The organism is Streptomyces sp. Ag109_O5-1, assembly GCF_003814875.1.
Lineage (GTDB): Bacteria > Actinomycetota > Actinomycetes > Streptomycetales > Streptomycetaceae > Streptomyces > Streptomyces sasae.
The window spans coordinates 9410180-9467368 of sequence record NZ_RKQF01000001.1; the positions used below are offsets into that span (position 1 = coordinate 9410180).

Genomic DNA, 57189 nt, shown 5'->3' on the forward strand with positions numbered 1-57189 from the left:
CTATGACGACGCCGAGCGCGAGGCCGTCCTCAAGGTCATGCGTGAACGCCGTGACATCCGCAACGGCTTCCGCAGCGACCCCATCCCGCACGAGGTGCTGCTGCGCGTCCTGGAGGCCGCCCACACCGCGCCCTCCGTCGGCCACTCCCAGCCCTGGGACTTCGTCGTCATCCGCTCGGCCGACACCCGCCGTTCGATGCACGAACTGGCGATGCGCCAGCGCGACGCCTACGCCAAGTCCCTCCCCAAGGGCCGCGCGAAGCAGTTCAAGGAACTGAAGATCGAGGCCATCCTCGACACCCCGGTCAACATCGTCGTCACCGCCGACCCGACCCGCGGCGGCCGCCACACCCTCGGCCGGCACACCCAGCCGCAGATGGCGCCGTACTCCGCCGCGCTCGCCGTCGAGAACCTCTGGCTCGCCGCCCGCGCCGAGGGCCTCGGCGTCGGCTGGGTCAGCTTCTTCGACGAGCGCGAGATGGTCCGCGCGCTGGGGCTGCCCGAGCACCTCGAAGTCATCGCCTACCTGTGCGTGGGCTACGTCGACGAGTTCCCGGACGAGCCCGAGCTGATGCAGGCCGGCTGGTCCAAGCGCCGTCCGCTGTCGTGGGTCGTCCACGAGGAGACGTACGGCCGCCGCGCGCTGCCCGGCGAGGACCCGCACGACCTGCTCGCCGAGACCGTCGCCGGGATCCGTCCGCTGGACGCCAAGGCGCTGGGCGAGGCCTGGGAGCGGCAGAAGCGGATGACCAAGCCGGCCGGTGCGCTCGGCATGCTGGAGATCATCTCCGCCCAGCTGTCCGGTCTGTCCCGGCAGTGCCCGCCGCCGATCCCGGAGCCCGCGGCCGTCGCGATCTTCGCCGGTGACCACGGGGTGCACGCCCAGGGCGTCACCCCCTGGCCGCAGGAGGTCACGGCCCAGATGGTGGCCAACTTCCTCGGCGGGGGAGCGGTCTGCAACGCGTTCGCCGGACAGGTGGGCGCCGAGGTGTGCGTGGTGGACGTCGGTGTCGCCTCCGAACTGCCCGCCACGCCGGGGCTGTTGCCCCGCAAGGTCCGCGCGGGCACGTCCGACATGACGACCGGTGCGGCGATGACCCGGGAAGAGGCCAAGCAGGCCATCGAGGTCGGCATCGAGACCGCGCGCGACCTGGTGGCGGCCGGCAACAAGGCGCTGCTGACGGGCGAGATGGGCATCGCGAACACGACCGCGTCCGCAGCCCTGATCTCGGTCTTCACCGGCGCCGACCCCTCCGAGGTCACCGGCCGGGGCACCGGCATCAACGACGAGACCCTCGCCCGCAAGACCGAGGTCGTCCGGCGCGCACTGGAACTCCACCAGCCGGACCCGGCCGACCCGATCGGCGTCCTCGCCGCGGTCGGCGGCTTCGAACACGCGGCGATCGTCGGCCTGTTGCTGGGCGGCGCGTCCCTGCGCACCCCGGTGATCCTGGACGGCGTGAGCGCCGGCGCCGCCGCCCTGGTGGCCCGCGCGATCGCCCCCGAGGTCCTGGCCGCCTGCATCGCCGGCCACCGCAGCGCGGAACCCGGCCACGTGGCAGCCCTGAACAAGCTGGGCCTGCGCCCGCTGGTCGACCTGGACCTGCGCCTGGGCGAGGGCACTGGCGCGCTGCTGGCACTGCCGCTGGTACAGAGCACGGCGCGGGCGATGCACGAGGTGGCGACGTTCGACTCGGCGGGCGTGACGGAGAAGTAGCGGGAGTGCGGTTCCGGGTCCGCTGTAGCGGGCTGGTGGTTGTGGGCAGGCGTTCCCCCCAGTGCCTTGAGGGCCTGGGAGGTGCCGCCCAGGCGGAACGGGTGGGCACAACCACCCACCCGGCCCGCAAACGCCCAGCCACCGGACACCTGACCCGCCGAAACCCCGTCCCACTTAAAATGCCCACGTCAGGGCTATCGCACCGCCGCCTCAAGAGGAGCCGCCCCCTCATGGCCGAACACCCCGCCTACCCCGTAGGCCTCCGCCTCACCGGCCGCAAGGTGGTCGTCCTCGGCGGCGGCCAGGTGGCCCAGCGCCGCCTCCCGGCTCTCATCGCAGCGGGCGCCGACATCACCCTCGTATCGCCGGAAGCCACCCCCTCCGTCGAGGCGATGGCGGATGCCGGCGAGATCACCTGGGAACGCAGGCCCTACGCCGAAGGCGATCTCGCCGACGCCTGGTACGCCCTCATCGCCACCGGCGACCTCGCCGCCAACACCGCCGCATCCGCGGAGGCGGACCGGCACCGTGTCTGGTGCGTGCGCTCCGACGACGCCGACCAGGCCACCGCCTGGACCCCGGCGACCGGCCACAGCGAAGGCGTCACGGTGGCAGTCCTCACCACCGACGCGCGGGGCCGCGACCCCCGTCACACCGCCGCCATCCGGGACGCGGTCGTCGAGGGCCTCCGCGACGGCACCCTCGTCGCCCCGCACCACCGCACCCGCACCCCCGGCGTAGCCCTGGTCGGCGGCGGCCCCGGCGACCCCGACCTCATCACGGTGCGAGGCCGCCGCCTTCTCGCCGAGGCCGATGTCGTCATCGCCGACCGCCTCGGCCCGCGTGATCTCCTCGCCGAACTCCCGCCGCACGTCGAGGTGATCGACGCGGCGAAGATCCCGTACGGCCGCTACATGGCCCAGGAGGCCATCAACAACGCCCTGATCGAGCACGCGAAGCAGGGCAAGTCGGTGGTACGTCTGAAGGGCGGCGACCCCTATGTCTTCGGCCGGGGCATGGAGGAGCTCCAGGCGCTCGCCGAGGCCGGGATCCCGTGCACGGTCGTCCCCGGCATCTCCAGCTCGATCTCCGTACCGTCCGCCGCCGGTATCCCGGTCACACATCGGGGCGTCGCGCACGAGTTCACGGTGGTCAGCGGCCATGTCGCGCCGGACGACGAGCGCTCGCTGGCCGACTGGCCGTCCCTCGCGAAGCTCACCGGGACCCTCGTCGTCCTCATGGGCGTCGACAAGATCGGGAAGATCGCCGAGACACTCGTCGCCCACGGCAAGTCCCCGGACACGCCCGTCGCCCTCGTCCAGGAAGGCACGACGGCCGCGCAGCGCCGGGTCGACGCGACCCTCGCCACCGTGGCGGAGGTGGTCCGCGCCGAGGAAGTGAAGCCCCCGGCGGTCATCGTGATCGGCGAGGTGGTGAACGTCGGCCCGCGCCCGGCGGCCTGAAAGGGCACCCGCGCGGGCACTGACGTAACCCCGGGTAACACAACCCGTCCCAGACCATTGGCACCCCACCCAGGACAAGGCAGTATCACCCTGTGGCCGATCTCATCACCGTTGAGGATCCCGACGACCCGCGCCTTCGTGACTACACAGGCCTGACCGACGTCGAGTTGCGCCGCAAGCGCGAACCGGCCGAGGGGCTGTTCATCGCCGAGGGCGAGAAGGTCATCCGCAGGGCGAAGGACGCGGGCTACGAGATGCGTTCCATGCTGCTGTCCGCCAAGTGGGTCGACGTCATGCGCGATGTGATCGACGAGCTCCCGGCCCCCGTGTACGCGGTCAGCCCGGAGCTCGCCGAGAAGGTGACCGGCTACCACGTGCACCGCGGCGCGCTCGCCTCCATGCAGCGCAAGCCGCTGCCGACGGCGGTCGAACTGCTGCGCACCGCCCGCCGGGTCGTCGTGATGGAGTCGGTCAACGACCACACCAACATCGGCGCGATCTTCCGCTCGGCGGCGGCCCTCGGCATGGATGCGGTGCTGCTGTCCCCCGACTGCGCCGACCCGCTCTACCGCCGGAGCGTCAAGGTCTCGATGGGCGCGGTCTTCTCCGTGCCGTACGCCCGTCTCGACACCTGGCCCAAGGGGCTGGACTCGGTCCGCGAGGCCGGGTTCACGCTGCTCGCCCTGACCCCGGACGAGAAGGCCCGCAGCCTCGACGAGGCCGCCCCGCACCGGATGGACAGGGTCGCGCTGATGCTCGGCGCGGAGGGCGACGGCCTCTCCACCCAGGCATTGGTCGCCGCCGATGAATGGGTGCGCATCCCGATGTCCCACGGCGTCGACTCGCTCAACGTCGGCGCGGCGGCCGCGGTCGCCTTCTACGCGGTGACCGCCGGCCGCCCCGAGGCGTAACGCCCCTGAGGAGCAGGACCCCTGAGGCGTAGTACCGCTACTCCCTGAGAGTCATGGCCTTGGCCGGTACGGTACCACCCGGCACGAGACCCATCCCGTGCGCCGGACCGGAGCAGCCCTGGGCCAGCGCGATCCCCACCGCCACCAGCAGGGTCACCACGACGAACACGAACAGCCGCTGGCGCAGCAGCCGGGGATTGGCCGGCCGCCGACCGGTGCCGGTGGGGCGCGGCGCGGGGCGGCCGGTGCCACTGCGCGGCGCGGGCCGGCTGCCGGTACCGGGCCGGGTGCCGTTGCCGCGCGGGGCGGGCGTGGGGCGCGCGCCGTTCGGCCGCGAGGGAACGCCGCCGTTGGGACGCGGGCCGCTGCCGCCGCGCGAGGGCGCGTTGCCGCGCACCGGCGCACCCGACGAGGACTGCGGACGGCGCTGGGTGCGCTGCGGCTCCGGGTAGGTCTCGGTGAGCCGTCCGGTGGGCCGGTCCGCCTCCGCGGCACGGGGCGCGGGGGGCCGTACGTCGGCCAGCCCGTGTGCCTCACGCGCGGCGATCTCCTTCAGCCGGAGCGAGAGCTGGAGCGTGCTCGGCCGTTCCTCGGGATCCTTCGCCAGACAGGCTCGTACCAGGGGCGCGAGCGCGTCCGGTACGCCGTGCAGGTGCGGCTCCTCGTGGACCACGCGGTAGAGCATCACCTCGGAACTGCCGTGTCCGAAGGGCGAGTCACCGGTCGACGCGTACGCGAGGGTCGCACCGAGCGAGAACACGTCCGTGGCCGGGGTGACGGCGGCGCCGCGCACCTGCTCGGGCGCGAGGAACCCGGGCGAGCCCACCGCCGTACCGACGTGGGTGAGCGTGGAGGCCCCGGTGGCCCAGGCGATGCCGAAGTCGATGATCCGCGGGCCCTTCGGGGACAGCAGGATGTTGGACGGCTTCAGATCCCGGTGCACGACCCCGGCCTCGTGCACCGCGACCAGTCCCTCGGACAGCGCGGCCCCGACCGCCGCGGCCTCGGCCGCATGCAGCGGACCCTCGTCGGCGACCTTGTCGTGCAGCGAGGGCCCGGGCACGTACTGGGTGGCGAACCACGGCCGCTCGGCCTCCAGGTCCGCCGCGACCAGCCGTGCCGTGCAACCGCCCCTGATCCGGCGGGCCGCCGAGACCTCGCGGGCGAAACGCGACCGGAACTCCTGGTCCTCCGCCAGATCGGGCCGGATCACCTTCAGCGCGACCCGCTGCCCCTTCTTGTCGGAGCCGAGATAGACGACGCCCATTCCGCCGGCGCCGAGCCTTCTGTGAAGCCTGAACGAGCCGACGACGCGCGGGTCCTCGCGCCTCAGGCGCATCATCGCCATGTTCATCCCCGCTGCCCGGTCCGTTTGACGTGGCACAGCTTACGTTTACCGGGCCGCCCGTGCGCAGAGGCCGCGCCCTCTCGGCCCGATGGATTGTCAGTGCCGGGTGCGAGACTTGAGAGGTGGTCAGAAAGGCGCCGAAATCGGCTCCTTTGAGTACCTGTCTGCTTCAACAAGCCGTCACAGAAGGGGGATTGAAGCTGTGAAGGGTGACCGCGTGGAGATAGTCGTCGACGCCGGCGACACCACCCGTACCTATGAGGTGGTGGCGAGCAGAGCGGGTCGCCGGGTGGAGACGGCGGTACGACGAGGGGTTGTGGAAGTGAGCGAAGTCACGCGAAACGGTTCGGTTGTCCGCACCGCCCGCTTCATGGCGACCAGGGTCCTGGCTCTCGTCGAGCAGCCCGTACCTCGTGAGGACAGCTCGGAAAAACCGGGAAGGACCGGGCACCCCCTCCGGGAAGACCCCGAGTCGTAGGACGAGACCTAGGGCGCCGTCTCCACCCAGGGGAGTAGTCCGCAGGTCATGGCTCATCCTCTCGGAGGCCCGCGATTCGGTACGAGGGCATGACGTCCGCGAGGCGCCACGCGCCTAGATTTGAGGTCAAGCGGCGGGTGCAGCACTCGTCCCCCGAGGTCAGACACCCGCCGCTGCCAAAGACAACTGAGAACGGTCAGGAGAGGGACCATGGCCCTTACGGCACAGCGGACACACACCACCCGTCCCCGCCGGCAGGGTCGCCGCCACCCCCTGGTGGCGACGCTCATGGCCCTGCCCCTGGCGGTCCTGCTCCTCGTCGTCTTCGACGGCTGGGAGACAGTGGCCACACAGGCGTCGTCCGTGGGAGTGATGCTGGGGCGCTGAGCGGCGACCCCAGGCCCGGAAGAGCGGTCCGGGCGGGGACATCCACCCATGAAACCCCGTGGGGACGGGGGTGCGGCGGACGGCAAAAATGCCGGCGCAGCTGGGGAGCTGCGCCGGCATTGCTTTTTCCTGCGCGGGGCGGTGCGAACGAGGGCTGCGTGGACGTCCGGCCGCGGGCCGGTGGAGGCGGTCGCGCAGTTCCTACCCCCAGCACCCCCTACGGGGCGCTGCACAGCCGTCGCTCTTCAGCCGCGGGCAAGTCGTGCCTCCCCCAGAGGGGGGACCCCAGGCGACACAGGTGGGCGCGACGGCACCCTGCCGGCGCCGGTAAGCGTCCCCACCCCCGGCCTCAGCCCCCACCCCGCCGCACCCACGTACGCTCACCCGCAACCGCAGCGAACCGCACCCCCGAGGCCCCGTGACGACCGCAGACGTACTCCCTCAACTGACAGCCAAGATCAGAGACGCCGCTCACCCCGGCCCGGCGGCCCCCTGCGCCTGCGGCACCACCACCCTGGCCCACCGCCCCGACACCACGGTCGTCCGGCATGCGGCAACCGTCGCCAAGGCCCACGCCCCAGGGACCGACCCCGGGGCCCTCGCCCTCCGCCTGGCCACCGCCGCCCACCTTCCCGACGTCTTTCTCCCGCCCCTCGCCGCGACCCCGGGCGCCCTCGTCGACGCCCGCCCGGTCACCCTCTGGCCCTACGGCACCCCCGTGGACCCCGACGACCAGGGCGCGGCTCCCTGGGAGGCCGCCGGGGCCCTCCTCGCCCGCCTCCACCGTGCGCCTGTCGTCCCCGGCACACCCCTGATGCGTGGCCCCGCCAAGGCCGCCCACGCGATGGACCGCCTCCACGAGGCGCTGGCCGCCGCGGCCCCGCACCCCGCCGCCCCGGCCGTCCTGCGTGCCTGGTCGGCCCTGCCCGCCTGGGCCCGCGCCGAGGCACCCATGCCCGGCACCCTCACCCTCTGTCACGGCGACCTCCACCTCGGCCAGCTGGTCCGGCACCCGGCCCCGGACGGGCAGTGGCTTCTCATCGACGTCGACGATCTGGGCGTCGGCGTCCCCGCCTGGGACCTCGCCCGCCCCGCCTCCTGGTACGCCTGCGGCCTCCTGTCACCGGCCGAGTGGACCCGCTTCCTCACCGCCTACCGCGCGGCGGGCGGCCCGGCCGTACCGCAGGACGGCGACCCCTGGGCCGCCCTGGACGTCCCGGCCCGGGCCCTCACGGTCCAGACGGCCGCGCGTTACCTCGCGAAGGCCCTCGCGGCGGACCGCCCCCTGGACGAGGTCGAGCAGTCCTTGATCGACGCCTGTGCCCGGATGGTCCTGGAATGACCTCACAGCGCTTCCGAAAGGTCTTGGTTTGTGCCCAGTTGCGGCCCGCATTCCCGAAGTAGGGTGCAACCGACCGGGGTCGGACGGAGTCTGTCCTGGGGAAACGCGAAGCAGTACCGACCGGCGAGGAGTTGAGCCGACCATGCATTGTCCGAAGTGTCATGCGCCGATGCACACCTACAACCGCAGTGGCGTCCAGATCGAGCAGTGCAGCGGCTGCCGGGGCATCTTCCTCGACTACGGCGAGCTGGAGGCGCTGACCCAGCTGGAGGCCCAGTGGGCGAAGCCCGTCCCGCCGGCCCCGCAGGCGTACCCGGCCCCGCCCGCGCCGGCCTGGGGCGCCCCGCACCACGGCGGCGGTCACCACGGCGGCCACGGCCACCACGGCGGTCACCATGGCAACAAGAGCTGGGCCCACATGCTCTTCTCCAGCTGAGCCTTCGTGCGCCCGGCGCAGGCCGGCCGGGCGCACGAAGAAGCCCCGGCCGTTCGGGACGGCCGGGGCTTCTTCGGTGTGTGGACGATACTGGGATTGAACCAGTGACCTCTTCCGTGTCAGGGAAGCGCTCTCCCGCTGAGCTAATCGTCCTCGGGACCGCGATGCGAAGATCACGGGCAATGCGTGCGCGATACTGGGATTGAACCAGTGACCTCTTCCGTGTCAGGGAAGCGCTCTCCCGCTGAGCTAATCGCGCGGGTCAGATCTTCGATCATCAGACCAAGATCCAGTGGACGATACTGGGATTGAACCAGTGACCTCTTCCGTGTCAGGGAAGCGCTCTCCCGCTGAGCTAATCGTCCTTGGAGGTGGAGACGGGATTTGAACCCGTGTAGACGGCTTTGCAGGCCGTTGCCTCGCCTCTCGGCCACTCCACCAGGAGTGTAGGGGATCGGGGATACCCCTGTTTCCTTCGAGCGGACGACGAGGCTCGAACTCGCGACCTCAACCTTGGCAAGGTTGCGCTCTACCAACTGAGCTACGTCCGCCTGTCGTTTCGGTCCGCTCTCGCGTCCCGGCGACGTGTTGAACTCTAGCGGATTCCCCGGCCAGCACAAAAACGCGTTTGTGCAGCGTGCTGCGCCGGACCCGACGGACGACGTGGTCAGGGCCCCCTCGACGACACGCCCGGGTCACCCCCAGGACACCCGCATAGACTCGACGACGTGCTCCGTCTCCCTCCTCTGGCCCGGTTCGGCGACCGTGTCGCCACCGGTCTCCTCGATGTCACCAGCGATCCCGCGGCCCTCGACTCCACCGGTTTCTGGGCCGTCTGCGCCGACTTCGAGGGGCGGCTGACCTGCGCCCGCTTCGGCGACGTACGGGAGGAGCCGGTGCCCGCGCCGGTGCCGGGGGAGTGGCACGGCCCGGCGGCCGGTGACTGGACCTCGTCCCTGGACCGCACCGCCTACACGGCGGCCGTGCGGCGGATCCGCACCCACATCGCGGCCGGCGAGGTCTACCAGGCCAACCTCTGCCGTGTCCTGTCCGCACCGGTCGCCCCGGACGCCGACGTGGACGCCCTGACCGCACTGCTCGCCCGAGGCAACCCGGCCCCGTATGCCGGAACGATTCGGCTGCCGGAGCGCGGCGTGGAGATAGCCACCGCCTCGCCCGAACTGTTCCTGCGTCGGGCGGGGCGGACGGTCGAGAGCGGGCCCATCAAGGGCACCGGCCGCACCGAGGCGGACCTCCTGGAGAAGGACTACGCCGAGAACGTGATGATCGTGGACCTGGTCCGCAACGACATCGGGCGCGTCTGCGCCACCGGCACGGTGACCGTCCCCGACCTGTGCGCCGTGGAGAAGCACCCGGGACTCGTCCACCTCGTCTCCACCGTGCGAGGAGAGCTGCGCGCCGACGCCGGCTGGCCCGAGCTGCTCGCCGCCGCCTTCCCGCCCGGCTCGGTCACCGGCGCACCCAAGTCGAGCGCCCTGCGGATCATCGAGGCCCTGGAGACCGCGCCGCGCGGCCCGTACTGCGGCGGCATCGGCTGGGTCGACGCGGACCGGGGTACCGGCGAGCTGGCCGTGGGGATCCGTACCTTCTGGATCGACCGCGGCGCAGGGGTGCTGCGGTTCGGTACCGGGGCCGGGATCACCTGGGGTTCCGACCCGGAGGGCGAATGGCGGGAGACCGAGCTGAAGGCCGCCCGGCTGCTCGCGGTAGCGTCGGGTACGTACGACATGAACGAAGGGGGTCTCGGGTGAGGATCTGGCTGGACGGCGGGCTGCAGGACGTCGAGTCCGCGCGTGTCTCCGTCTTCGACCACGGGCTGACCGTGGGGGACGGCATCTTCGAGACGGTGAAGGCGACCGACGGCACGCCCTTCGCGCTCACCCGCCATCTCGACCGGCTGACCCGCTCGGCCCGGGGCCTCGGCCTGCCCGACCCCGACCACGACGAGGTGCGCCGGGCCTGCGAGGCGGTCCTCGCGGCCAACCCGATGCCGCTGGGCCGGCTGCGCATCACCTACACCGGCGGCCATGGCCCCCTCGGCTCCGACCGGGGTGAGCACGGCCCCACCCTGGTCGTCGCCCTCGGCGAGACCGTCCGCCGAGCCGACTCCACCGCCGTGATCACGGTCCCCTGGACCCGTAACGAGCGGGGCGCCCTGACCGGTCTGAAGACGACGTCGTACGCCGAGAACGTCGTCGCCCTGGCCCGCGCGCACCAACACGGCGCCTCCGAGGCGCTGTTCGCCAACACCGTCGGGCAGCTCTGCGAGGGCACCGGCTCCAATGTCTTCGTCGTCCTCGACGGCGAGATCCACACCCCGCCGGTCGCCTCGGGCTGCCTGGCGGGCATCACCCGTGCCCTGGCCGTCGAGTGGACCGGCGCCAAGGAGACCGACCTGCCCCTGGACGTCCTGGAGCGGGCCGACGAGGTCTTCCTCACCTCTACCCTGCGCGACGTCCAGGCCGTGCACCGGGTCGACGGCCGCGAACTGCCCGGCGCCCCGGGTCCGGTGACCGCCAAGGCGATGCGGATCTTCGACGAGCGGTCGGGCGAGGACCTGGACCCTTAGGGGCGCGGGGAAATTGGGCTGCTGCGGGGCCGCTCCACGGGTAGAACACCCCTGATGACCACGACCCTGCGGCCGACCGAGCCGCTCCAGCGCGACGCCGACGGGGCGCCCTCCCGCCGCTACCAGGTGTGCGTGAACAGCCGCCCTGTCGGCACCCTCCATCTCGGCACCTCGCCGAACCTGGGTGCCCGGGTGGCTCACATCCTCGACCTGCGCATCGAGGAGCCCGACCGCCGCCGGGGCCGGGGCACGGTGGCCGCGCTCGCCGCGGAGGAGGTGGCCCGGGGCTGGGGCTGCCGGCAGATCGAGGTGTACGTGCCGGCCGCGGCGGAGCCGGCGCTGCGTCTCGTCGAGGCGCTCGGCTACGTCCTGCGCAACCGCGGCATGGCGAAACGGCTGGCCGACATCTCACCCGTGCTGCCGGCGGGGAGCCGGGGCCGTGCCATGACCGAGGCCGAGTTCGAGGTGTGGCTCGCGTACGAGTCCGAGCACTACGCGCGCGTGTGGATCGACCTGGGCGTGCCCGAGGCCGAGGCGTACGAGAACTCCCGGATCGGCCACGAGAAGCTGCTGCCGCGGGGACTCGCGACGGACGGCATGCGGTTCAGCGTCCTGGAGCACGAAGGCACGCGCGTCGGCGTCCTGTGGGTGGCCTTCCGGAAGGACAAGGCCTGGGTGTACGACGTCGAGACCGATGCCGCCCACCGTGGCCGGGGGCACGGCCGCACCCTCATGCTGCTGGCCGAGGACCAGGTGATCGCCACCGGCGGGCGGGTCCTCGGCCTCAACGTCTTCGCCGGCAACACACCGGCCGAGCGGCTCTACGAGTCGCTGGGATACACCACCATGACGTACGTCCTGTGCAAGGACCTGATCTGAGATCCGGGCAACGACCTGATCTGAGGTCCGGGCAGGGACCTGGTCCGAGGTCCGGTCACTCCTGTTCGGCCAGCAGCCGGTCCGCGATCTCCGCCACCCGCTCGCGCAGCCCCTCCTGGCTCTTGCCGCCGTCGAGGCGCTCGCCGCCGATGACATAGGTCGGGGTGCCGGTCACGCCGATGGCCTTGCCCTCGGCCTGGTCGGCGTCGACGATCAGGATGTGCCGGCCGTCGACCAGCGCGGTGTCGAACTCCTCGGCGTCCAGGCCCAGTTCACGGGCCACCTCGACCAGGAAGGGCTCGCCTCCGCGGTCCAGTTCCTCGACCCGGCCGAGGACCGCCTCGACGTACTCCCAGCCCTTCCCCTGCTCCAGGGCCTCCTCGGCGGCCTGCGCGGCGGCGAAGGCGTGCTTGTGCTTCTCCAGGGGGAAGTGCCGCAGCCGCAGTTCCAGCCGGTCGCCGTACCGGGCACGCAGGGCGCGGAGGTCGTCCAGGGCGCTGCGGCAGTCGGGGCACTGGAGTTCGCACCAGACGTCGAGGACCGGGGCGTCGGTGCGTGCGGGGGAGTCGTTCATGGCGACCAGTCTTCCAGGCCGGGCTCCGTCGCCCCAATCGAGACGGCGGGCAGTCGGCGGGCGGCTGACGGCGGCCGGTTGCGGCCGGTGGCCGGGTGGGGGTGCAACTCGTCCCTGGGGTGGAGGAGACCCGGAGAGGACCCCGAGATGCCCCTGATTGTCGGGCGCGGGCATGGATCGTGCGGGCCGGGCGGTGCACGATGGAAGGGGCGGAGCGCGCGCCCGTCGCCCCGACCGACCGAGCCCGCCAGGAGGACCGGATGATCGCCGAGACAGTCTGTTCCGCCGTGTCCGCGGCAGGCCTGGGCATCGCCGTGGTCACCGCCTACCGCAAGCGGTATCTGGCAGCGGCCCGTATCGCCGCCTACTCACTCGTGCCCGTCGGCCTGGTCATGACGGGAGTGGTCGGCTGGCTCGCCGACACGGCGTTCAGCCCCACCGCCTGGGCTGGGTTCGGTGTGCTCGGCGCGGCCTGGGGCCTGTTCGCCCTCACCCGCGCCGTGGAGCGCAGGCGCGGCGGCACCCGGGCGGAGCGCAAGGCGGCCGCCCGCGGGACCCGGAGTGACGCCGTCGCCCCGACCGCCTCGGCACCGTCGCTCGGCCCCGCCACCCGTCCGGCGGCCAAGCCCGCGGCGGCGCCCCGCAGCACCGGCTCGGGCGACGACTTCAGCGACATCGAGGCCATCCTCAAGAAGCACGGAATATGACACTCCGCGGCTGCGGGTACGGCGCGGGCAGGCGCTGCCGGCGGCGCGGGGGCACGGCGCTGGTCAGCCTGGTCGCAGGCGCATGAATATGACAGTCGCATGAGGCATTGAAACGACACAGTGTGCACGCGGCGCGCGCGGAAGCGTTCAGGGGGTGACCGGAAGCGGACCGGACATCACGGAATTCAGCGAACTCCCGTCCATTCCGGGTGTGTTGATCGCGCAGCGGGTGCCGGCTGGGTCATCATCACCGCGAGATGCTGGACACGAAACAGAGCGAGGCCGCGCCGCCGAAGGACGAGCCCCGCGGGTGCCTCTTCGCCCTTTCCCAGCCACCGCTGATGATCTTCCTAGCGGTGATCGGGTGTCTGCTCCTCATGGCTGCGCTGCACGACCTGCTGTGGCTGTGAGCCGTACCCGCCCGTCCCGGCGCCACCCGCCGGGACAGGCGTCGGCATCGACAGCTCCGGCGCCTGCCGCCTCGGACGTCGGGCATCCCCTTTCCGGCGTGCGCAGGGAGATCAGCCTGTCGCCTCCTTGCGGCGTGCCCGGTATGCGGCGACATGCAGACGGTTTCCGCAGGTCCGGCTGTCGCAGTAGCGGCGCGAGCGGTTGCGGGAGAGGTCGACGAAGGCGCGCCGGCAGTCCGGGGCCTCGCAGCGGCGCAGCCGCTCCTGCTCCCCGGCGACGACGAAGAACGCCAGCGCCATCCCGCCATCGGCGGCGAGGTGGTCGGCCACCGAGGCACCGGGCGCGAAGTAATGCACATGCCAGTCGTAGCCGTCATGGTCGGTGAGCCGGGGGGTGGTGCCCGCGGCCGCGACCAGTTCGTTGACCAGTGTCGCGGCGGTCCGGGCGTCCGGGGCGGCGAAGATTCCAGCGAACCGCCCGCGGATCTTGCGTACCGCCGACAGATCGAACTCCGACAGCAGACCCACATCGCTGATGTCGTGCGTTCGTACGAAATCCTGGAGAGCCGGGACATCGAGGAGTCCGTCCGCCGCCGTGTCGTCCTCCGGTGCGGTGTTCACCAGATCCACCACGACGTCGAGGGCACGCCGGGTGTCGTGGGTGATCAGCACGTTTCGCTCCCTGGCCTGAGGGTCGGGCGGGCGCCCGCCGATGGTGGCCGATGGTAGCGACATCCGGGCGCGCCGCACCGTGCCCTGCCCCACTGGCGGCTGTCCCGTAGGACTGCCACCGCCCGCCGAAGGTTCCCGCCGGAGCAGGACACGCCGACGCAGGACACACCGGAGCCGCCCCGTGACCGAACACGGTGGCGGCGCCGGTGCTGCCGTATGCGGTTGTCTAGGCCCGAGCCGTCTCCCCGAGTGGACGGCGCCGGGCGGCTTGCAGGGGCCGCGCCCTAGCTCTCCGCCAGAATGTGCGAGAGCTCCTGATCGAGATCGAAATGCCGGTGTTCCGTGCCGGGCGGCACGGCGGCGTCAGTTCGCTTCAGGAAGGACTCCAGGGCCCGCGCCGGGGCCTCCAGCAGAGCCTCGCCCTCCGGAGAGCTCAGGGCGATGCAGACGACGCCCTGACCGTGACTGCGGGACGGCCAGACGCGGACGTCGCCGGTGCCGGTGGGGCGGTGCAGCCCCTCGGCGAGGAGGTCGCGGGCGAACACCCACTCGACGGTTTCCTCGGCTCCGGTGTGGAAGGTGGCGTGCACGGCGTAGGGGTCGGCCGTGTCGTACCGCAGGCCTGCGGGGACAGGCAGGGAGGACTCGCTCGACACAACGAGGCGCAGGTGCAGCTCGCAGCTGACCGTGGTGTTCATAAGCGCCAGGGCCTTTCGCTCAGTGTGCGCTCGGGGATTCGCACGTCGGCGAAATCGACATGCCACCTACGGTGCCGTTGTAAACCCCTCTGAGTGTTTTGCGTGTGTTTACGTAACTCTTCCGGCCGAGAACCGGTACGGGAGCTACGACCATTCCGGTGACCGGAAACGCTCGGGTAGGGTTTGGTCGTATGAATACGGGGAGTAACGAACCGGGCGAGGTCGCCGCGGCCTCGGACGGGAGTGAGGTGGACGGGACGACAACGGACGGGGCACGTGCCGAGCAGGGGCTCGGATCGCGGGCGCCCGCATTCATCAAGGCGCGCCGGGCACTGCACCTGAGCTGGCAGGCCGGGGTCTTCACGGTCGGCCTCGCGGTCGTGGTCGCGGGCATCATCCTGCTGCCGTTGCCCGGTCCCGGCTGGGTGGTCATCTTCGGCGGCATGGCGATCTGGGCGACCGAGTTCGTCTGGGCCCAGCTGGTGCTCCGCTGGACCAAGCGCAAGGTCACGGAGGCGGCCCAGAAGGCCCTCGACCCCAAGGTGCGCCGCCGCAACATCGCGCTCACGACGGTCGGCCTGATGATCGTCGCCGGCCTTGTCGGGGTCTACCTCTCCAAGTTCGGCATAGTGATGCCCTGGAAGATCGAGGAGTGACCCGGCCACCGGCCACGGGCCCCCGGCGACTGGTCGGGGGCACCCCCTGACATGGGGTAATGTTCTTCCTGCGCCCGGGCGATTAGCTCAGTGGGAGAGCGCTTCGTTCACACCGAAGAGGTCACTGGTTCGAACCCAGTATCGCCCACCCGAAACTGCGGCCCACCTGCGAAAAGCAGGTGGGCCGCAGTCGTTCGCGGCCCGGTGGCCCGGCGAGGGGCTGTGGCGACGGCGGTCGCGTGAGCGGCGCGCCCCGCTGCCGGCCGGTGAGGCTCACGTAGGGGCGGTGAGGCCGGGTACGGCCCGACGAGGGTCGCGTACGGGCGGTGAGGGCCGGGCGCGGGTGCGAACGGGTTTCACAGGGCCAGGCGAGCGGTTCGGCGGGCCCGGTCCCGCCGTCCGGCGGGGGAGTGGCCAAGCGCGGGGCGGAGGCGAGCGGCGGACGGAGGCCGGACGCGGCTCGTCGTCGGTGCGTCGGGGGTCGGTGACCTCGCCGGGGGTGGGTCGGGGGTCCTGGGCCTCGCCCGGGGTGCGTCGGGTCCTGCTGGTCCCGTCGGCGGTGTGCCGGAGTCCTGGTGGCCGAGTCGGTCCGCCGGAGCGCGGGATCCTTCCTCCCGCCCCACTCGTGGCCACGGTCGGCGCAGGTGAGGCGCGTGGGCACCGGCTGCGTCGTGCTGTGCGCGATGCGGAAGATTTCCCGCTCGGCCCTGCCCGGCGGCACCTTCTCGGTCGGCTGATGTGCCGGCCGCAGTGGTCGGAGGTTTCGCCGTGCCGCCTGCCTCCGCGCGTCGGATCCGTCCCCCGTCCTCACCCCCTGTCCACCCCCATTCCCGATGCGCGCTCCGAGCGGCCTGCCCCTCCGAGCCGCTCGCCCCCGAACCACTCATCGAAGCCAAGCCGTAACCCCGCCCGCGGCAAGCCGCCTCACGTTCGACCACCCGACCGTACGGCCCCCCACCTGCGACGTCACCCGCCGCGCAGCCCCGGCCCCCCGCACCGCACCGCGCCGCCCCGCCGCCCCGGTCACAAGAAATTCCTGTCCGAATCATTGACGCCTCACCGGGCCCTCCGTAACTTGTGCCAGCAAGCGCTTACTTGAAACGATTCATGCGAGCGGCGGCGACCGCTGCGGGGAGGGGCCCGACTGTGGGAACCAGCAGGAATGTGGAGAGGCGGACCATCCTGAAGGCGGCCGGTGCCTCGGCGGCCGTGCTCGGGCTGGGGGCGACGACGGCGTGCGGTGGCGACAGCGGCTCCGGGGACGGAACGGTGACGATCCGTTACTCGTGGTGGGGCGCCGACGAGCGGGCGAAAAAGATCAATCAGACCATCACTCTCTTCGAGAAGAAGTACCCGAAGATCAAGGTGAAGACGGACTTCCAGGACTATCAGTCCTTCTGGGAGAAGTTCCAGACGCAGGCTGCCGGCGGAAATCCCCCGGACGTTTTCCAGAATGCCGTCGGATTTCTTCGGAAGTACGACAAGAGAGGAATTCTGCTCGACCTCAACTCCCAGGTGAAGGCCGGCAATCTGAGCCTGGATCACTTCCGTGCGGGCGTCACCAAGGTCGGCGAAGTCGACGGCAAGCAGCTCGGCGTTCCCGTCGGCTCGAACACCATGGCGCTGGTCATCGACAAGAAGGTGTTCGAGAAGGCGGGCGTGGACCCGCAGACCGGCTGGACCTGGGACGAGTACTTCAAGGCCCTGAAGACCATCCACGACAAGACGAAGATCGCGGGCGACACGGGCTACTTCTCCATCATGTACCTGTACGACCTGTACCTCCGCCAGAACGGCAAGGCCTTCTACACCAAGGACGGACTCGGCTTCGACAAGGCCGATCTGACGGAGTGGTGGCAGGACGGCTACAGCCGCGTCAAGGCGGGCATCGTCACCGATCCGAAGATCGTCGCCCAGGACCAGCCCAAGTCCTCGCTCTCCTCCGGCCACGCGGCCTCCGAGTTCACCTGGGACAACTTCACGGTCCGCTACTCGGCGGAGGGCACCAGCACCTACGGCCTCGGCCCGATCCCCACCACCGACGGCACGCACACCGGCCAGTACCTCGCCTCCCTGATGCTGAGCGCCTCCGCCCGCACCGCGCACCCCAAGGAAGTCGCCCAGTTCATCGACTTCATGGTCCACGACCCCCAGGTCGGCAAGATCATGGGCTACGACCGCGGCATCCTGGCGAGCACCGAGCAGTACGCGGCGTTCCAGCCGACCGATCCGGTCAGCAAGGAGATCGCCCAGTACGAGGACGACACCGCCAAGGCTGGTGTGCTCGGCACGATCACCCCGCACCCGTCCGGCGCCGACACCATCGAAGCCGCCTTCCTGCGCATCGGCGGCGACATGTCGCAGGGCAAGACCAAGGTCTCCGACGCGGTGAAGCAGTTCTTCTCCGAGTCCGAGGCCGCCTTCCAGGCCTGACCAGTCCGATGGGAACTGCCGTGACGCTCGTCAAGGACTCCGCTCCCGCCGCCCGCAGGGCACACCCCGCCGCCCCCGCCACGCTGCGGCGGCGGGGCCGCCGGGAGAACCTCGCCGGCTACCTCTTCATGTCCCCGTGGATCGCGGGCTTCCTGCTGCTGACCGCGGGCCCGATGGTCGCCTCGCTCTACTTCGCGTTCACCGACTACAACCTCTTCAACACCCCGAAGTGGGTCGGCCTCGACAACTTCACCCGGATGTTCGACGACCCGAGGTGGCAGAAGTCGGTCGAGGTGACGGCGAAGTACGTGGTCATCGGCACCCCGATCAAGCTGCTGCTCGCCCTCGGCGTGGCCCTGCTGCTTGCCCAGAGCCGCCGCGGCCAGGCCTTCTACCGGGCCGCCTTCTACGCCCCCTCGCTGATCGGCGCGAGCGTCTCGGTCGGCTTCGTCTGGCGGTCGCTCTTCTCCGACGGCGCCATCGTGGACCGCACCCAGTCCTTCCTCGGCTTCCACGTCGGCGGCTGGGTCGGCAACCCGGACTGGATCCTCTACAGCCTGGTCGCCCTGACGGCATGGCAGTTCGGTGCCCCCATGGTCATCTTCCTCGCCGGACTCAAACAGGTCCCCAGGGAGCTCTACGAAGCGGCTGAGATGGACGGAGCCGGGCCGTTCCGGAAGTTCTGGAACATCACCCTGCCGATGATCTCCCCGGTGCTCTTCTTCAACGTGCTGCTGGAGACCATCCACTCCTTCCAGATCTTCGGCTCGGCGTACGTCGTCTCCAACACCCAGTGCGGCCCGGCCGACGCCACGCTCGTCTACACCTGTTACCTCTACCAGCAGGGCTTCAAGAACGCCCAGATGGGCTTCGCGGCCGCGATGGCCTGGATGCTGCTGCTCGCGGTCGCGCTGGTGACGGCCGTCCTCTTCTGGTCCCAGAAGAAATGGGTGCACTACGAGGAGGACGCCCGATGAGCGCGACCACCACGAAACCGTCCCTGCTGAACCGCCGCCGGACCGGTTCCCTCGCCTGGCACCTCGGTGCCCTGCTGGTCCTCGCGGTCATCCTCTACCCGGTCGTCTGGGTGATCGGCGCCTCGTTCAAGCCCAGCAAGGACATCATCAACAGCCTCACGCTGTTCCCGTCCCACCCGATCCTGAGCAACTTCAAGAGCCTCGCCGAAGGCATAGCGGATGTCTCGATCTGGACCTTCTTCCAGAACTCCCTCTTCTACGCCGTCGGTGCCGTGGTCGGCGTCCTCGTCTCCTGCTCGCTCACCGCCTACGCCTTCGCGCGCATCCGGTTCGCCGGCCGCAACCTGCTCTTCTCACTGATGATCGGCACACTCCTGCTGCCGTACCACGTGCTGCTGATCCCGCAGTACGTGATGTTCCAGAAGCTGGGCTGGATCAACACCTACGCCCCGCTGCTGATCGGCAAGTACCTCGCCACCGAGGCCTTCTTCGTTTTCCTGATGGTGCAGTTCATGCGCAACCTGCCCAGGGAACTGGACGAGGCGGCCCGGCTCGACGGCTGCGGACACTTCCGTATCTACTGGTCGATCGTGCTGCCGCTGTGCAGGCCCGCCCTCATCACCAGCGCGATCTTCACCTTCATCAACGCCTGGAACGACTTCATGGGTCCGCTGATCTACCTCAACGAACCCGGCAAGTACACGGTCTCCCTGGGCCTGATGATGTTCCGCGACTCCGACGGCGTGGCCGCCAACTACGGCGGGATGATCGCCATGTCCCTGGTCGCGCTGCTGCCCGTGCTGCTGTTCTTCCTCGCCTTCCAGCGCTATCTGATCGACGGAATGGCGACCTCCGGACTGAAGGGCTGATGACGTCGTGGCCGACGTGCGCACCAAGCCGTCCGTCTTCACGGAGAAGTTCGGCGTCTTCGCCGAGTGTCTGCTCACCGGGGTGTGGATCGCGATCGCTTCCCTGGGGGTCGTCACGTACCCGGCCGCCTTCGCCGCCGGTGCCCGGCATCTGCGCCGTCGCACCGGCCAAGTAGGCGGCGGCTGGCGGGAGTTCGTCGCGGACTTCCGGGACGCCGTGCGCGGCGGCTGGGTCGTCGGGCTCGTCGGCTGGGGTGCGGTAGCGGTCGCCTGGGTGGACGTCCAGGCCGTGCGCGCCGGGCTGCCCGGCGGACCGCTCGTCGGGGCCGTGGGCCTGTTCGCGGTGATCGGCCTCGCGGTCGCGGGGCTCCGCGCGGCGGCCGTCTGGACGCCCGGCGACCGCTGGCGCACCCTGCTCGCGGCCGCCGGCCGCCGTACCGTCCTCGACCCCGGCGGATCCTTCCTGCTCGTCGGGGGAGCGGTCCTCGTGGTCTGTTCCGCCCTGCTCATCGCACCGCTGGCGGTGCCCGTACTGGGCGCCGTCGCGGCGGCGGCCGTCGCGGTGGAGGAACGCCACCGCCGCCGCTGACCGGCCTCTTGTCAGGGGCGTCGCCTGCGGCGTCGCACCTCTCTCTGTCATGCCCCTGACCACCCTGCACTCGCACGGAAAGGAAAGGCGGAAACATGTCTCCCATCCCCCGCAGGTCACTCCTCAAGGCGGCCGCCGTGGCCGGCGCCGCCGCCCAGTTCAGCTGGGCGCTGGGAACGAAGGAAGCACAGGCCGCGCCCAGAGCCGAGGCTGCCGACGCGGACCCGGTGACCCTGGACTGGCTGGAGGACGGCGGCCTCGGCGCCGCGCCCGGTTCGACCGTCGGTGTGCCCTGGCCGATGGGCGCGTTCCAGGAGGACCAGACCTTCGCGCTGACGGACGAGGACGGCAAGGACGTGGCCGTCCAGTCCTGGCCGATCGCCTACTGGCCGGACGGCTCCCTCAAGTGGACCGCCCACGCGATCAGTTCCGGGAACGGGAAGCTCACGCTCGCGGCGGGCGACGCGACCGCGCCCGACCGGAAGGTCACCGTCGACAGGAGCGGCGGCACCATCGACGTGTCCACCGGCGTGATCGCGGTGAAGATCGGCAAGAACGGCTCCACGATCATCAAGTCCGTCACCCGGGGTTCCACCGAGATCGCCAGGAACGGGCGGCTGGTCCTCATCCGCCAGCCCGAGGTCGAGGACGAGGACCAGGGCACGGTCAAGACCGAGCGCTTCGACGGCGCGATCGACTCCGTCACCGTCGAACAGGACGGCCCGGTCCGCGCGGTCGTCCGCATCGACGGCAAGCACCGCAAGGGAAGCCGCAGTTGGCTGCCGTTCTCGATCCGGCTCTACTTCTACGCGGGCGCCGACTCCTTCCGTATGGTCCACACGATCACCTACGACGGCACCCAGGAGCCGGGCAAGGCCGGTGGTGACTTCATCCGCGGGCTCGGCGTCCGCTTCAGCGTGCCGATGCGCGACGAGGCCTACGACCGGCACATCCGGATCGGGGGTGAGGGAACCGGCCTGCTGCGGGAGGCCGTCCAGGGCATCACCGGACTGCGCCGCGACCCGGGCGCGGCCGTGCAGGCGGCTCAGTACGCGGGCCAGAAGCTGCCCGACCCGTCCACCTGGGACCAGCGCGTCACCACCCGCCTCCAGTACATCCCGCACTGGGGCGACTACACCCTCTCCCAGCTCTCCGCCGACGGGTTCACGCTCCGCAAGCGCACCAGGAAGGGGTACGGCTGGATCGCGGCCGGCGGCGGCAAGCGGGCCTCCGGATTCGGGTACGTGGGCGGCGCGAGCGGCGGATTCTCCTTCGGGCTCAGGGACTTCTGGGAGAAGTTCCCGGCCCAGCTCGACATCCGCGACGCCCACACCGGCGCGGCCGAGGTCACCCTCTGGCTCTGGTCGCCCGAGGCCCAGCCGATGGACCTGCGCTTCTATCACGACGGCATGGGCCAGGACACCTACGCCGAACAGCTCGAAGGCCTCAACATCACCTACGAGGACTACGAGCCGGAGTTCGGCACCCCCTACGGCATCGCCCGTACCTCGGAACTGCTGTTCTGGGCCAACGAGACGACACCGACGCCCGAGGCGCTGGCCGACCAGGTCGAAGCGGTCCGGGTGCTCCCGCAACTCACCGCCCCGCCGGAGCAGTTGATCAAGGCCAAGGTCTTCGGCCCGGGCCTGTTCTCCGAGCCCGACCGCTCCACCGCCGCCAAGGCGAAGATCGAGGACCACCTCGACTTCCTCTTCACCTACTACAAGGACCAGGTGGAGCAGCGCCGTTGGTACGGTTTCTGGGACTACGGCGACTTCATGCACACCTACGACACCGTGCGCCACCAGTGGCGGTACGACGTCGGCGGCTACGCCTGGGACAACTCCGAACTCTCGCCCGACCTCTGGCTCTGGTACGCGTACCTGAGAAGCGGCCGCTCCGACATCTTCCGGTTCGCGGAGGCGCTGACCCGGCACACCGGTGAGGTCGACGTCTACCACATCGGCCAGTGGGCCGGCCTCGGCACCCGGCACGGCGTACAGCACTTCGCCGACAGCGCCAAGCAGCAGCGCATCTCCAACACCACCTACCGGCGCTTCTACTACTTCCTCACCGCCGACGAACGCGTGGGCGACCTCATGGCCGCCAATGTCGACTCCGACGAGACCTTCCTCGTCCTCGACCCGCTGCGCAAGGTCCGCACCGACCCCTACACCCCCGACCGGCACGCCCTGTCCATCGGCTTCGGCACCGACTGGAGCGGCCTGGTGTCGGCCTGGCTCACCGAGTGGGAACGCAAGGGCCCCAAGTGGGAGAAGGCCAAGGCGCGCGTCCTGTCGACCATGGAGGGCATCGCCGCCCAGCCCAACGGCTTCGTCCAGGGCAGTGGCCTCTACGACCTCGACACCGGCAAGTTCGCCACCGCGGACACCCCGGTCGTCTCGGTCTCCCACCTCTCCGCGGTCTTCGGCCTCAACGAACTCTGCGCCGAACTCATCTACCTGGTCGACATGCCGAAGTTCGACGAGGTGTACTTCGACTACTGCCGCTACTTCAACGCCACCAAGGCCGAACAGGCGGCACGCTACGGCTCCAACTTCGGCACCCTGCTGCTCTTCCAGGGCCACTCGCGGCTCGACGCCTACGCCGCCGTACAGACCGGTGACGAGACGCTGGCCAAGCGCGCGTGGACGAAGTTCTACGGTTCCGACGGCTACACGGAGTCCTCGCCGTGGAAGACCGAGGCGCTGTCCGGCCCGGTCACGCTCGTCGCGGGCAGCGAGGCGAGCTGGGTGTCCTCCAACGACACCGCGCTGTACGGGCTCGCGGCCATCGAGAACCTGGCCCTGCTGGGCGACAAGATGCCCTCCTAGCAGGTGAGAGGGGAGCGCCGTCGCACGGGCGGCGGCGCTCGCATCCCTGAGTGTGGTCCAGGTCACCCCGTGCGGCATGAGTACGCGTACTCAGACCCGGCACACGGGCAGACTCCGTCCATGGACTGGACCCACTACAGCTTCCTCAGCCGGTGGCCGCTGCCCTTCGGGACCACGGCCGTCTTCCGGGCGCTCGAACGAGTCGAGGACTATCCCGACTGGTGGCCCCAGGTGCGTTCGGTGACCCGCCTGAACGACACCACGGGCGTCATCACCATCCGTTCCGTCCTGCCGTACGACATGACCTTCACCGCGCGCGAGACGCGGCGGGATCCCGAGGCCGGCGTGCTGGAGATCGAGATGAGCGGCGACATCAAGGGCTGGGCCCGCTGGACGGTCACCGCCGATGGCGCCGGCACGCTCGCTCGTTACGAGCAGGTCGTCGACGTCGAAAAGCCGCTGCTGCGACGACTGGCCGTCCCCGGGCGGCCGTTCTTCCGTCTCAACCACCGGCTGATGATGCGGTCGGGACGACGGGGACTGCTCGGGCACCTGCAAGCGGTTTGAACGAAACGCGCCGGTCCCTGTATTGTTCACTGCGTTCCCGGGCGATTAGCTCAGTGGGAGAGCGCTTCGTTCACACCGAAGAGGTCACTGGTTCGAACCCAGTATCGCCCACCACCGGGAAGGCCGGTCTGCCTGCGCAGACCGGCCTTTTTGTGTCTGCCGTGCGTCTTGAGGGGGGTCTCATGAGCGTGGGGAAAGACAAGGAGAGGCGACGGAGAAAGGTTTCCGTGAGCCGGCGCAGGGTGTGGGCGCTGGGCGTCGTCGCAGGCGTCATGGTGGTGCTCGCCGCGATCGTCGCCGGCGGGCAGGCCAGCGCCTCCGCGTCGGCACCGACCCGGTGTACGACTCCGCGCCCCCTCGATCGTACCGACCTGCTGCTCGCCGCCACGGACGGCGGAGGCGGCGGTTCCTGTTGAATCCTCCCCTCCCTGAGGGAGGGGATTCCTGGCTCAGGCTGCCTCCTGGAGCAGCGCTCCAGGAGGTCTTGCGCCACCAGCACCAGCCGGGTTGAGACCAGCCCGGACGAGCATCACGTGTGCGGAGTTCTTGTCCCTCGGGGACACGGTCTTGCACACGGTGCAGGTGTGATTGCGTTCACCCAGCGGCATTGCGTGCTTGGCTCTCGCTCCGCAGTGCGCGCAGTCCATCGTGGTGTATGCAGGGTGTACGAGGCGGATGTCCCGTCCATGCTTGCGGCCCATCTCGATCAGAGCCGTCCTGGTGGCACCGATGGCGGCGTCAGCAGCTTTGCGGGCCATCGTGGTCCTGGCGAGGAACTTCGGCTTGAAGTCCTCGACAGCGACGGCATCGTGGTCGCGGACGACCTTCTTGGCCCATTTGCGGCCGGTGTCCTGCCGCTGCCGGGCCACTTTCTTGTGCGCCCTGGCCCGCAAGTACTTCGCGTCGCGGTAGCCCTTCGAGGTGTGATGGCCCTTCTTCGGTCTGCGGCGGGCCATCATCCGGTCGTACCGGGTCAACCTCGCCTGAGCCTTCCTGCCGTGCCCGGCATGGGGCAGGTCGTGATCGTCGGATGTGGTGGTGGCGGTCTCTTTCACACCCCAGTCGACGCCGATCACCCGGCCGGTCTCCGGCAGGGGTTCGGCCTGGGCGGGGACGACGAACGAGGCATACCAGTGCCCGAGGCTGTCCTGGTACACACGCACCGAGGAGGGCTCTGTCGGCAACTCCCGCGACCACACCACCGTCACGACGATGCCGCCCGCCAGATGCAGCCTGCCGTGCCTCAGCCGGAAGCCGCGCTGGGTGTAGTTGAGGCTCGCCAGCGCCTCGCGCTTCTTCTTGTGCCTGGGCATTCCGGCCCGGCGGTGCATCGGCAACCGCTCCCGGATGTCCTTGTGCGCCTTGGCACGGGAGCGGCCGAAGCCACGGATGACCTGCTGCTGGCAAACCGACGAACCCGCACGCAGCCACGGCGTACAGGCGCGGGCCTCTGTCAGCATCCGATCGAGCTGCGCCGGGCCGCACGTGGCCTTCTGCCCGGTGGCTTTGCTGTGCAGGTGAACGGCCCTGGACTTGGTGACACACTCGTTCCAGACCCACCGGCACCGGTCCCACTCCGCCGAGAGAGCACTGCGCGCGGCAGACGGCACGCGCAGCCGGTAGGTGTACCGGGCACGGCCTACGCCATCAGTCCCCACCGCTTCCGCCACGCCGACACCCCGCCTTCGATCCCGTCACCCGCCCCTGCGCTCACACGACCATACGAGCGAGATCCGCACACCCACACCCCACTCTCGCCGCCACTACCCCCGTCGGCGAACATGGGAACACATATTCACCTTCACGCGGCTCCGTCGGGGGAGCGCGGTGGCGCTCCGCACCCACGGGCCGGATACGGCGAGGCTTCGCGTCGCCGTCACGGGATGCGATTCCTGCCGGCGTGAACGCCGGGTCCTTCTCACAAGACACCAGGCGAAAGACGGGGCGCCAGGGTTGGCGCTCCGCCCCTCACGCCGCCGTCGGCAGCTCCGGCCGCAGCGGCCAGTCCTGGTTCACCGTCTCCGGTGTGCCGCTGCGCGTGAACCACGCCTGAAGGCCACGCGCCTGGGCCGCGTGCCACGTCGTCTGCAGCGTGTGCAGCTCGGCCGGGGTCAGGCGCTCAAGCCGGGTCGCGAAACGGCGGCCCAGCGCCCGTACGACCTCCAGGGCCGCGAGCGCGTCCGCGCCCGCGTCGTGCGCACCCTCCAGGGTGACCTCGTAGTGCGCGCACAGGTCGGTCAGGGTGCGGCGGCCCTTGCGGTAGCGGTCCAGATGTTTGTCCAGGACCCGGGGGTCGAGCACGAGCAGCGGGCTCGCCTCGAACCAGCGGTCCAGCGACGACGCCCGATGGCGGCGCAACTCGCGGTCCAGCAGAGTCAGATCGAACGGCGCGTTCATCACCACCAACGGGCGGCGCATCGCCGCGTGTTCGGCCAGCTCCTCGGCTATCTCATGCATCACCGGCGCCGGCCAGCGGCCGTTGCGCTGCAGATGCTCGTCCGTCAGCCCGTGCACCGCCGTGGCGCCTTCCGGCACCGGCACGCCCGGGTTCACCAGCCAGCGGGTCGCCCTCGGCCGGGTGCCCGGGGCGTCCTGGACGACGACGGCGGCCGACACGATCCGGTCGGTCTCGACATCAACGCCCGTGGTCTCCGTGTCGAAGGCGGCCAGGGGCCCCTCGTACCAGCACGTCATGTCTACACAACTCCTCGTTCACCCACGGCAGGTGACGTTCCGTCTTCTGCCTGTTTGGTGATACCCGGGCCGTTTGCGACGTACGCCGGAAGGACACAACAGGAGTGCGGGTCTTTGCAGTTCAGCGGCCCGCCACGGGGAAACTCTTTGGCTGGGAAGGCTGTTGGTCATGGCGATAGCGCAGCCCGAACGGGGCGGGCTGCTGCCCGAACGTACGGGCCCCCATCGCGGCACACTCGCGACCACCGCCTGCATGGAGACACTGCAGGTGGGCTATCTGCATGCCGTCGCGGCGGCGGCCGGCTGCTCGCTGTCCCAGCCGTTTCCGGACAACGGCATCGACTGGCACGTCAGCCATGGCTCGCCCGGGCACACCGTCGACGACGAGGTGACCATAAAGGTGCAGCTCAAGTGCACGTACCAGATCGCACCCAACCCGCCGGGACGTTTCTTCTCCTTCACGCTCGACAACGACCACCTGCGCAAGCTCGCCCGCACACCGGTGTCCGTGCACAAGATCCTGGTGGTGATGCTGGTCCCGCGCTCCCAGGACGACTGGCTGCGCGCCAGCCACGACCGGCTCGATCTGCGCCACTGCTGCTACTGGGTCAACCTGGCAGGGCACCCGATCACCGGCCGCCACCGGACCACCGTGCGGGTCCCGACCTCGCGCATCTTCGACGACCGGGCGCTCTGCGAGATCATGACGCGGGTCGGGACGGGAGGACGACCATGAGGCACCGTCCGTACGAGGAGCAGTTGCGGGAGGTCAGGCCGCATCCCGACGATCTCCACGGGCCCCACTGGAACCATCCCCCCGAGCCCGCCGACGTCGACCCGGCCGTGCTCGGCGCCCTGCTGCGCCGGCACGGCTGGCAGCGGCGCGGGGGAGCACCGGGACGGTACGGCCGCTGGACCCCACCCGGGCCGGGCAACACCGGCACCAGCCTGCTGGTACCCGAGAGCCGCGCCTTCCCGGACAGTGACGACCTGCTCGGGGAGGCGCTCACGGCTCTGGTGCGCAGCGGTACGCCCGCCGCGCGCGAGGTGCTGGTGGGGCTCGCCGTGCCCAGCGACGAGATCCGCTGGTGGCGGGACGTGCCCAGCGGGCCGGCGGACACCGCGTCCTGGACCGTCGAGGAGCAGTTGCGCACCGCCGCCCGGCAGACCCTGCTGGCCGGTGCGCTCGCCACCCGTGCGCGTGCCGGTTACTACGGCGCCCGACACAAGCGCGCGGCCGCCGCGCTGCTGGAGTCCGTCCTCGTCGGCTCGGCGGAGGGCGGGCGCGGCCTGGCCGCCTTCGTGCCCGTGGGCACCGGCCGGCCCCTCGCCGTCCGCCTCCACCAGGCCCTGTACGCGGCCCGCGAGGCCATCGACTACCAGCGGGCCACCGGCGGCATGGACGCCTTCGACGGAGCCGTCGAGGCCGGCGTGAGCCGCGAACTGACCGACGCCCTCGTCACGCTCGTGCGCGGGACCGAAGGGGCCCGCATCTCCGTGGAGTGGGCGCCGGGCGCCGGGGTCCCCGACGACTGCGCGGCCACCACCGAGCCCGTCGAGTTCTCGCCCGGCGACCTGCCCGTGCTGCGCGAGGCCGGAGCCCGCTATCTGCGTGAGGAACCCTCCGTCGCGGTCCGCGTCACCGGAACCGTGGTCCGGATGCGCCGCTCCGACCCGCGCGGCGAGGGCGCGGTCCGGCTGCGGGTGATCGCCGGGGCCGAGGTGCCGTACGTCCGGCTCACCCTCGACGAGGAGGACTACCGGATCGCCGGGCAGGCCCACCTCGTCGGACTCCCGGTGCGGGTGCACGGCCGCCTGGAGAGCCGGGGCGGCTTCCGACGGCTGTCCGGCGCCTCCGGGGTCGTACCGGTGCAGGTGGAGGAGGCCGACCGGGACCGGCTGCTGAAGTCCCTCCAGGAGAACCTCGACTTCTTCGAGGAAGCCTGCCACGGGGACGACTGCGACTGACCGGGAACGGTGCTTCACAAAGTGTGACCGTTTCGCAGTCGGCGGGGCCGGGTCGGTACGATCCGGTATTGCGCGCGCTCCTGGTACGGCGCCCGCATCCGCCTTCAGTCAGGAGAGACCGGTGTCAGACGTCCGTGTGATCATCCAACGCGATTCCGAGCGGGAAGAGCGCGTGGTGACGACGGGCACTACGGCCGCCGAGCTCTTCGCCGGCGAGCGCTCGATCGTCGCCGCCCGGGTGGGCGGTGAGCTCAGGGACCTCGCGTACGAGGTGAAGGACGGCGAGACCGTCGAGGGCGTCGAGATCTCGTCCGAGGACGGTCTCAACATCCTGCGTCACTCCACCGCGCACGTCATGGCCCAGGCCGTCCAGGAGATCTTCCCCGAGGCCAAGCTGGGCATCGGCCCGCCGGTCAAGGACGGCTTCTACTACGACTTCGACGTGGCGAAGCCGTTCACGCCCGAGGATCTCAAGGCCATCGAGAAGAAGATGCAGGAGATCCAGAAGCGCGGGCAGAAGTTCGCCCGCCGCGTGGTCACCGACGAGGCGGCCCGCGAGGAGCTGGCGAACGAGCCGTACAAGCTGGAACTGATCGGCCTCAAGGGCTCGGCGTCGAGCGACGACGGCGCGGATGTCGAGGTCGGCGCCGGTGAGCTGACGATCTACGACAACCTGGACGCCAAGACCGGCGAGCTGTGCTGGAAGGACCTCTGCCGCGGCCCGCACCTGCCGTCCACCCGCCTGATCCCGGCGTTCAAGCTGATGCGCAACGCGGCCGCCTACTGGCGCGGCAGCGAGAAGAACCCGATGCTCCAGCGCATCTACGGCACCGCCTGGCCGTCCAAGGACGAGCTGAAGGGGTACCTGGACTTCCTCGCCGAGGCCGAGAAGCGCGACCACCGCAAGCTGGGCAACGAGCTGGACCTGTTCTCCATCCCGGAGCAGATCGGTTCCGGCCTCGCCGTCTTCCACCCCAAGGGCGGCATCGTCCGCCGCGTGATGGAGGACTACTCGCGCCGCCGGCACGAGGAGGAGGGCTACGAGTTCGTCTACACCCCGCACGCCACGAAGGGGAAGCTCTTCGAGACGTCCGGGCACCTGGACTGGTACGCCGAGGGCATGTACCCCCCCATGCAGCTCGACGAGGGCGTGGACTACTACCTCAAGCCCATGAACTGCCCGATGCACAACCTGATCTTCGACGCGCGCGGCCGGTCCTACCGTGAACTGCCGCTGCGCCTCTTCGAGTTCGGGACCGTGTACCGGTACGAGAAGTCGGGTGTCGTGCACGGCCTGACCCGGGCCCGCGGCTTCACCCAGGACGACGCGCACATCTACTGCACCAAGGAGCAGATGGCGGAGGAGCTCGACAAGACGCTCACCTTCGTCCTGAACCTGCTGCGCGACTACGGCCTCACCGACTTCTACCTGGAGCTGTCCACCAAGGACCCGGAGAAGTTCGTCGGCTCCGACGAGGTCTGGGAGGAGGCCACGGAGACGCTCCGCGCGGTCGCCGAGAAGCAGGGCCTCCCGCTCGTCCCCGACCCGGGCGGCGCCGCCTTCTACGGGCCGAAGATCTCCGTGCAGGCCAAGGACGCCATCGGCCGCACCTGGCAGATGTCGACCGTCCAGCTCGACTTCAACCTGCCCGAGCGCTTCGACCTGGAGTTCACCTCCGCCGACGGCTCCAAGCAGCGTCCGGTGATGATCCACCGCGCCCTGTTCGGCTCCATCGAGCGGTTCTTCGCGGTGCTCCTGGAGCACTACGCGGGCGCCTTCCCGGCCTGGCTGGCGCCGGTGCAGGCGGTGGGCATCCCGATCGGCGACGGGCACGTCGAGTACCTGCAGAAGTTCGCCGCCGAGGCCAAGAAGAAGGGCCTGCGCGTCGAGGTCGACGGCTCCTCGGACCGTATGCAGAAGAAGATCCGCAACGCCCAGAAGCAGAAGGTGCCCTTCATGGTCATCGCGGGCGACGAGGACATGGCGGCCGGTTCGGTCTCCTTCCGCTACCGCGACGGCTCGCAGGAGAACGGCATCCCGTTCGACGAGGCCATCGCCAAGATCGTGAAGGTGGTCGAGGAGCGGACCCAGGTCTGACCCCGCCCGGCTTCGAAGGGGCCCTCGGAGATCACTTCTCCGGGGGCCTCTGCTCTTCGTCGCCCAGCGAGAACCGCTGCATCAGGAACGACGAGAACGACCCCGTGACCGTGCCCAGCAGCGCCAGACCGCAGGCCATCAGCCCGACCGCGATGATCCGGCCCGTGGCGGTCACCGGGACGAAATCGCCGTAGCCGACGGTGCTGAGGGTTTCGCAGGTCCACCAGAGGGAGTCGCCGAAGGTCAGGATCGTCGCGTCCGGGGCCGAGCGTTCGGCCTGGTAGACGGCGAGCGCCCCCGCGAAGCCCAGCAGTGCGATCGACAGCGCCGAGTAGGTCGCCACGCGCGCGTGCAGCCCGAGCCGGGGCTCACCGTGCCGCCGCTGCATCGCCTCGTAGGTCCGTACGACCCGCAGTGGCCGCAGCAGGGGCAGCACCAGCACGACGGTGTCCAGCCAGTGCCGCCGTACGAACCGCGGGCCCTCGCCGCTGAGCCGCCAGCGCACCGCGTAGTCGACGGCGAACATCGCCCAGGTCCCGTAGGTCAGTGTCAGGAGGACGGCGTGTACGGCCCCGGGCAGGTTCGGCTCCAGCACATGCACCGCGTACGAGCCCAGGAAGACCAGTGACGCGATGCCGAGAGGGAGGTCGGTCCCGCGATCCCAGCGGTCCAGCCGGCTGCCGTCGTCCATCCGCCCAGCTTCGCCGTCGACCGGGTTCTCCCGGCCCCGGCGACACGCCGCGAACGGGCGAAGCCATATGCTGCCTAGCATGACGAGTGAGCCGGAACAGCAGATCGGAGTGGGGACGCAGGACGCGTTCCAGCGCCTGTGGACGCCCCACCGGATGGCCTACATCCAGGGTGAGAACAAGCCGACCGGCCCGGGGGCCGACGACGGCTGTCCCTTCTGCTCGATCCCGGCCAAGTCCGACGAGGACGGGCTGATCGTCCGGCGCGGCGAGCACGTCTACGCGGTGCTCAACCTCTACCCGTACAACGGCGGCCACCTGATGACGGTCCCGTACCGCCATGTCGCCGACTACACGGACCTGACTGGCCCGGAGACGGCCGAGCTGGCCGAGCTGACGAAGCAGGCGATGACCGCGCTGCGCAGCGCGTCCGGCGCCCACGGCTTCAACATCGGCATGAACCAGGGCTCGGTGGCGGGCGCCGGTATCGCGGCCCACCTGCACCAGCACATCGTGCCGCGGTGGGGTGGCGACACGAACTTCATGCCGGTGGTGGGCCACACACGCGTGCTGCCGCAGTTGCTGGCCGACACCAGGAAGATGCTGGCCGAGGCTTGGCCGACGGCATGAACACGTAGCCCGTCCGGCGTTTGAGGACGAGGCCGTTCAGGCCGAAGCGGGGGTCTGGGGGGCGGCAGCCCCCAGGGCCGGTGCCCGCACCCACCTCTTCGGCCGAACCGCCGGAGGCTCACGCGTCGTACTTGTCGGCCTTCTTCGGCGACGCCTCCTGGACCGCCCCGCTGAGCGATCCCGCCCGCGCGTTGAACTTGTCCATGTTGACGTCGTGCTCCTGGAGCACGGTGAACGCGGCCCGGTGCACCGCACGCAGTATCGGCGTGGCCGCGCGCAGCGCGTCGTCGGCCATGAAGCGGTGGTTCCAGGGCTGGTCGGCCCAGGCGTGCCGCAGGCCGAACGGCTCGGGCAGGCCTATCGAACCGCCGAGCCACTTCAGCAGCGGCGGGTACCAGCTGAGCGTCGCCCGTGCGGCGAGCCGGACCACCTCGTCCGGGGTGACCAGCGGCAGCTTGATGGTCCGGGTCTCCCAGAACTTCACGGTCTTGGCGACCGTCTTGGTGGGTGCCTCCGGCTTGCTGCTGAAGAACCCGCTGAGTGGGCCCAGGGCGTGTCCGGTGACCTCGATGCGGAGGGTCTCCTTCAGCACGGTCACGGTGACCATCATCGTGATGATCAGTTCGCCGTTCCAGAGGTTCGGCCACTGCACGCCCAGATAGTGCCGCTCGCCCTTGTCGAAGTGGTTGTTGTTGCAGATCCTCTCCACGTCGCCGGGGCCCACCCGGTAGTCCCCCTCGGGCCGGGACACCGCCTTGGCGCCCTCTCCGACATGGGTGACGATCCAGTGCTTGACCTGCGGTTCCGGGAAGCCGCCGGTCTTGAGGTGCTGCCGGTGCAGCACGCTCAGTTCCTTCTCGACCTCCCGGATGACCGTCCACGCGCGGAACTCGTGCACGCCCTTGACCGGGTCCAGAGGGACCAGTTCCTCCGCGAGGTGCCAGGAGCCCCAGCGGGTGCCCATGCCGAGTATGCCCTTGGAGCCGGCGTAGAAGACCGAGTTGGACTGCTGCTCGGCGCTGAGCCGGGCCAGCGACTGGCGCAGCTGCTCGGCCGCCGCCTGGTCGGGGCTGGTCGGCACCGCCTCGGGGACCTTCGCACCGACGCTGCCGCCGGAGAGCAGACCGTCCCAGGCCGCGCGCAGGCTCTGCGCGGTGCTCTCGCACAGCCGCTTGGCCAGGTACCAGCCGACCACGGGGAGCACGATGCAGCCGCGTGCGTACCATCCCCAGAAGCCGGTGAGCGGCATCCGGATCAGGAAGATCACCGCGAGGACGCCGACGGCGGCCAGCAGGGCGCTGCCGAGCCCGGAGACCCGCTTGTTGCCGTTCTTCAGCATGGTGGCGCGGAGCTGGAAGACCAGCAGCCAGACCGCCAGGCCGGGCAGGAAGAGCACACCGAACAGGAACATGACGGCGGTAAGCCGCTGGTCGCGCTCCTTGCGGATGCGGTTGGCGGCGAGGCAGTGCTCGACGACCACCTGGGGCTCGCTGCCGAAGGACTGGATCAGCGGCTTGCGGTCGACGCCCAGCATGCGGTCGATGACCGCCTGGGAGTACGCCTCACCGAAGTTGGGCCGGAAGATCTTCGCCCACTTGCGGCCCTCGTTGACCGTGGACTGGTGCCACTCGTTGTCGGCCTTCTTGATCTCCTCCATGGGTGTGTCCCGGTAGGCCGCCGAGGCCAGGGCATAGGTCGGGGCCTGCGCCTCGCCGCCCGGCCTGGGCACCTGCGGCCCGAAGAAGTCCTCGAAGCTCATTCCCGCCCCCACTTGCCGCCGTCCCGCTCCTGCGGCCTTCCCGACTTCCGTACTCCGCACACCTGTTGATCAAGTACTCAGAGTATCCCCAGCCACCGACAACCGTCGGCGGACGGCCGAAGCCGCCCGCCGAACACCTGTGTTGTCGACTACCGGATCAACTAGGAGGCCTCCTTCACCTGTTCGCGGATCTTCTCGGCGATCTGCGGCGGCATCGGCTCGTGCCGCGCGTACGAGCGGCTGAACCGGGCCGTGCCGTGCGAGAGAGAGCGCAGGTCGACCGCGTAGCGGCCGATCTCGAACTCGGGCACCTCGGCCTTGATGAGGGTGCGCCCGCCGCTGGTCTGCTCGGTGCCGAGGACCCGGCCGCGCCTACCGGACAGATCGCTCATCACCGCGCCCACGTAGTCGTCGCCGACCAGGACGCTCACCTCGGCCACCGGTTCGAGCAGATGGATCTTCGCGTCGGCCGCGGCCTCCCGCAGCGCCAGCGCGCCCGCCGTCTGGAAGGCGGCGTCGGAGGAGTCCACCGAGTGGGCCTTGCCGTCGAGCAGGGTGACCCGCACGTCGACCAGTTGGTAGCCGGCGGCGACTCCCTTGGTGGCCTGGGCCCTGATGCCCTTCTCGACCGACGGGATGAACTGCCGGGGCACCGCGCCGCCGACCACCTTGTCGACGAACTCGATGCCCGAGCCGCCCGGCAGCGGCTCCACCTCGATCTCGCAGATCGCGAACTGCCCGTGCCCGCCGGACTGCTTGACGTGCCGGCCGCGCCCGGCGGACTTCCCGGCGAACGTCTCCCGCAGGGACACCTTGTGCGGTACGACGTCGACCTGGACGCCGTAGCGGCTGCGCAGCCGTTCCAGGGCGACGTCCGCGTGGGCCTCGCCGAGGCACCACAGCACCACCTGGTGGGTGTCCTGGTTCTGCTCCAGACGCATGGTCGGGTCCTCGGCGACCAGGCGGGACAGGCCCTGCGACAGCTTGTCCTCGTCCGCCTTGCTGTGCGCCTGGATGGCCAGCGGCAGCAGCGGGTCGGGCATCTCCCACGGTTCCATGAGCAGTGGGTCGTCCTTGCCGGAGAGGGTGTCCCCGGTCTCCGCGCGGCCGAGCTTCGCCACGCACGCGAGGTCACCGGCGATGACGTGCGTGACCGGCCGCTGCTGTTTGCCGAACGGCGTGGACAGGGCGCCGATCCGCTCGTCGACGTCGTGGTCCTCGTGGCCGCGGTCGGCCATGCCGTGCCCGGAGACATGGACCGTCTCGTCGGGACGCAGCGTGCCGGAGAAGACCCGGACCAGCGAGACCCGGCCGACGTACGGGTCGGACGCGGTCTTCACCACCTCGGCGACCAGCGGACCGTCCGTGTCGCACGGCTTGATCTCGCGTGGCTTGCCGTCGACGGTGGTGACCTCGGGCGTGGGGTGCTCGAACGGCGTTGGGAAGCCGCCTGTGACCAGTTCCAGCAGTTCCACCGTGCCGAGCCCCTGACGGGCGCCCTCGGCCGCGGGGGCGGCGGCCAGGACGGGGAAGAACGCGCCGCGTGCGACGGCCCGCTCCAGGTCCTCGATCAGTGTCTTGAGGTCGATCTGCTCGCCGCCCAGATAGCGGTCCATGAGCGTCTCGTCCTCGCTCTCCGAGATGATCCCCTCGATGAGCCGGTTGCGGGCCTCGTCGATGTCCGGGAGCTGGTCGGGTCCCGGTTCGGACTCCTTGCGCTCCCCGGAGGAGTAGTCGAACAGCTTCTGCGTGAGCAGCCCGATCAGCCCGGTCACGGGCGCGTGCCCGTCCGGGCCCTGCGGGCCGTGCAGGGGCAGGTAGAGGGGGAGCACGGCGTCGGGGTCGTCGGCGCCGAACGCCTCGGCGCACACCCGGGTCATCTCCTCGAAGTCCGCGCGGGCGGCCTCCAGGTGTGTGATGACGATCGCCCGCGGCATCCCGACCGCCGCGCACTCCTCCCACACCATCCGGGTCGAGCCGTCCACCCCGTCCGAGGCCGAGACGACGAAAAGGGCCGCGTCCGCCGCGCGCAGACCGGCCCTCAGCTCACCGACGAAGTCGGCGTATCCCGGGGTGTCCAGGATGTTGATCTTGATTCCGTTCCAGTCGACCGGTACCAGCGACAGCTGTACGGAGCGCTGCTGCCGGTGCTCGATGTCGTCGTAGTCCGAGACGGTGCCGCCGTCCTCCACACGGCCCGCCCGGTTCACCGCTCCCGCGGTCAGCGCGAGAGCTTCCACCAATGTCGTCTTGCCCGATCCGGAGTGGCCGACCAGCACCACATTCCGTACGGACGCGGGGTGGTCGGCCGCCGTAGCCCTGCCGGCGGCCCCGGGGTGTTCCTTGATCTTGTCGCCCATGGTCATGCCTCCCGTGCACGGTGAGGTCTCGTTGGGCGCGGGCGAGCATGGCGCGCCGCGTGCGGTGGCGGCTCCGATGACGCCCGCGGTTATTCGAGCTTTCCACTCCCGTCACGGCGCGTCCATACGAAGGACGTGATCGTGCCCGTGGGGCCCTTCCCGGACGGCCACCGGTGCCGACTGCGAGTGCCCAGCCGTCGCACACACGCACGCGTGGCTACGATGGGCCAGCCGGGGTGGCCAGCAGGGGCCGCACGGCGCAACGACCGTCGGGAAGGCCATGCTGAACAAGTACGCGCGTGCATTCTTCACGCGTGTCCTCACACCGTTCGCCGCGTTTCTCATCCGCCGGGGCGTGAGCCCGGACACGGTCACGCTCCTCGGCACGGCCGGAGTGGTCGCGGGCGCACTGGTCTTCTTCCCCAGGGGCGAGTTCTTCTGGGGCACGATCGTGATCACGCTCTTCGTGTTCTCCGACCTGGTCGACGGCAACATGGCCCGCCAGCTGGGCCGCACCAGCCGCTGGGGCGCCTTCCTGGACTCCACCCTGGACCGGGTCGCCGACGGCGCGATCTTCGGCGGCTTCGCCCTCTGGTACGCGGGCAACGGCAACGACAACGTCCTGTGCGCGGTCTCCATCTTCTGCCTGGCCAGCGGCCAGGTGGTGTCGTACACCAAGGCGCGCGGTGAGTCGATCGGCCTGCCGGTGGCCGTCAACGGCCTGGTCGAGCGGGCCGAACGCCTGGTGATCTCGCTGGTGGCGGCCGGTCTGGCCGGCTTCCACAAGTTCGGCGTCCCGGGCATCCAGATCCTGCTCCCCATCGCCCTGTGGATCGTCGCCGTCGGCAGCCTGGTCACCCTGATCCAGCGGGTCGTCACGGTGCGTCGCGAGTCCGCCGAGGCGGAGGCGGCGGCCGAGCGGGAGAAGGCCTCCCACGGCTCCCGCGGCAGCGAGGCCGGGCAGTGACCCCCACCGACCGGCTCACCGACGCCCTGTACGGAATCGGCTGGAGCACCGTCAAGAGGCTCCCCGAGCCGGTCGCCGTGCGCCTGGGCGACTCCATCGCGGACCTCGCCTGGCGGCAGCGCGGCAAGGGCGTCCAGCGCCTCGAGTCCAACTACGCGCGCGTGGTGCCCGACGCGAGCCCGGAGCGGCTGCGTGAGCTGTCGCGGGCGGGCATGCGGTCGTACCTGCGCTACTGGATGGAGTCCTTCCGGCTGCCCGCCTGGAGCGAGGAGCGGATCCGCGGCGGCTTCGACGTCAAGGACGTCCACCACCTCACCGACGGCCTCGCCTCCGACCGGGGCGTGATCATCGCGCTGCCGCACCTGGCCAACTGGGATCTCGCCGGCGCCTGGGTCACCACCGAGCTGAACACCCCGTTCACCACGGTCGCCGAACGCCTCAAGCCGGAGACCCTCTACGACCGCTTCGTCGCCTACCGCGAGGGCCTCGGCATGGAGGTCCTCCCGCACAGCGGCGGCACCGCCTTCGCCGCCCTGGCCCGCAGACTGCGCGACGGCGGCCTGATCTGCCTGGTCGCCGACCGCGACCTGTCCGAGTCGGGCGTGGAGGTCGACTTCTTCGGCGACAAGGCCCGGATGCCCGCCGGACCCGCCCTGCTCGCCCAGCAGACCGGTGCGTACCTGCTCCCCGTGACGCTCTGGTACGACGACACCCCCGTCATGAAGGGCCGGGTGCACGCCCCGGTCGAGGTACCCGAGTCAGGTGACCGGACCTCGAAGACGTCTGTCATGACACAGGCGCTGGCCGACGCCTTCGCCACCGGGATCGCCGACCATCCGGAGGACTGGCACATGCTGCAGCGGTTGTGGCTCGCGGACCTCGACCCCGCGAAGGGACCGTCGTGAGGATCGGCATCGTCTGCCCCTACTCCTGGGACGTCCCGGGCGGGGTCCAATTCCACATCCGTGACCTCGCCGAGTACTTCATCCGCCTCGGCCACGACGTCTCCGTGCTCGCCCCCGCCGACGACGACACCCCGCTGCCGCCGTACGTCGTCTCGGCGGGCCGCGCGGTCCCGGTGCCCTACAACGGCTCGGTGGCCCGCCTCAACTTCGGCTTCCTGTCCGCCGCGCGGGTGCGCCGCTGGCTGCACGAGGGCGCCTTCGACGTGGTCCACATCCACGAGCCGACCTCGCCCTCCCTCGGCCTGCTGACCTGCTGGGCGGCGCAGGGCCCGATGGTCGCTACCTTCCACACCTCCAACCCGCGCTCCCGCGCGATGATCGCCGCGTACTCGATCCTCCAGGCGGCCCTGGAGAAGATCAGCGCGCGGATCGCGGTCAGCGAGTACGCCCGCCGCACGCTGGTCGAGCACCTGGGCGGCGACGCCGTCGTGATCCCCAACGGCGTGGACGTCGACTTCTTCGCCAAGGCGGAGCCGCGCCCCGAGTGGCAGGGCGACACCATCGGCTTCATCGGCCGTATCGACGAGCCCCGCAAGGGCCTCCCGGTGCTGATGAAGGCCCTCCCCAAGATCCTGGCCGCCCGCCCGGGCGCCAGGCTCCTGGTGGCCGGCCGGGGCGACGAGGAGGCCGCGGTCGAGTCCCTGCCGGCCGAGCTGCGCTCCCGCGTCGAGTTCCTCGGCATGGTCAGCGACGAGGACAAGGCCCGCTTCCTGCGCAGTCTCGACCTGTACATCGCGCCCAACACCGGCGGCGAGAGCTTCGGCATCATCCTGGTCGAGGCGCTGTCCGCCGGGGCTCCCGTCCTCGCCTCCGACCTCGACGCCTTCACCCAGGTCCTGGACCAGGGAGCGGCGGGCGAGCTGTTCGCCAACGAGGACGCGGACGCGCTGGCCGAGGCGGCGGTACGACTGCTGGAGAACCCCGAGCGCCGGGCCGAGCTACGGGAGCGCGGCAGCGTCCATGTGCGCCGGTTCGACTGGTCGACGGTGGGCGCGGACATCCTGTCGGTCTACGAGACGGTGACGGCGGGCGCGGCGGCGGTGGCGGCGGACGAGCGGTCGGGGCTGCGGGCGCGGTTCGGACTGGCGCGGGACTAGGCGCTGAGCGCTGCGCCGGGGGTGCCGCCGTGGTGCGTCTGCGGCGCCGTCGTGGCTGGTCGCGCCCACGGGGCGGTAGCCGCATATCGGATACAGCCCCGTGCCCCTTTGGGGCGCTGCTGCGGGCGCTTCCTATAGCGTTCCGCCCGTGACCGCAACGCTCATCTGGATCCTCGCCGCCCTCGTGGTGATCGGCCTGTACCTGAGCTGGACCGCCGGGCGGCTCGACCGGCTGCACTCCCGTATCGACGCCGCTCGCGCGGCCCTGGACGCCCAGTTGCTGCGGCGTGCCTCCGTGGCCCAGGAACTGGCGACCTCGGGGGTGCTGGACCCTGCCGCCTCGATCGTGCTGTACGAGGCCGCGCACGCCGCCCGGCAGGCCGAGGAGGAGCAGCGGGAGGTCGCCGAGAGCGAGCTGAGCCAGGCGCTGCGGGCGGTCTTCGAGGACCCGCGGCAGGTCGAGGAGGTCCGCGAGGCCCCCGGCGGTGAGGCCGCCGCGACCGAGCTGGCCGAGGCGGTGCGCCGGGTCCCGATGGCCCGCCGCTTCCACAACGACGCCGTCGGCGCGGCCCGCCGGCTCCGCGAACACCGCAAGGTCAGGTGGTTCCGACTGGCCGGACACGCCCCCTTCCCGCTGGCCTTCGAAATGGACGACGAACCGCCGGCCGCGCTGGTCGAGCGGGCCGCCTAGGCGCAAAACGATCCACCGGCTTCCCATTGGCCCTTGCTGTGGACTGGTCCGCTCGCGTTTTCTCGGTGTTCGCAGAAACCCTCTTTCACTTCAGCGAGGTCACCCGTGTCCACCACCGACAACCAGGCCCCCGAGACCGGTACCGCCCGCGTGAAGCGCGGCATGGCGGAGCAGCTCAAGGGCGGCGTGATCATGGACGTCGTCACGCCGGAGCAGGCGAAGATCGCCGAGGACGCGGGCGCCGTCGCCGTCATGGCCCTGGAGCGGGTCCCGGCCGACATCCGCAAGGACGGCGGCGTGGCCCGGATGTCCGACCCGGACATGATCGAGGGCATCATCGAGGCCGTCTCCATCCCGGTCATGGCCAAGTCCCGGATCGGCCACTTCGTCGAGGCCCAGGTCCTGCAGTCCCTCGGCGTCGACTACATCGACGAGTCCGAGGTCCTCACCCCGGCCGACGAGGTCAACCACTCCGACAAGTGGGCGTTCACCACCCCCTTCGTCTGCGGCGCCACCAACCTCGGTGAGGCCCTGCGCCGCATCGCCGAGGGCGCGGCCATGATCCGCTCCAAGGGCGAGGCCGGCACCGGCAACGTCGTCGAGGCGGTCCGCCACCTGCGCCAGATCAAGGGTGAGATCGCCAAGCTGCGCGGCTGCGACAACAACGAGATCTACGCGGCCGCCAAGGAGCTGCGCGCCCCCTTCGAGCTGGTCAAGGAGGTCGCCGAGCTCGGCAAGCTGCCGGTGGTGCTGTTCTCCGCCGGTGGCGTGGCCACCCCGGCCGACGCCGCGCTGATGCGCCAGCTCGGCGCCGAGGGCGTCTTCGTCGGCTCCGGCATCTTCAAGTCCGGCGACCCTGCCAAGCGCGCCGCCGCCATCGTCAAGGCGACCACCTTCTACGACGACCCGAAGATCATCGCGGACGCGTCCCGCAACCTCGGCGAGGCCATGGTCGGCATCAACTGCGACACCCTCCCCGAGGCCGAGCGTTACGCGAACCGGGGCTGGTGATGACCACTCCCGTAGTCGGAGTGCTCGCACTCCAGGGCGACGTACGGGAGCACCTGATCGCCCTGGCCGCGGCCGACGCCGTGGCCAGGCCGGTCCGGCGCCCCGAGGAACTCGCCGAGGTGGACGGCCTGGTCATACCCGGCGGCGAGTCCACCACGATCTCCAAGCTGGCCGTCCTGTTCGGCGTGATGGAGCCCCTCCGCGCGCGCGTGCGGGCCGGAATGCCCGTCTACGGCACCTGCGCGGGCATGATCATGCTCGCCGACAAGATCCTCGACCCGCGTTCGGGCCAGGAGACGATCGGCGGCATCGACATGATCGTGCGCCGCAACGCCTTCGGGCGGCAGAACGAGTCGTTCGAGGCGGCGGTCGACGTACGCGGCGTTGACGGCGATCCTGTAGAGGGCGTGTTCATCCGCGCCCCCTGGGTCGAGTCCGTGGGCGCCGACGTCGAGGTGCTCGCCGAGCACGGCGGCCACATCGTCGCGGTCCGCCAGGGCAACGCGCTCGCCACGTCGTTCCACCCGGAACTGACCGGCGACCACCGTGTGCACTCCCTGTTCGTCGACATGGTGCACGCGGACCGGGCGACGGAGTCCTAGTAGGATCTCTGGCGTTCGTTGTTTGGATGGGTTACGCGAAGGAGACAGGCAGATGTCCGGCCACTCTAAATGGGCTACGACGAAGCACAAGAAGGCCGTGATCGATGCCAAGCGCGGCAAGCTCTTCGCGAAGCTGATCAAGAACATCGAGGTCGCGGCCCGCATGGGCGGCGTCGACATCGAAGGCAACCCGACCCTCTACGACGCCATCCAGAAGGCGAAGAAGCAGTCGGTCCCGAACAAGAACATCGACTCCGCGGTCAAGCGCGGCGGCGGTCTCGAGGCCGGCGGCGCCGACTACGAGACGATCATGTACGAGGGCTACGGCCCGAACGGTGTCGCGGTGCTCATCGAGTGCCTCACCGACAACCGCAACCGCGCCGCCTCCGACGTGCGTGTCGCCATGACCCGCAACGGCGGCTCCATGGCCGACCCGGGCTCGGTGTCGTACCTGTTCAACCGCAAGGGCGTGGTGATCGTCCCCAAGGGCGAGCTGTCCGAGGACGACGTCCTCGGTGCCGTCCTGGACGCGGGTGCCGAGGAAGTCAACGACCTGGGCGAGTCCTTCGAGGTGCTCAGCGAGGCCACCGACATGGTCGCCGTCCGCACCGCCCTCCAGGACGCCGGGATCGACTACGACTCCGCCGAGGCCAACTTCGTCCCGACCATGCAGGTCGAACTGGACGAGGAGGGCGCCAAGAAGATCTTCAAGCTGATCGACGCGCTGGAGGACAGCGACGACGTGCAGAACGTCTTCGCCAACTTCGACGTCAGCGACGAGGTCATGGAGAAGGTCGACGCGTAACGCCGCGACGGGCTGCACGGACCCAACGGGCCGACGGGACACACCCGTCGGCCCGTCGTCGTGTCGGCCGTTGTCGGTGGCACCGGATAGCCTGCACAAACAGGTGACCGAAGGGAGGGGCGCGGTGCGCGTACTGGGGGTGGACCCCGGGCTGACCCGGTGTGGTGTCGGCGTCGTCGAAGGCGTCGCCGGGCGGCCGCTCACCATGGTCGGCGTGGGGGTCGTACGGACGCCCGCGGACGCCGAACTCAGCCATCGCCTGGTCGCCATCGAGCAGGGCATCGAACAGTGGCTGGACGAGCACCGGCCCGAATTCGTCGCCGTGGAGCGGGTGTTCAGCCAGCACAACGTACGGACCGTGATGGGCACCGCCCAGGCCAGCGCCGTCGCCATGCTGTGCGCCGCCCGCCGGGGCATCCCCGTCGCCCTGCACACCCCCAGCGAGGTCAAGGCCGCCGTCACCGGCTCCGGACGTGCCGACAAGGCCCAGATCGGCGCCATGGTCACCCGGCTGCTCCGGCTCAGCGCCCCGCCCAAGCCCGCCGACGCCGCCGACGCCCTCGCGCTCGCCATCTGCCACATCTGGCGCGCCCCCGCCCAGAACCGACTCCAGCAGGCCGTCGCCCTGCACGCAGCCAACACACCGAAAGGCCGTACGGCATGATCGCCTTCGTCAGCGGCCCGGTCGCCGCCCTCGCCCCGGACTCCGCGGTCGTCGAGGTCGGAGGGATCGGCATCGCCGTCCAGTGCTCGCCCAACACCCTGTCCGGGCTGCGCATGGGCCAGCAGACCAAACTCGCCACCTCCCTGGTCGTACGAGAGGACTCGCTCACCCTGTACGGCTTCGTCGACGACGACGAGCGGCAGACCTTCGAGCTGCTGCAGACGGCGAGCGGGGTCGGCCCCCGCCTGGCCCAGGCGATGCTGGCGGTCCACAGCCCGGACGCCCTGCGCCGCGCCGTCTCCACCGGTGACGAGAAAGCGCTCATCGCCGTCCCCGGCATCGGGAAGAAGGGCGCGCAGAAGCTGCTGCTGGAGCTGAAGGACCGCCTCGGTGAACCGGTCGGTGCCCCCGCGATCGGCGCCCCGGTCACCCAGGGCTGGCGCGACCAGCTGCACGCGGCCCTGATCGGTCTGGGCTACGCGACCCGGGAGGCCGAGGAGGCCGTCACCGCCGTCGCCCCGCAGGCCGAGGCCGCCGGGGGTACGCCCCAGGTCGGCCAGCTGCTCAAGGCGGCCCTGCAGACCCTCAACCGCGCCCGCTGACCCCACCACCGCTGAGGCACATCACTTATGAACTGGGACGACACGACCGACACCGGCGCCGCCGACGCGGAGCGGCTGGTGGGCGCCGTCGCCGACCGTGAGGACCAGGCCGTCGAGGCCGCGCTGCGCCCCAAGGACCTGGGCGAGTTCATCGGCCAGGAGAAGGTCCGCGAGCAGCTCGACCTGGTCCTGCGGGCCGCACGCGCGCGTGGCGCCACCGCCGACCATGTGCTGCTCTCCGGGGCCCCCGGCCTGGGCAAGACCACCCTCTCGATGATCATCGCGGCCGAGATGGGCGCCCCGATCCGCATCACGTCCGGCCCCGCCATCCAGCACGCCGGCGACCTGGCCGCGATCCTCTCCTCCCTCCAGGAGGGCGAGGTCCTCTTCCTCGACGAGATCCACCGCATGTCGCGGCCGGCCGAGGAGATGCTGTACATGGCGATGGAGGACTTCCGCGTCGACGTCATCGTCGGCAAGGGCCCGGGTGCGACCGCCATCCCTCTGGAGCTGCCGCCGTTCACCCTGGTCGGCGCCACCACGCGCGCGGGCCTGCTGCCGCCCCCGCTGCGCGACCGCTTCGGCTTCACCGCGCACATGGAGTTCTACGAACCGCGCGAGCTGGAGCGTGTCGTGCACCGCTCGGCGAATCTGCTGGACGTCGAGATCGAGCCCGCCGGCGCCGCCGAGATCGCCGGCCGCTCGCGCGGCACGCCCCGTATCGCCAACCGGCTGCTGCGCCGCGTCCGCGACTACGCGCAGGTCAAGGCCGACGGGCTGATCAACCGCGAGATCGCGCACGCGGCCCTGGCCGTCTACGAGGTGGACGAGCGCGGCCTCGACCGGCTCGACCGCGCCGTCCTGGAGGCCCTGCTCAAGCTGTTCGGTGGCGGCCCGGTGGGTCTGTCGACGCTCGCGGTCGCGGTGGGGGAGGAGCGCGAGACGGTCGAGGAGGTCGCCGAGCCCTTCCTGGTCCGCGAGGGCCTGCTGGCCCGCACCCCGCGCGGCCGGGTCGCCACCCCCGCCGCCTGGGCCCACCTCGGCCTGACCGCCCCAAGGGGCGCGGCGGGCGGAACCGGCCAGCAGGACCTGTTCGGCACCTGACACCGGCACGGCGAAGGCCCGGCCGCACTGCGAAACCCGTCACGGGCCGTCACGTCACGCGGAACCCGCCGCCGGCTCCCGCCACGAGCCGCCGCGGCTGGCTTCCCCCGGTCCCGTGACGAGCCGTGGCCTCGGGCTCCCTCCGGCCCCGCCACGGACTGTCCCTCGAACCATCCGCCGGAGTTCCCACCGGGGAACTCCCCGAACTTCCCGGGGATCGGGAACCGGCCGGTTTGCTGGTTCTCGCGACGCCGGTCTGTCCACCAGATCTCGCGCCGGCCTGTCCACCGGTTCATGCGCCGGCCGGTTCGCAGGATCCCGCACCGGCCGGTCCGCCGCTTCTTGCACCGCGGCTCCGCCTGATCCCACAGCGTCGCTCCGCCATTTCCCCCACCCCAGGTTCGTCCGGTCGTCGCCGTGCGCGGCACCGGGTCGTCCCGAGCCGTCGGTGCCCCGACTTCCGGACACACCGCTGCCCGCCCGCCAGAGCCCCGCGGCAGACGTGATCTCTTCGTGACGGCGGGGCATTGGCGGGCGCAGGAACCCAGGTGCCATGCTGAGCGTTGTTCCATGCGAGCGGACTCGCTTAGACTCCGCCGATGCCGCCTCTACAGGCGGCGCCGACCACGCCCCCATCATCCAGGCCGCTCACCGCCGCGGCCGCGCGAAGGAAATTCCGTCCCGTGAATACCTTGACCCTTCTCCCGCTGGTCGTGCTCATCGCGGCCATGTTTTTGCTGACGCGCTCGAACAAGAAGCGGCAGCAGCAGGCCCAGAACATGCGGAACGATCTGCAGCCCGGCAGCGGCGTCCGCACCATCGGGGGCATGTACGCGACGGTCAAGGAAGTGAACGACGACACGGTCCTGCTCGACGCGGGCCCGGGTGTCGAGCTTCTCTTCGCGAAGAACGCGATCGGCGCCATCCTCACCGATGACGAGTACAACCGCATCGTGCACGGCATCGAGCACGACCTGAAGTCCGACGCCGACGTCGTTCCGGACGACGCCTCCTCCCTCACCGAGACCGACGACGAGCCTGCCGACGCTGCCGCCGCCTCCGACGACAAGGCCGTCGACCTCGGGAAGAAGGACGCCGCCGAAGCGGAGACCGAGGAGAAGGCCGAGGAGGCCGAGACCTCCGAGGCGAAGGCTGACGACGAGCCGAAGAAGACCGACGGCGACTCCGAGGCGAAGTAGCCGCGACCCGGGGAGCGGTGCGCGCACCTTGCGCGCATCCCGCACCCCGGGCGCGTCTGTTTACCGCACGGGATCCCGACACCATGTCATGGCCGACCGCGCCGACCAGGCGCACGGCGGCCCGAGAGGGAGTACGAGAAGGTGGCAGCACCTAAGAGGGGCCGGAGCGCGAGCGCCCAGAGCAAGCCAGGGCGCTCGCTGGCCCTCATCCTGATCGCCATCGTGGCGCTCACCGGAGGGATGTTCGCCTCGGGGAACACCACTCCGCGTCTCGGTATCGACCTTGCAGGTGGTACGAGCATCACGCTGCAGGCGAAGGCCGACCAAGGGTCCGCGATCAACAAGGCCAACATGAAGACCGCGGTCGCCATCATGAACCGCCGTGTCAACGGTCTCGGTGTCTCCGAGGCGGAGGTGCAGACCCAGGGGACGAGCAACATCATCGTCAACATCCCCAAGGGCGCCAACTCCGAGGAGGCCCGCCAGCAGGTCGGCACCACCGCGAAGCTGTACTTCCGCCCGGTCCTGGCCAGTGAGGCCAGCGCCGGCGCCGCGTCGTCCGCCTCCCCGAGCGCGTCCTCCAGCGGCAGCTCCAGCGCCTCCCCGAGCGCGACCCCGTCGAGCAGCGCGTCGGCGTCCCAGAAGGCGACCGGGTCGTCCTCCGCCTCGCCGTCGTCCTCGGCCACCTCGCAGGGCCGCGCCGTCACCGACGCCCTGAAGGCCGACTCCACGTCGTCCTCCTCGGCGAGCCCTTCCGCGTCGGCCAGCCCCTCCGCCGGCTCCTCGGCTTCCGCGAGCGCCTCCGCCGCGGCCTCGAAGCTGGAGGCCGAATACACCGCGCTGGACTGCAACGACCAGGCGCAGCGCGCCACCGCCGGCAAGAGCGCCAAGCCCACCGACGCCACCGTGGCCTGCGGCAAGAACTCCGGCGTCTGGTACAAGTACGTGCTCGGCCCGGCCCGCGTCGACGGCACCGAGGTCAAGAAGGCCCAGGCCGTCTTCGACACGCAGACCGCCGCCGGCTGGCAGGTCCAGATGACCTTCACCGGCACCGGCGCCAAGAAGTTCGCGGACGTCACCGGCGAACTCGCCAAGAACTCCCAGCCGCCGCAGAACGAGTTCGGCATCGTCCTCGACGGCGAGGTCGTCTCCAGCCCGACCGTGGCCCAGTCCATCGTGGGCGGCCAGGCGGAGATCTCCGGCAGCTTCACCCAGACCGAGGCCCAGAGCCTCGCCAACGTGCTGTCGTACGGTGCGCTCCCGCTGTCCTTCCGGGAGCAGAGCGTCACCACCGTGACCGCCGCGCTCGGCGGTGAGCAGCTGCACGCCGGTCTGATCGCGGGCGCGATCGGCCTCGGCCTGGTCGTCATCTACCTGCTGGTCTTCTACCGCGGTCTGTCGGTCGTCGCGATCCCCTCGCTGCTGGTGTCCGCGATCCTCACCTACGTGATCATGGCGCTGCTCGGCCCCGCGATCCACTTCGCGCTGAACCTGCCGGCCGTCTGCGGTGCCATCGTCGCGATCGGTATCACGGCGGACTCGTTCATCGTGTTCTTCGAACGCATCCGGGACGAGATCCGCGAGGGTCGCACGCTGCGCCCCGCCGTCGAGCGGGCCTGGCCGCGCGCCCGGCGCACCATCCTGGTCTCCGACTTCGTGTCGTTCCTGGCCGCCGCCGTGCTGTTCATCGTGACCGTCGGCAAGGTCCAGGGCTTCGCGTTCACCCTCGGTCTGACCACCGTGCTCGACGTCGTCGTCGTCTTCTTCTTCACCAAGCCGCTGATGACGGTCCTCGCCCGTCGTAAGTTCTTCGCGAACGGCCACAAGTGGTCCGGGCTCGACCCGAAGGGCCTGGGCGCCAAGCCCCCGCTGCGCCGCACCCGCCGTCCCGCCGGTCCCGTCGCCGGCCCTGTCGACCCGAAGGAAGCGTGAGCGATGTCGAAACTCGGCAACCTCGGCGCCCGACTCCACCGAGGCGAGATCAGCTACGACTTCGTCGGCAAGCGCAAGATCTGGTACGGCGTCTCCATCCTGATCACCATCACGGCCATCGTCGGCCTGGCGGTGCGCGGCCTGAACATGGGCATCGACTTCCAGGGCGGCGCGGTCTTCACCACCGCGAAGACCAGTGTCTCGGTGGCCCAGGCGGAGACCTACGCGAAGGAAGCCTCGGGCCACGACGCGGTCGTCCAGAAGCTCGGCACGGGCGGTCTGCGCATCCAGATCGCGGGCATGGACACCACCAAGTCGGACGCGACCAAGATCGCGCTGGCCAAGGACATGAAGGTGGACCCGGAGTCCATCGCCGCCGACCTCGTCGGACCCAGCTGGGGTGACGAGATCGCCAACAAGGCCTGGGAAGGCCTCGGCATCTTCATGGTCCTCGTGGTGATCTACCTGGCGATCGCCTTCGAGTGGCGGATGGCGGTCGCGGCCCTGGTCGCGCTGATCCACGACATCACCATCACGACCGGTATCTACGCCCTGGTCGGTTTCGAGGTCACGCCCGGTACGGTCATCGGTCTGCTGACGATCCTCGGTTACTCGCTCTACGACACGGTCGTCGTCTTCGACAGCCTCAAGGAGCAGACCAAGGACATCACCAAGCAGACCCGGTTCACCTACAGCGACATCGCCAACCAGTCGATCAACGGCACCCTGGTCCGTTCGATCAACACCACGATCGTCGCGCTGCTGCCGGTCGCCGGCCTGCTGTTCATCGGCGGCGGCTTCCTCGGCGCCGGCACGCTCAACGACATCTCGCTGTCGCTGTTCGTCGGTCTCGCCGCCGGTGCCTACTCGTCGATCTTCATCGCCACGCCGCTCGTCGCCGACCTCAAGGAGGCCGAGCCGCAGATGAAGGCGCTGAAGAAGCGCGTTCTCGCCAAGCGGGCCCAGGCCGCCGCCGAGGAGGAGATGGCCGAGGCCCGGGGCGATGACGACCGCGACGACGCCGCCCCGGCCGTCGTCGGCCCGCGCAACCAGCCCGCGTCCCGCAACCGGGGCGGCCGCGGCCGACCGTCGGGGAAGCGCCGGTGACCGACATCAGGGAACTGCTGCTCAGCCGTATCCGGGACGTCGAGGACTACCCGGAGCAGGGTGTGATGTTCAAGGACATCACCCCGCTGCTGGCGGACCCGGCCGCGTTCACCGCGCTCACCGACGCGCTCGCCCAGATCGCCGCCGAGACCGGCGCCACCAAGGTCGTCGGCCTGGAGGCCCGGGGCTTCATCCTGGGCGCCCCGGTCGCCGTCCGCGCGGGCCTCGGCTTCATCCCGGTCCGCAAGGCGGGCAAGCTCCCCGGAGCCACCCTGCGCCAGGCCTACGAGCTGGAGTACGGCTCGGCCGAGATCGAGGTGCACGCCGAGGACCTCGGCAAGGACGACCGGATCCTGATCGTCGACGACGTGCTCGCCACCGGCGGCACCGCCGAGGCCTCGATCCAGCTGATCCACCGCGCCGGCGCCGAGGTCGCGGGCGTCGCGGTCCTCATGGAGCTGGGCTTCCTGGGCGGCCGCGCCCGTCTGGAGCCCGCGCTGAACGGGGCGCCGCTGGAGGCCCTTCTCCAGGTCTGAGCGTCGTACGACCGGCAGAACGCCCGCCCACCGAGGCGGGCGTTCGCATGTCCGGCGGGCCTCCGGCAACCCACCGGACACCGCTGAGGAATCCCTCGGCAGCCTCGTGTGTTCCTCCCGTATACGGTCCACGGTTCGGCCTCCAGGCGATGACATGGCCCAGGATCGCTACCATGGGGTCTCCGGAGCCTGACCGGGGGACCCGGATCGCGCACGAGGAGCCCTCTTGCCAGACGAGGCCCAGCCACTGACAGCCGCCAAGCCCGAGCCCGCCTCGGCGCCCGCGGCCAAGCCCGCGCCGCACGCGACGACCGCGAAGAACGACGCCCGTGGGCCGGTCGAGCACGCCCAGTCCGCGCCCGCCGAGAAGTCGGCCGAGACCTCGCGCCCCAAACCGGCCCCTCCCGAGCGTCCCGTGGCCCGCCCCAACACCGGGCAGCCCGCGCGCTCCGGCTCCTCCAACCGCGTCCGCGCCCGCCTCGCCCGGCTCGGCGTGCAGCGCGCCAACCCGTACAACCCGGTGCTGGAACCGCTGCTGCGCATAGTCCGCAGCAACGACCCCAAGATCGAGAACGCCACGCTGCGCCAGATCGAGCGCGCCTACCAGGTCGCCGAGCGCTGGCACCGCGGCCAGAAGCGCAAGAGCGGCGACCCGTACATCACCCACCCGCTCGCGGTCACCACGATCCTCGCCGAGCTCGGCATGGACCCGGCGACCCTGATGGCCGGGCTGCTGCACGACACCGTCGAGGACACCGAGTACGGCCTGGAGGACCTGCGCCGCGACTTCGGAGACGTCGTCGCGCTGCTCGTCGACGGCGTCACCAAGCTGGACAAGGTCAAGTTCGGCGAGGCCGCACAGGCCGAGACCGTGCGCAAGATGGTCGTCGCCATGGCCAAGGACCCGCGCGTCCTGGTCATCAAGCTCGCCGACCGCCTGCACAACATGCGCACCATGCGCTACCTCAAGCGCGAGAAGCAGGAGAAGAAGGCGCGCGAGACCCTGGAGATCTACGCGCCGCTCGCCCACCGCCTGGGCATGAACACCATCAAGTGGGAGCTGGAGGACCTCGCGTTCGCGATCCTCTACCCCAAGATGTACGACGAGATCGTCCGCCTGGTCGCCGAGCGGGCGCCCAAGCGCGACGAGTACCTGGCGATAGTGACCGACGAGGTCCAGGCCGACCTGCGCGCCGCCCGCATCAAGGCGACCGTCACCGGCCGGCCGAAGCACTACTACAGCGTCTACCAGAAGATGATCGTCCGCGGCCGGGACTTCGCGGAGATCTACGACCTGGTGGGCATCCGCGTCCTGGTGGACACCGTCCGCGACTGCTACGCGGCCCTGGGCACCGTCCACGCGCGCTGGAACCCGGTTCCGGGGCGTTTCAAGGACTACATCGCGATGCCCAAGTTCAACATGTACCAGTCGCTGCACACGACGGTCATCGGCCCCAACGGCAAGCCCGTCGAACTCCAGATCCGCACGTTCGACATGCACCGCCGCGCCGAGTACGGCATCGCCGCGCACTGGAAGTACAAGCAGGAGGCCGTCGCCGGAGCCTCCAAGGTGCGTACCGACGTACCGAAGGCCGGCAAGGGCAAGGACGACCACCTCAACGACATGGCGTGGCTGCGCCAGCTGCTCGACTGGCAGAAGGAGACCGAGGACCCCAGCGAGTTCCTGGAGTCCCTGCGCTTCGACCTGTCCCGCAACGAGGTCTTCGTCTTCACGCCCAAGGGCGATGTCATAGCGCTTCCGGCCGGGGCCACCCCGGTGGACTTCGCGTACGCGGTGCACACCGAGGTGGGCCACCGCACGATAGGCGCGAGGGTCAACGGCAGACTCGTACCGCTCGAATCGACCCTGGACAACGGCGACCTGGTGGAGGTCTTCACCTCCAAGGCGACCGGCGCCGGTCCGTCCCGTGACTGGCTCGGCTTCGTCAAGTCGCCGCGCGCCCGCAACAAGATCCGGGGCTGGTTCTCCAAGGAGCGCCGGGACGAGGCGATCGAGCAGGGCAAGGACGCCATCGTCCGCGCGATGCGCAAGCAGAACCTTCCGATCCAGCGCATCCTCACCGGCGACTCGCTGGTCACGCTCGCGCACGAGATGCGCTACCCGGACATCTCCTCGCTGTACGCGGCGATCGGCGAGGGCCATGTGGCCGCGCAGAACGTCGTGCAGAAGCTGGTGCAGGCGCTCGGCGGCGAGGAGGCGGCCACCGAGGAGATCGACGAGGCGGTCCCGCCGTCCCGCACCCGCGGCCGCAAGCGGCGCAGCAATCAGGACCCCGGTGTGGTGGTGAAGGGCGTCGACGACGTCTGGGTCAAGCTGGCCCGCTGCTGTACCCCCGTGCCCGGCGACCCGATCATCGGCTTCGTCACGCGCGGTAGCGGTGTATCGGTTCACCGCAGCGACTGCGTCAACGTGGAGTCACTGTCCCGCGAGCCCGAGCGCATCCTCGACGTCGAGTGGGCGCCCACCCAGTCCTCGGTCTTCCTGGTCGCCATCCAGGTCGAGGCCCTGGACCGTTCCCGGCTCCTGTCGGACGTCACCCGCGTCCTGTCCGACCAGCACGTCAACATCCTCTCCGCGGCCGTCCAGACCTCCCGCGACCGGGTGGCCACCTCCCGCTTCACCTTCGAGATGGGCGACCCCAAGCACCTGGGCCACGTCCTGAAGGCCGTACGGGGCGTGGAGGGCGTGTACGACGTCTACCGGGTCACTTCGGCGCGCAACCGGTCGTAGGGCGCCCAGCACGCCGGACATACGACGAGAGGGGCCCCGTACGCGTCGTACGGGGCCCCTCTCGGTGTTCCTGGCCAACTGGCCGCCGACCCCTAGCCGCCGAACTCCTGCAGGCCCTTCAGAGCCTGGTCCAGGAGCGCCTGGCGGCCCTCCAGCTCGCGCTCCAGCTTCTCCGCCTTGGACGTGTTGCCCTGGGCACGAGCCTGCTCGATCTGTGCCCTCAGCTTGTCCACGGCGGCCTGCAGCTGGCCGGTCAGACCCGCGGCACGCGCGCGTGCCTCCGGGTTGGTCCGGCGCCACTCGGCCTCCTCGGCCTCCTGGATGGCCCGGTCGACCGTGTGCATCCGGCCCTCGACCTTCGGACGCGCATCACGCGGCACATGGCCGATGGCCTCCCAGCGCTCGTTGATCGAGCGGAAGGCGGACCGCGCGGACTTCAGGTCGGTGATCGGCAGGAGCTTCTCGGCCTCGGCGGCCAGCTCCTCCTTCAGCTTCAGGTTCTCCGTCTGCTCCGCGTCCCGCTCGGCGAACGCCGAGCCACGGGCCGCGAAGAACACGTCCTGGGCGCCCCGGAAGCGGTTCCACAGGTCGTCCTCGTGCTCGCGCTGAGCGCGGCCGGCGGCCTTCCACTCGGCCATCAGCTCGCGGTAGCGCGCGGCCGTCGGGCCCCAGTCCGCCGAGTCGGACAGCGCCTCGGCCTCGGCGACCAGCTTCTCCTTGGCCTTGCGGGCGTCCTCGCGCTGCGCGTCGAGCTGCGCGAAGTGCGCCTTGCGGCGCTTGGAGAACGCCGACCGGGCGTGCGAGAAGCGGTGCCACAGCTCGTCGTCCGACTTGCGGTCGAGACGCGGCAGGCCCTTCCAGGTGTCCACCAGGGACCGCAGCCGCTCACCGGCCGCCCGCCACTGGTCGGACTGGGCCAGCTGCTCGGCCTCGACGACCAGATCCTCCTTGGCCTTGCGAGCGTCGTCGGACTGCTTGGCGCGCTGCGCCCGACGCTCCTCGCGGCGCGACTCCACGGTCTTGACCAGCTCGTTGAGCCGCGTCCGCAGCGCCTCCAGATCACCGACCGCGTGGTGCGCCCCCACCTGCTCGCGCAGGTGGTCGATGGCGACCTGGGCGTCCTTCGCGGACAGGTCGGTGGTCTGTACTCGCTTTTCGAGGAGGCCGATCTCGACAACCAGGCCCTCGTACTTGCGCTCGAAGTAGGCCAACGCCTCCTCGGGGGAGCCGGCCTGCCAGGAACCGACGACCTGCTCTCCGTCGGCCGTACGCACGTACACGGTCCCCGTCTCGTCGACGCGGCCCCACGGGTCGCTGCTCACAGCGCCTCCTCCACATGATGCCTGCGAGGGGCCTCTGTGCCCCCGGGCATCGTCCACAGTTTCGTCACGGCCAACATAGGCGACCGGCGGGTTGCCTGTCCGCATCCCGCGCGACCGAAATTTCGCAGTTGGTGGTCAGGATTTCGCGACCGTGGCCTTGTTGATCACGACCGTCGCGTTCGGTGCTCCGTCACCCGCTCCGGTGTTCTCGCCCGCGGCGGCGATTTTCTTCAGAACCTTCAGTCCGGCCGCGTCGATCGTGCCGAACGGGGTGTAGCTGGCCGGCAACTGACTGTCCTGGTAGACCAGGAAGAACTGGCTGCCGCCGGTGTGCTTCTGCCCGGTGTTGGCCATCGCGACCGTACCCGCCGGGTAGACACCGCCCTTGAGGCTTTTGTCCTTCAGGTTCTCGTCGGGGATCGTGTACCCCGGACCGCCGCTGCCGGTACCCGTCGGGTCGCCGCACTGCAGCACGTAGATGCCGTTGGTGGTGAGCCGGTGGCACTTGGTGTGGTCGAAGAAGCCCTGCGCGGCAAGGAAGTCGAACGAGTTCACGGTGTGCGGGGCCGCTGCCGTCTTCAGCGCGATGTCGATGTCACCGCACGTCGTCGCCAGCTTCATCGTGTAGTTCGCCGACGTGTCGATCGACATCGCCGGCTCCTTCTTCCAGCTCAGCTTCTTCACCGAGCCGGCCGCGGCCTTCTCGCACGGGTCCGGCGCCTTGCTGGCGCTGGGCGAGACGCTGGGAGTCGTCTGCGAGCTGGCGTTCGCCTTGTCGTCGTTCTTCAGTACACCGGTCGTGTACAGCGCGACACTGCCGATCACGATCACGCCGAGCACGGACGCGATCACGGAGTTGCGCATACGTGACTTGCGCCGTGCGCTGGTGCGCCGCTGCTGCTGCCGCAAGAACTTCTCCCGGGCGAGCTGACGCCGCCGCTGCTCCTGGCTGACCACCGGGTTCTCTCCTCATGCGTGTCGTGTGCCGACCGGTACGCGTGCGTCTTGTGAGCCGATCGCTGCGTGTAGCCCCGTACCGTATATGGGTTCGCTGAGGAAACGGCAGCGCCGGTAGGCTCTGGACCACAGGTTGTAGCCACCCGTATCGACACAACGAAGGACGATCGTGCTCATTGCCGGGTTCCCCGCCGGGGCCTGGGGGACGAACTGTTATCTCGTCGCCCCCGCCGCCGGCGAGGAGTGCGTGATCATCGACCCCGGCCACCAGGCCGCCGAAGGCGTCGAGGAAGCACTGAAGAAGCATCGGCTCAAGCCCGTCGCCGTCGTCCTCACCCACGGCCACATCGACCATGTGGCCTCGGTCGTCCCCGTGTGCGGAGCGCACGGCGTACCGGCCTGGATCCACCCCGAGGACCGGTACATGATGAGCGACCCCGAGAAGGCGCTCGGCCGGTCCATCGGCATGCCGCTGATGGGCGAGCTGACGGTGGGGGAGCCGGACGACGTGTTCGAACTGGCCGACGGCGCACAGCTGGAACTGGCCGGACTCGGGCTCTCCGTCGCACACGCGCCGGGCCATACCAAGGGGTCGGTGACCTTCCAGATGCCGGAGACGGCCGAGATCCCCTCGGTCTTCTTCTCGGGCGATCTGCTCTTCGCCGGCTCCATCGGACGCACGGACCTGCCGGGCGGCTCCATGGACGACATGCTCGCCTCGCTGGCCCGCGTGTGCCTGCCGCTCGACGACTCCACCGTGGTGCTGTCCGGCCACGGCCCCCAGACGACCATCGGCCAGGAGCGCGCCACCAACCCGTATCTGCGGCAGGTGGCCGCCGACGGCCAGGGAGCGCCCCAGGCTCCCCGACGAGGAATGTGACGAGAGACCTTCCGTGAGCACCTTTCAGGCACCCAAGGGCACGTACGACCTGATCCCGCCCCGTTCCGCGAAGTTCCTCGCGGTGCGCGAGGCGATCGCGACCCCGCTGCGCAACTCCGGCTACGGCTACGTCGAGACCCCCGGCTTCGAGAACGTCGAGCTGTTCGCACGAGGCGTCGGTGAGTCGACGGACATCGTGACCAAGGAGATGTACGCCTTCGAGACCAAGGGCGGAGACAAGCTCGCCCTGCGCCCCGAGGGAACCGCTTCCGTCCTGCGCGCGGCCCTCGAAGCCAACCTGCACCGGCAGGGCAACCTCCCGGTCAAGCTCTGGTACTCGGGCTCCTACTACCGCTACGAGCAGCCGCAGGCGGGCCGCTACCGCCACTTCTCCCAGGTGGGCGCGGAAGCGATCGGCGCCGAGGACCCGGCCCTGGACGCCGAGCTGATCATCCTCGCCGACCAGGCGTACCGCTCGCTGGGCCTCAGCAACTTCCGGATCCTGCTGAACAGCCTGGGCGACAAGGAGTGCCGCCCGGTCTACCGCGCGGCTCTCCAGGACTTCCTGCGCGGCCTGGACCTCGACGAGGACACGCGTCGCCGGGTCGACATCAACCCGCTCCGCGTCCTGGACGACAAGCGGGAGTCGGTCCAGAAGCAGCTGGGCGACGCGCCCCTGCTCCGTGACTACCTCTGTGACGCGTGCAAGGCGTACCACGAGGAGGTCCGCGAACTGATCACGGCGGCGGGCGTCTCCTTCGAGGACGACCCGAAGCTGGTCCGCGGCCTGGACTACTACACGCGTACGACCTTCGAGTTCGTCCACGACGGCCTGGGCTCCCAGTCCGCGGTGGGCGGCGGCGGCCGCTACGACGGTCTGTCGGAGATGATCGGCGGCCCCGCGCTGCCCTCCGTCGGCTGGGCCCTCGGCGTCGACCGCACGGTCCTCGCCCTGGAGGCCGAGGGAGTCGAGCTCGACATCCCCTCCGCCACCAGCGTCTTCGCGGTGCCGCTGGGCGAGGAGGCGCGTCGCGTGCTCTTCGCCAAGGTCACGGAACTCCGCAAGGTCGGCATCGCGGCGGACTTCTCCTACGGGGGCAAGGGCCTCAAGGGCGCGATGAAGAACGCCAACCGCAGCGGCGCCCGCTACACGATCGTCGCCGGCGAGCGCGACCTCGCCGAGGGCGTCGTCCAGCTGAAGGACATGGAGTCCGGGGAGCAGACACCGGTGGGCGTGAACGAGATCGTGGCCGAGCTGGAGTCGAGGCTGGGCTGAGACGTCGACCGGGGCGGCGCCGGGCAGTTCCTCGCCCTCGCCGCCCCTACCCGTCCCATCTCCAGGGGCTCGGCCCCTTCACCCCCGCCCCACCGCCCACCCACCACCCGACTCGGCCTCTCAAGAAGCGAGGCGAGGGGGTCTTGGCGTTGTTTTTTGACTGGCTGAATCCGTCTCGGCTGCTCATGAAGTGAGGCGGGGGGTCTTGGCGTTGTTTTTTGACTGACCGAGTCGGGTGGTGGGTGGGCGATAGGTCAGTCCAGCAAGCCCTGCCTCATCGCCGACGTGACGGCAGCCGTTCGGTCGTCCACCCCCAGCTTCGCGAACGCCCGCAGCAGGTGTGTCTTCACCGTCGACTCGCCGATGAACAGGCGGCGGCCGATCTCCGCGTTCGTGCAGCCGTCCGCAACCAGGCGCAGTACCGCCACCTCGCGGTCGGAGAGGTGTGGGCGTTCGGGACGGATCCGCAGCTGGTCGACCAGCCTCGCCGCCACCGACGGCGCCAGTACCGTCTCGCCCCGCGCGGCGGCCCGTACCGCGTCCGCCAGTTCGCCCCGGGGCAGGTCCTTGAGCAGATAGCCGGCCGCGCCCGCCTCCACCGCCCGCAGGATGTCCCGGTCGTTCTCGTACGTGGTCAACACGACCACCCGGCACCGCAGTCCGGCCTCACCCATCCGCACGATCGAGTCGACGCCTCCGCCGCCCGGCATGCGCAGGTCCATCAGCACGATGTCGGGGCCGAGTTCGGCCGCCAGGGCCTCCGCCTGCGGCCCGTTGGACGCGTCGGCGACCACCTCCAGGTCCGGCTCGGCGCTCAGCATCGCGCGCAGCCCCTCCCGTGCGACGGGGTGGTCGTCGGCGAGCACGATCCGGATCACAGCGGATCACCTCCCAGGGGCAGCCGTACCGTCACCGTCGTACCGGCGCCGGGCGCGCTGCGTACCGTCGCCGTACCGCCCGCCTCCGCGGCCCGTGCCCGCAGCCC

Annotated in this window: 53 protein-coding genes, 7 tRNA genes and 1 pseudogene (2 of these 61 only partly in view); 43 read left to right on the plus strand and 18 right to left on the minus strand. The window is 70.4% G+C overall.

The features are described 5' to 3' along the window. From cobT to EDD90_RS42865, 3 genes are all read left to right on the plus strand, one after another. A protein-coding gene (cobT, locus tag EDD90_RS42855; RefSeq protein WP_123978464.1) for a nicotinate-nucleotide--dimethylbenzimidazole phosphoribosyltransferase crosses the window boundary here: on the plus strand, positions 1-1717 show its end. The gene continues 2039 nt to the left of window position 1, outside the view; 1717 of the gene's 3756 nt are visible here — the last part of the coding sequence; its start codon lies off the left edge, out of view; its stop codon occupies positions 1715-1717. Positions 1718-1947: 230 nt separating this feature from the next. Then, positions 1948-3180, plus strand: coding sequence for a uroporphyrinogen-III C-methyltransferase (gene cobA, locus EDD90_RS42860; protein WP_123978465.1), 1233 nt, complete (start codon positions 1948-1950; stop codon positions 3178-3180). Between the two features lie 92 nt (positions 3181-3272). Next, positions 3273-4091 (plus strand): RNA methyltransferase, encoded by an 819-nt coding sequence (locus tag EDD90_RS42865; RefSeq protein ID WP_123978466.1) that lies wholly within the window; start codon positions 3273-3275, stop codon positions 4089-4091. A 37-nt stretch (positions 4092-4128) separates the two neighbouring features. Here the strand turns inward: EDD90_RS42865 and EDD90_RS42870 are convergent, their stop codons facing one another. Continuing rightward, positions 4129-5445, minus strand: coding sequence for a serine/threonine-protein kinase (locus EDD90_RS42870; protein ID WP_185149661.1), 1317 nt, complete (start codon positions 5443-5445; stop codon positions 4129-4131). A 196-nt stretch (positions 5446-5641) separates the two neighbouring features. Between EDD90_RS42870 and EDD90_RS42875 the strand changes: the two genes are divergently transcribed. The 4 genes from EDD90_RS42875 (at position 5642) to EDD90_RS42890 (ending at position 8082) form a co-directional block, all read left to right on the plus strand. Continuing rightward, positions 5642-5917, plus strand: a complete 276-nt coding sequence (locus tag EDD90_RS42875; protein ID WP_123978468.1) for a hypothetical protein — start codon at positions 5642-5644, stop codon at positions 5915-5917. A gap of 210 nt (positions 5918-6127) precedes the next feature. Next, positions 6128-6304 carry a hypothetical protein gene (locus tag EDD90_RS42880; RefSeq protein WP_123978469.1) on the plus strand — a complete coding sequence of 59 codons (177 nt, stop codon included), beginning with the start codon at positions 6128-6130 and terminating at the stop codon, positions 6302-6304. A 418-nt stretch (positions 6305-6722) separates the two neighbouring features. Beyond that, positions 6723-7646, plus strand: coding sequence for a phosphotransferase family protein (locus EDD90_RS42885; protein ID WP_123978470.1), 924 nt, complete (start codon positions 6723-6725; stop codon positions 7644-7646). Positions 7647-7788: 142 nt separating this feature from the next. Continuing rightward, entirely contained in the window at positions 7789-8082 is a 294-nt protein-coding gene (locus EDD90_RS42890; RefSeq protein WP_123978471.1) for a zf-TFIIB domain-containing protein, read from the plus strand. Between the two features lie 81 nt (positions 8083-8163). Here EDD90_RS42890 and EDD90_RS42895 read toward each other — a convergent pair. The 5 genes from EDD90_RS42895 to EDD90_RS42915 all read right to left on the minus strand — a co-directional run bounded on the left by EDD90_RS42895 (position 8164) and on the right by EDD90_RS42915 (position 8633). Continuing rightward, positions 8164-8235: transfer RNA gene (locus EDD90_RS42895), tRNA-Val, on the minus strand. Positions 8236-8269: 34 nt separating this feature from the next. Continuing rightward, a tRNA-Val gene (locus EDD90_RS42900) sits at positions 8270-8341 on the minus strand. A gap of 34 nt (positions 8342-8375) precedes the next feature. Next, positions 8376-8447, minus strand: a tRNA-Val gene (locus tag EDD90_RS42905). A 1-nt stretch (position 8448) separates the two neighbouring features. Next, positions 8449-8522: transfer RNA gene (locus EDD90_RS42910), tRNA-Cys, on the minus strand. A gap of 38 nt (positions 8523-8560) precedes the next feature. After that, positions 8561-8633, minus strand: a tRNA-Gly gene (locus EDD90_RS42915). Positions 8634-8810: 177 nt separating this feature from the next. On the opposite strand from EDD90_RS42915, the gene EDD90_RS42920 reads away from it, so the two are divergent. From EDD90_RS42920 to EDD90_RS42930, 3 genes are read left to right on the plus strand one after another with little or no spacing between them, the layout of a single operon-like run. Beyond that, entirely contained in the window at positions 8811-9854 is a 1044-nt protein-coding gene (locus tag EDD90_RS42920; protein WP_123978472.1) for a chorismate-binding protein, read from the plus strand. Further along, positions 9851-10672: an aminotransferase class IV gene (locus tag EDD90_RS42925; RefSeq protein WP_123978473.1), complete on the plus strand. Its 822-nt coding sequence runs from the start codon at positions 9851-9853 to the stop codon at positions 10670-10672. Before EDD90_RS42920 ends, EDD90_RS42925 begins: the two co-directional genes overlap by 4 nt. Before the next feature lie 54 nt (positions 10673-10726). Beyond that, positions 10727-11551, plus strand: a complete 825-nt coding sequence (locus EDD90_RS42930) for an N-acetyltransferase (protein WP_123978474.1) — start codon at positions 10727-10729, stop codon at positions 11549-11551. A 55-nt stretch (positions 11552-11606) separates the two neighbouring features. Here the strand turns inward: EDD90_RS42930 and EDD90_RS42935 are convergent, their stop codons facing one another. Then, the gene (locus tag EDD90_RS42935) at positions 11607-12125 is read right to left on the minus strand and encodes a DsbA family protein (protein WP_123978475.1); all 519 of its coding nucleotides are present in this window, start codon (positions 12123-12125) and stop codon (positions 11607-11609) included. 260 nt (positions 12126-12385) lie between these two features. Here EDD90_RS42935 and EDD90_RS42940 point away from each other — a divergent pair, with 260 nt between their 5' ends. Both EDD90_RS42940 and EDD90_RS55930 read left to right on the plus strand, forming a co-directional pair. After that, the gene (locus tag EDD90_RS42940) at positions 12386-12832 is read left to right on the plus strand and encodes a hypothetical protein (RefSeq protein ID WP_123978476.1); all 447 of its coding nucleotides are present in this window, start codon (positions 12386-12388) and stop codon (positions 12830-12832) included. Positions 12833-13089: 257 nt separating this feature from the next. Then, positions 13090-13242 (plus strand): hypothetical protein, encoded by a 153-nt coding sequence (locus EDD90_RS55930; RefSeq protein WP_167450005.1) that lies wholly within the window; start codon positions 13090-13092, stop codon positions 13240-13242. Positions 13243-13353: 111 nt separating this feature from the next. Here EDD90_RS55930 and EDD90_RS42945 read toward each other — a convergent pair whose 3' ends face one another. Beyond that, complete coding sequence (locus EDD90_RS42945; protein WP_123978477.1) at positions 13354-13914, minus strand: CGNR zinc finger domain-containing protein; 561 nt, start codon at positions 13912-13914, stop codon at positions 13354-13356. A gap of 284 nt (positions 13915-14198) precedes the next feature. Next, complete coding sequence (locus EDD90_RS42950; protein WP_004002642.1) at positions 14199-14612, minus strand: SsgA family sporulation/cell division regulator; 414 nt, start codon at positions 14610-14612, stop codon at positions 14199-14201. A 191-nt stretch (positions 14613-14803) separates the two neighbouring features. On the opposite strand from EDD90_RS42950, the gene EDD90_RS42955 reads away from it, so the two are divergent. The 10 genes from EDD90_RS42955 (at position 14804) to EDD90_RS43000 (ending at position 23953) form a co-directional block, all read left to right on the plus strand. Next, positions 14804-15268 carry a TIGR02611 family protein gene (locus tag EDD90_RS42955; RefSeq protein WP_123978478.1) on the plus strand — a complete coding sequence of 155 codons (465 nt, stop codon included), beginning with the start codon at positions 14804-14806 and terminating at the stop codon, positions 15266-15268. 76 nt (positions 15269-15344) lie between these two features. Further along, positions 15345-15416 (plus strand) — tRNA-Val (locus EDD90_RS42960). A gap of 998 nt (positions 15417-16414) precedes the next feature. After that, the gene (locus tag EDD90_RS42965) at positions 16415-17701 is read left to right on the plus strand and encodes an ABC transporter substrate-binding protein (protein ID WP_123978479.1); all 1287 of its coding nucleotides are present in this window, start codon (positions 16415-16417) and stop codon (positions 17699-17701) included. 8 nt (positions 17702-17709) lie between these two features. Beyond that, positions 17710-18678, plus strand: coding sequence for a carbohydrate ABC transporter permease (locus EDD90_RS42970; protein WP_398927311.1), 969 nt, complete (start codon positions 17710-17712; stop codon positions 18676-18678). Further along, entirely contained in the window at positions 18675-19547 is an 873-nt protein-coding gene (locus tag EDD90_RS42975) for a carbohydrate ABC transporter permease (RefSeq protein ID WP_185149426.1), read from the plus strand. Before EDD90_RS42970 ends, EDD90_RS42975 begins: the two co-directional genes overlap by 4 nt. Positions 19548-19554: 7 nt before the next feature. Beyond that, positions 19555-20136, plus strand: a complete 582-nt coding sequence (locus EDD90_RS42980) for a hypothetical protein (protein WP_123978482.1) — start codon at positions 19555-19557, stop codon at positions 20134-20136. 95 nt (positions 20137-20231) lie between these two features. Further along, positions 20232-22970 (plus strand): Tat pathway signal sequence domain protein, encoded by a 2739-nt coding sequence (locus tag EDD90_RS42985; protein ID WP_123978483.1) that lies wholly within the window; start codon positions 20232-20234, stop codon positions 22968-22970. A gap of 120 nt (positions 22971-23090) precedes the next feature. Next, positions 23091-23537 (plus strand): SRPBCC family protein, encoded by a 447-nt coding sequence (locus EDD90_RS42990; RefSeq protein ID WP_123978484.1) that lies wholly within the window; start codon positions 23091-23093, stop codon positions 23535-23537. A 39-nt stretch (positions 23538-23576) separates the two neighbouring features. Next, positions 23577-23651, plus strand: a tRNA-Val gene (locus EDD90_RS42995). 113 nt (positions 23652-23764) lie between these two features. Then, a complete protein-coding gene (locus EDD90_RS43000; protein WP_123978485.1) occupies positions 23765-23953 on the plus strand; it encodes a hypothetical protein in 189 nt (62 codons plus the stop codon). Between the two features lie 33 nt (positions 23954-23986). Here EDD90_RS43000 and EDD90_RS43005 read toward each other — a convergent pair whose 3' ends face one another. Then, entirely contained in the window at positions 23987-25207 is a 1221-nt protein-coding gene (locus EDD90_RS43005; protein ID WP_123978486.1) for an RNA-guided endonuclease TnpB family protein, read from the minus strand. Between the two features lie 298 nt (positions 25208-25505). Further along, on the minus strand, positions 25506-26231 hold the full coding sequence (locus EDD90_RS43010; protein WP_123978487.1) for a 3'-5' exonuclease: 726 nt from the start codon (positions 26229-26231) through the stop codon (positions 25506-25508). A gap of 169 nt (positions 26232-26400) precedes the next feature. On the opposite strand from EDD90_RS43010, the gene EDD90_RS43015 reads away from it, so the two are divergent. The 3 genes from EDD90_RS43015 to thrS all read left to right on the plus strand — a co-directional run bounded on the left by EDD90_RS43015 (position 26401) and on the right by thrS (position 30297). Next, the gene (locus tag EDD90_RS43015) at positions 26401-26967 is read left to right on the plus strand and encodes a DUF4365 domain-containing protein (RefSeq protein WP_093505297.1); all 567 of its coding nucleotides are present in this window, start codon (positions 26401-26403) and stop codon (positions 26965-26967) included. Continuing rightward, a complete protein-coding gene (locus tag EDD90_RS43020; protein WP_123978488.1) occupies positions 26964-28199 on the plus strand; it encodes a hypothetical protein in 1236 nt (411 codons plus the stop codon). Before EDD90_RS43015 ends, EDD90_RS43020 begins: the two co-directional genes overlap by 4 nt. Positions 28200-28320: 121 nt before the next feature. Continuing rightward, positions 28321-30297, plus strand: coding sequence for a threonine--tRNA ligase (thrS, locus tag EDD90_RS43025; RefSeq protein ID WP_123978489.1), 1977 nt, complete (start codon positions 28321-28323; stop codon positions 30295-30297). Between the two features lie 31 nt (positions 30298-30328). Here the strand turns inward: thrS and EDD90_RS43030 are convergent, their stop codons facing one another. Continuing rightward, entirely contained in the window at positions 30329-30988 is a 660-nt protein-coding gene (locus EDD90_RS43030; RefSeq protein ID WP_123978490.1) for a potassium channel family protein, read from the minus strand. A 67-nt stretch (positions 30989-31055) separates the two neighbouring features. Between EDD90_RS43030 and EDD90_RS43035 the strand changes: the two genes are divergently transcribed. Next, positions 31056-31616: an HIT domain-containing protein gene (locus EDD90_RS43035; RefSeq protein WP_123978491.1), complete on the plus strand. Its 561-nt coding sequence runs from the start codon at positions 31056-31058 to the stop codon at positions 31614-31616. A gap of 118 nt (positions 31617-31734) precedes the next feature. Here the strand turns inward: EDD90_RS43035 and EDD90_RS43040 are convergent, their stop codons facing one another. Together EDD90_RS43040 and EDD90_RS43045 are read right to left on the minus strand one after the other, a co-directional pair. Beyond that, positions 31735-33375 carry a hypothetical protein gene (locus EDD90_RS43040; protein WP_123978492.1) on the minus strand — a complete coding sequence of 547 codons (1641 nt, stop codon included), beginning with the start codon at positions 33373-33375 and terminating at the stop codon, positions 31735-31737. Positions 33376-33536: 161 nt separating this feature from the next. After that, the gene (locus EDD90_RS43045) at positions 33537-35735 is read right to left on the minus strand and encodes an elongation factor G-like protein EF-G2 (protein ID WP_123982245.1); all 2199 of its coding nucleotides are present in this window, start codon (positions 35733-35735) and stop codon (positions 33537-33539) included. A gap of 280 nt (positions 35736-36015) precedes the next feature. Here EDD90_RS43045 and pgsA point away from each other — a divergent pair, with 280 nt between their 5' ends. From pgsA to EDD90_RS43125, 15 genes are all read left to right on the plus strand, one after another. Next, complete coding sequence (gene pgsA / locus EDD90_RS43050; protein ID WP_123978493.1) at positions 36016-36702, plus strand: phosphatidylinositol phosphate synthase; 687 nt, start codon at positions 36016-36018, stop codon at positions 36700-36702. After that, positions 36699-37607: a phosphatidylinositol mannoside acyltransferase gene (locus EDD90_RS43055; RefSeq protein ID WP_123978494.1), complete on the plus strand. Its 909-nt coding sequence runs from the start codon at positions 36699-36701 to the stop codon at positions 37605-37607. Before pgsA ends, EDD90_RS43055 begins: the two co-directional genes overlap by 4 nt. Further along, positions 37604-38764, plus strand: a complete 1161-nt coding sequence (locus tag EDD90_RS43060; protein WP_123978495.1) for a glycosyltransferase family 4 protein — start codon at positions 37604-37606, stop codon at positions 38762-38764. The genes EDD90_RS43055 and EDD90_RS43060 overlap by 4 nt, the downstream gene beginning before the upstream one ends. Before the next feature lie 148 nt (positions 38765-38912). Further along, positions 38913-39455 carry a hypothetical protein gene (locus EDD90_RS43065; protein ID WP_123978496.1) on the plus strand — a complete coding sequence of 181 codons (543 nt, stop codon included), beginning with the start codon at positions 38913-38915 and terminating at the stop codon, positions 39453-39455. A gap of 105 nt (positions 39456-39560) precedes the next feature. After that, entirely contained in the window at positions 39561-40466 is a 906-nt protein-coding gene (gene pdxS / locus EDD90_RS43070; protein WP_123978497.1) for a pyridoxal 5'-phosphate synthase lyase subunit PdxS, read from the plus strand. Then, positions 40466-41068, plus strand: a complete 603-nt coding sequence (gene pdxT / locus EDD90_RS43075; protein ID WP_123978498.1) for a pyridoxal 5'-phosphate synthase glutaminase subunit PdxT — start codon at positions 40466-40468, stop codon at positions 41066-41068. Before pdxS ends, pdxT begins: the two co-directional genes overlap by 1 nt. Positions 41069-41120: 52 nt before the next feature. Continuing rightward, positions 41121-41873 carry a YebC/PmpR family DNA-binding transcriptional regulator gene (locus EDD90_RS43080; RefSeq protein ID WP_123978499.1) on the plus strand — a complete coding sequence of 251 codons (753 nt, stop codon included), beginning with the start codon at positions 41121-41123 and terminating at the stop codon, positions 41871-41873. Positions 41874-41997: 124 nt separating this feature from the next. Then, complete coding sequence (ruvC, locus tag EDD90_RS43085) at positions 41998-42537, plus strand: crossover junction endodeoxyribonuclease RuvC (RefSeq protein ID WP_123978500.1); 540 nt, start codon at positions 41998-42000, stop codon at positions 42535-42537. Next, a complete protein-coding gene (ruvA, locus tag EDD90_RS43090) occupies positions 42534-43139 on the plus strand; it encodes a Holliday junction branch migration protein RuvA (protein ID WP_123978501.1) in 606 nt (201 codons plus the stop codon). The genes ruvC and ruvA overlap by 4 nt, the downstream gene beginning before the upstream one ends. Before the next feature lie 27 nt (positions 43140-43166). Next, the gene (gene ruvB / locus EDD90_RS43095; RefSeq protein ID WP_123978502.1) at positions 43167-44243 is read left to right on the plus strand and encodes a Holliday junction branch migration DNA helicase RuvB; all 1077 of its coding nucleotides are present in this window, start codon (positions 43167-43169) and stop codon (positions 44241-44243) included. A 683-nt stretch (positions 44244-44926) separates the two neighbouring features. Continuing rightward, entirely contained in the window at positions 44927-45442 is a 516-nt protein-coding gene (gene yajC, locus EDD90_RS43100; protein WP_123978503.1) for a preprotein translocase subunit YajC, read from the plus strand. A 141-nt stretch (positions 45443-45583) separates the two neighbouring features. Further along, positions 45584-47374: a protein translocase subunit SecD gene (gene secD / locus EDD90_RS43105; RefSeq protein WP_185149427.1), complete on the plus strand. Its 1791-nt coding sequence runs from the start codon at positions 45584-45586 to the stop codon at positions 47372-47374. Positions 47375-47377: 3 nt separating this feature from the next. Next, positions 47378-48481: a protein translocase subunit SecF gene (gene secF, locus EDD90_RS43110; protein ID WP_123978505.1), complete on the plus strand. Its 1104-nt coding sequence runs from the start codon at positions 47378-47380 to the stop codon at positions 48479-48481. Further along, positions 48478-49017, plus strand: coding sequence for an adenine phosphoribosyltransferase (locus EDD90_RS43115; protein ID WP_123978506.1), 540 nt, complete (start codon positions 48478-48480; stop codon positions 49015-49017). Before secF ends, EDD90_RS43115 begins: the two co-directional genes overlap by 4 nt. 226 nt (positions 49018-49243) lie before the next feature. After that, positions 49244-51769: a bifunctional (p)ppGpp synthetase/guanosine-3',5'-bis(diphosphate) 3'-pyrophosphohydrolase gene (locus EDD90_RS43125; protein ID WP_123978508.1), complete on the plus strand. Its 2526-nt coding sequence runs from the start codon at positions 49244-49246 to the stop codon at positions 51767-51769. A gap of 92 nt (positions 51770-51861) precedes the next feature. On the opposite strand, the gene EDD90_RS43130 is transcribed toward EDD90_RS43125, so the two are convergent. After that, on the minus strand, positions 51862-53091 hold the full coding sequence (locus EDD90_RS43130; protein ID WP_123978509.1) for a DUF349 domain-containing protein: 1230 nt from the start codon (positions 53089-53091) through the stop codon (positions 51862-51864). A 135-nt stretch (positions 53092-53226) separates the two neighbouring features. Next, on the minus strand, positions 53227-54048 hold the full coding sequence (locus EDD90_RS43135; RefSeq protein ID WP_123978510.1) for a peptidylprolyl isomerase: 822 nt from the start codon (positions 54046-54048) through the stop codon (positions 53227-53229). Between the two features lie 169 nt (positions 54049-54217). On the opposite strand from EDD90_RS43135, the gene EDD90_RS43140 reads away from it, so the two are divergent. Beyond that, positions 54218-54928, plus strand: a complete 711-nt coding sequence (locus EDD90_RS43140) for an MBL fold metallo-hydrolase (protein WP_123978511.1) — start codon at positions 54218-54220, stop codon at positions 54926-54928. 13 nt (positions 54929-54941) lie between these two features. Beyond that, complete coding sequence (hisS, locus tag EDD90_RS43145) at positions 54942-56204, plus strand: histidine--tRNA ligase (protein WP_123978512.1); 1263 nt, start codon at positions 54942-54944, stop codon at positions 56202-56204. A 254-nt stretch (positions 56205-56458) separates the two neighbouring features. On the opposite strand, the gene EDD90_RS43150 is transcribed toward hisS, so the two are convergent. Further along, complete coding sequence (locus EDD90_RS43150) at positions 56459-57082, minus strand: response regulator transcription factor (RefSeq protein WP_123978513.1); 624 nt, start codon at positions 57080-57082, stop codon at positions 56459-56461. Next, a pseudogene (locus EDD90_RS43155) lies at positions 57079-57189 on the minus strand (sensor histidine kinase) (it continues 1090 nt past the right edge of the window). The gene EDD90_RS43150 and the pseudogene EDD90_RS43155 overlap by 4 nt, the downstream one beginning before the upstream one ends.

Coding starts and splice junctions, on each gene's coding strand:
- EDD90_RS42975 (WP_185149426.1), top strand. CDS start 18,675: ATGAGCGCGACCACCACGAAACCGTCCCTGCTGAACCGCCGCCGGACC.
- EDD90_RS43040 (WP_123978492.1), bottom strand. CDS start 33,375: ATGAGCTTCGAGGACTTCTTCGGGCCGCAGGTGCCCAGGCCGGGCGGC.
- EDD90_RS42955 (WP_123978478.1), top strand. CDS start 14,804: ATGAATACGGGGAGTAACGAACCGGGCGAGGTCGCCGCGGCCTCGGAC.
- cobA (WP_123978465.1), top strand. CDS start 1,948: ATGGCCGAACACCCCGCCTACCCCGTAGGCCTCCGCCTCACCGGCCGC.
- EDD90_RS42990 (WP_123978484.1), top strand. CDS start 23,091: ATGGACTGGACCCACTACAGCTTCCTCAGCCGGTGGCCGCTGCCCTTC.
- secF (WP_123978505.1), top strand. CDS start 47,378: ATGTCGAAACTCGGCAACCTCGGCGCCCGACTCCACCGAGGCGAGATC.
- EDD90_RS42930 (WP_123978474.1), top strand. CDS start 10,727: ATGACCACGACCCTGCGGCCGACCGAGCCGCTCCAGCGCGACGCCGAC.
- ruvA (WP_123978501.1), top strand. CDS start 42,534: ATGATCGCCTTCGTCAGCGGCCCGGTCGCCGCCCTCGCCCCGGACTCC.
- EDD90_RS42985 (WP_123978483.1), top strand. CDS start 20,232: ATGTCTCCCATCCCCCGCAGGTCACTCCTCAAGGCGGCCGCCGTGGCC.
- EDD90_RS42890 (WP_123978471.1), top strand. CDS start 7,789: ATGCATTGTCCGAAGTGTCATGCGCCGATGCACACCTACAACCGCAGT.
- EDD90_RS43035 (WP_123978491.1), top strand. CDS start 31,056: ATGCTGCCTAGCATGACGAGTGAGCCGGAACAGCAGATCGGAGTGGGG.
- EDD90_RS43045 (WP_123982245.1), bottom strand. CDS start 35,735: ATGGGCGACAAGATCAAGGAACACCCCGGGGCCGCCGGCAGGGCTACG.
- EDD90_RS43030 (WP_123978490.1), bottom strand. CDS start 30,988: ATGGACGACGGCAGCCGGCTGGACCGCTGGGATCGCGGGACCGACCTC.
- pgsA (WP_123978493.1), top strand. CDS start 36,016: ATGCTGAACAAGTACGCGCGTGCATTCTTCACGCGTGTCCTCACACCG.
- EDD90_RS43015 (WP_093505297.1), top strand. CDS start 26,401: ATGGCGATAGCGCAGCCCGAACGGGGCGGGCTGCTGCCCGAACGTACG.
- EDD90_RS42950 (WP_004002642.1), bottom strand. CDS start 14,612: ATGAACACCACGGTCAGCTGCGAGCTGCACCTGCGCCTCGTTGTGTCG.
- EDD90_RS43080 (WP_123978499.1), top strand. CDS start 41,121: ATGTCCGGCCACTCTAAATGGGCTACGACGAAGCACAAGAAGGCCGTG.
- EDD90_RS42970 (WP_398927311.1), top strand. CDS start 17,710: ATGGGAACTGCCGTGACGCTCGTCAAGGACTCCGCTCCCGCCGCCCGC.
- EDD90_RS43020 (WP_123978488.1), top strand. CDS start 26,964: ATGAGGCACCGTCCGTACGAGGAGCAGTTGCGGGAGGTCAGGCCGCAT.
- EDD90_RS42940 (WP_123978476.1), top strand. CDS start 12,386: ATGATCGCCGAGACAGTCTGTTCCGCCGTGTCCGCGGCAGGCCTGGGC.
- EDD90_RS43010 (WP_123978487.1), bottom strand. CDS start 26,231: ATGACGTGCTGGTACGAGGGGCCCCTGGCCGCCTTCGACACGGAGACC.
- EDD90_RS55930 (WP_167450005.1), top strand. CDS start 13,090: ATGCTGGACACGAAACAGAGCGAGGCCGCGCCGCCGAAGGACGAGCCC.
- EDD90_RS42870 (WP_185149661.1), bottom strand. CDS start 5,445: ATGAACATGGCGATGATGCGCCTGAGGCGCGAGGACCCGCGCGTCGTC.
- ruvB (WP_123978502.1), top strand. CDS start 43,167: ATGAACTGGGACGACACGACCGACACCGGCGCCGCCGACGCGGAGCGG.
- pdxT (WP_123978498.1), top strand. CDS start 40,466: ATGACCACTCCCGTAGTCGGAGTGCTCGCACTCCAGGGCGACGTACGG.
- EDD90_RS42880 (WP_123978469.1), top strand. CDS start 6,128: ATGGCCCTTACGGCACAGCGGACACACACCACCCGTCCCCGCCGGCAG.
- EDD90_RS42935 (WP_123978475.1), bottom strand. CDS start 12,125: ATGAACGACTCCCCCGCACGCACCGACGCCCCGGTCCTCGACGTCTGG.